Here is a 55,961-nt window from a genome sequence, read left to right as displayed (position 1 = left end):
TCCACGGCGAGATCGGGCGGCTCGTGGTGAACGGCGTCGACGTCGCGCCGCTCGTCGAGGCCGAGCTCAACCGGCGGATGCCGGAGCGCGCGCTGATGTCGCCGACCGACGTCGCCGGCTTCCGGCTCGCCTTCGAGACCCTCGACCGGCTCTGGGCCGGGACGGTCGACCAGGCCCGCGCCCTGCCGCCGGAACAGCTGCACGAGCAGGTGGACGAGGAGTGGTCGTTCATCGAGACGCTGCGCCACCTCGGCTTCGCCCACGCCTGCTGGGTGGGCGGGATCGTGCTCACCGACCCGTCGCCGTGGCACCCGCTCGACCTGCCCTGGGACGAGGCGCCGGTCGTCGACGGCGTGCCGTGGGACCGCGACGTAAGCCCCTCGCTCGACGAGGTGCTCGACCTCCGCGCACAGCGGCGGGCCACCGTGCAGGCGGTGCTCGACGACCTGGCCGACGACGGGCTGTCGCGCCACGTCGTCTCGGCGACGCCGTTCATGACCGAGGCCACGGGGCTCGACGTCGCGCAGTGCCTCACGGTCGTGCTCAACGAGGAGTGGGAGCACCGGCTCTACGCCGAGCGCGACCTCGCCCGGCTCCGCGACGCGACCTAGGGTCCGCTCGTCTGCAGCACCCGGCCGGAGCACGAGGCGACGAGGTGCGCGGTCTCGTCGAAGCGGTTGCTGGCGGCGATCCGGTAGCACTGCCCCTTCACGCCGAAGGGGTCGCGTCCGACGTTGAGCGAGAACCAGTCCGGCTCCTCGATGAGCTCGCCCGCCTCCTCGACCAGCCCGGGGACGGCGTCGGCGTCGATGCGGCCGAGGTCGAAGCGGACCGCGTCGTCGTCCCCACCCGTCGACTCGTCGCCGACGAACTCCGTGTCCCGCCAGGTCCACTCGACGTAGCGACCGCTGGTCGCGTCGGCGGGCGCGGTGACGCCTCCGTAGTGCTCGGTGGTGACGAACGCGTCGAAGACGACGGTGTCCCCCGTCCTGTCCTCGACCGCGCTGACGAAGGTCCGGAACCCGTCCGCGGTGAGCAGCTCGACGGGGGCGGTCTCGCCGGGGAGGTCGGCTCCGCCGGAGTCGCGCAGCGCCCACGGCAGCAGGAAGAACAGGACGAACGCGGTCAGCGCGACGACCCCGACCCCGACGAGGAACCGCCGGGCAGACGCGGTCAGCGCGGTGGCCATCGCCACCTGGGTCTGCGTCGGTGCGGGCTTGGCGGTGGCCTCCGCCAGCCGGGTGAGCCGGGCCGCCACGCGGGTCGTGCCGGGCTTCTGCAGGTCGCGCACGAGCCGGTCGAGGTCCGTGAGCCGCTGGGCCCGGAGCGCCTTGCCCGTGCGGACGTCGTACTCGTCGCGGGTGAGCTGGCCGTCGGAGTAGGCCGCCTCGATGAAGTCGATGGCCTCCTCGCGGTCGGCGTCCCGCGCCCGCATGTCTCCCCCGGTCACGCCCGCACCCTAGCGACGGTGGCGCAGAATTCTCCCGATGGTCCGGGAACCCCCCGAGCCCGGCGGACAGTAGAGGGTCGTGAGCACAGGACACCGTGACCTCCGCCGGAGGCTGCGCCAGGGGGACAGGGCCGCGTTCGACGCGGTGTACGTCGAGCACGTCGACGGCGTCTTCACCCTGGCGCACCGCCTGACGGGCAGCTGGGCGACCGCCGAGGACGTCACCTCCGAGACGTTCCTCGCCGCGTGGCGCACCCGCGAGCTGGTCGCCGACGACGACCGCCCGCTCAAGCCGTGGCTGTGGGGCATCGCGACCCACCAGGCGCTGAACGCCCGTCGCAGTCGGCGCCGGCTCGTCACGTTCCTCGCCCGGCGACCTCGCGAGGAGGTCGTGCCCGACTTCGCCGACGAGGCCGTGCAGCGCCTCGACGACGCCGAGGTGCTGGCCCGGGCGGCCCGGGTGATCGGGTCGCTGCGCCGGGCCGAGGCCGAGGTCCTCGCGCTGTGCGTGTGGTCCGGGTTGTCGTACGCCGAGGCGGCCGAGGCGCTCGACGTGCCGGTCGGCACGGTCCGGTCGCGGCTGTCGCGTGCTCGCGCCCGACTGCGCTCGCTCGTCGACGATCCCGTCCCCTCCCCCGAGCATCCCGACACCTCCGTCCGAGGAGGACGACCGTGAACGACCTCTCCCCCGACCTGGTCGAGCTCCGTGGCTCGCACCCCGCTCCGCACGACATCGCCCTGTCCTCCGAGCACCGCGACCGGCTCCGGTCCCGGGTCGACACCGCGATCGGCCGCCACGAGACCCGTCGGCGCCTCGCGCTCGCCGTCGCGGCGCCCGCCACGGTGCTGGCGTGCGCCTCGGCGGTGGCGGCCGTCGCGGTCCTCGCCCTCACCGGACCCTCGCCTGCGACGACGGCCACCGTCGACCGGCCCGTCCTCGCCTCGGCGGCCGCCGTCCGGGTGCTCGACCGGGCCGCCGACCGTGCGCTGGCGACCACGGCACCCGTCGTGCGCGAGGACCAGTTCGTCTACACGCGCAGCGCCACGCTCACCAACGAGGGCACCTTCGGCGGCGCCGTGTCGCTCGGCGACCTGCACACCCGGGAGATCTGGCTCGGGCAGGACCCGGGTCCCTTCGGCTGGCGCGACGACGTGATCCGTGAGCTCGGCCAGGACTGGCCGCTCGAGTCGGGAGGTCCCTCACCGGCAGGCGCGCGCCGTCCGACGTACGCCTGGCTGGCCGCCCTGCCCACCGACCCGGGCGCGCTGCTCGACGAGCTCGAGCACGTCGCCGTCCCCGTCGACGGGCAGTCGCAGGACCAGGCGGTCTTCGACGTGGTCGGCAACCTGCTCTCCGAGCAGCTGCTGCCGCCCCCGACCGCCGCCGCGCTCTACCGGGCGGTGACGCTGGTCGACGGGGTCGAGGTCGACCGCGGCGCGACGGACGCCCTCGGCCGGCGCGGTGTCGGGATCAGCCGCGCCGACGAGCGGTTCCACACCCGCACGACGTGGATCTTCGACTCCGAGACCTTCGAGCTGCGCGGCACGAAGTGGTTCTTCACCCACGCCGACGGCTCGCCCGACACGCTCTTCGGCGCGACCGCCGTGCTCGAGACGGCCGTCGTCGACCGGGCCGGTCAGGAGCCCGGCTCGTCGACCTGACGGGCCGGACCCCCTTCCCCCGCCGGGTCCGCCGGCCGCAGACTGGCGCGATGACCGAGACCCTGGGGAGCCGGCTCGCGCACGCCATCGCCGCGAAGGACCGCGCCGCGCTGCGCGACCTGCTGGCCGACGACGTCGACTTCAAGGGGCTCACGCCCGGCCGGGTCTGGGAGGGCAGCTCGCCCGACGACGTGGTCGAGACGATCCTCGGGTCGTGGTTCGAGGACTCCGACACGATCGAGCGCGTCGTCGACGTCGACGACGGAGCCGATGTCGTCGACACGGCGCGGGTCAGCTATCGCTTCGACCTCACCTGCCCCGACGGGCCCTACGTCGCCGAGCAGCAGGCCTACTACCGCGGCACCGACCGGATCGAGCACCTGCGGGTGCTGTGCTCGGGCTTCAGGCCCCGCTGAGCCGACCGGCGAGCTCGCGTCCCAGCAGCACGCCCGAGAGCCAGGCCGTCTCCACCTTGGGGGTCGCGCCCCAGCCGTCACCGCACACCCCGACGAGCCGGTCGTCGCCGGCGAGGGCGTAGGGCAGGTCGCGCTCCCCCGCGGGGCGTGCGTAGGTCCAGCGGTGCACGTGGGTCGCCACCGGATCGGGCACGCCGAGGTGGTCGCGCAGGGACGCCACCAGTGCAGGTCCCGCGGCCGCCGGGTCGGCGAGGTGCGCCTGCGCGTGCGCGGAGGAGGAGTGGGCCACCAGCACCGGTGCGTCGTCGCCACGACGACGGCCGTCGTCGGCGATCCACTCGAGGATCGGGTCGCCGTGCACGAAGGCACCGTCGAAGCGTCCGATCGGGCTTACCCGGTCCCAGGTGCGGTCGTCCCACCGGGCAGCCAGGGCGATGACCGGCTCCCACTCGCGGTCGAGCAGCTCGGCGACGGGGTGCTCGCCCACGAGTCGTCGCGCCTGGGAGTCTGGCATCGCGAGCACGACGGTCGGCTCGGCGAGTTCCGCGACCGAGTCGACCTCCCGGCGTTCACGCTCCAGCCCCGTCGCCAGGTCCTCGACCAGCGACCGGATGCCGTGCGCCGCGCCCCACCGCACCGGTCCGGTCTTGACCGAGACGTCGTCGCCGTCGAGCAGGCAGAAGGTGTCGGTCCACTCGTGGGCCAGCCCGCGCGCGGACCAGTCGTCCACGACCGCGGCGAACCCGGGCTCGGTCACCGTGAAGTAGGACGCCCCGAGGTCGACGCGCCGGTCCCACAGCCCTCGCGTGGCCATCCGGCCACCGGCGGCGTGCCCGCGCTCCACGAGGCGTACGTCGACGCCGGCCGCGCGCAGCTCCTGCGCGCAGGCGACCCCCGCGATGCCCGCACCCACCACCACGACGTCAGCCATGCCACGACCCTAGGCCGAGGGTGATGGACTGGTCGCATGGCCACCTCGCTGCTGCTCCTGGCGGACACCCACCTGCCGGTGCGGGCGAAGGACCTGCCCGCGGAGGTGTGGACGGCCGTCGAGGAGGCGGACGTCGTCGTGCACGCCGGCGACTGGGTCGACGTACGGCTCCTCGACGCGCTCGAGTCACGTGCCCGCCGACTCGTCGGGGTCTTCGGCAACAACGACCACGGTGAGCTGCGCACCCGTCTCCCGGAGGTCGCGCGTGCGGAGGTCGAGGGCGTCCGGATCGGTGTCGTGCACGAGACCGGTCAGGCGAAGGGCCGCGAGGATCGGATGAGCGGCCTCTACCCGGACCTCGACGTCCTGGTCTTCGGGCACAGCCACATCCCGTGGGACAGCACGACGGCCACCGGCCTGAGGCTGCTCAACCCGGGCTCGCCGACCGACCGGCGACGCCAGCCGCACTGCACCTACCTGACCGCGACCGCCGCCCGCGGCGAGCTGCGCGACGTCACCCTGCACCGGGTGGCGCGACCCTAGGCGTCGGGGCCGCCGGCCTTCCGGGTCGGGCAGTCGTCGTTGGTGCAGCGACGCACGTCGACGGGGTCGTCACCCGCTCCCACGTAGCCCTCCCGTGGACCGGCGGGGACGTCCGCGGCGGCGCCGTCCGAGCCCGGGTGGGGCTCCAGCCGGACCTCGGAGCCGCAGACCGAGCACTTCTCGTAGTCGTCGTACACCTCTCGAACCTACCCGTGCGAGGCCCGTGCGAGGCTTCGTCGCATGGAGAGCATCGAGGTCGCCGTCATCGGGTCCGCGCGCCTCCGGCCGGAGGACGAGGCCTACCGGGACGCCGTGCGACTCGGGGGCGCGCTGGCCGCCGAGGGCTGGACCGTCGTGACCGGCGGCTACGGCGGGCTGATGGGTGCGACCTCCTCCGGAGCGGCCGCGGCCGGCGGTCACACGGTCGGGCTGCCGATGACGGCGTGGACCCACCTCGCACCGCACGAGAGCAACGCGGAGGTCCGCTGGGCGGCCGACTACGCCGAGCGGCTCCGGCTGCTGATGGCCGCCGACGTCGTGGTGGCACTGCCCGGTGGGATCGGGACCCTCGCCGAGGCGTCGATGGTGTGGGGCGCCGCGCAGACCGAACCCGGCGCCGCGCAGCTCGTGATGGTCGGTCGGTCGTGGGAGGCCGTCCGTGACGTCGTGGGTGAGAACCTCATCGCCGATCCTGCCGACGTGGCGATCGCGCGCTGCGTGGCGACGGTCGACGACGTCGTACCGGCCGTGCGCGACGCGCTCGCCCACCCGTCAGCCGCGCGGGGTGGCCGGGGCTGAGCCTGGCCTCAGTCGCGGGGCAACGCGCTCGCGGCCAGCGCGGCTCCGCCGCCGACGAGGCCGATCAGGAGCAGGACGTCGCGCCTGTTGTCGGCGTCGACGGGCGAGATCGCGAAGTACGCCGTCAGCGCGGCGGCCACGACCAGGACGCCGATCACCACGCGCGCGATCGCCGCCGGGCTGGCGGCGGTCCTCGTCGGGACGACGGTGCGCCGCTCCTCCTCGACCTTCGCCCACGCCGCCGCCTGCTCCGGGGTGCGGGTGCGCTCGGCCATGCGCACCAGTATGGCGTTGCGATGCCAAAAATGCATGGTGCGTGACGAACCGGGCCTTCGACACGACTCACAGGTGTCGGTCCCGCTGCGGGACCGGCTCCCGAGCGAAGGAGTGAGACGCCGATGACCGGCCAGCACCGCCCCGACCAACACCTGTGCACGAGAGGTCCCCTGCCCTCACTCGTGCCGTGAGTGGGTTCCCACTCCGGTCCACGACCAGTCGCACCCAGCACGCCGTGGTCGTGGCCCCGCCTCACGGCGTGGGGCACCTCCTGGCGCTCGTGCTCTCCAGCGGCGGCCTCGACGCCGTGCACGTCACGAGCGGCGACGAGGCGCTCGCGCGGGCGCTCCGGCACCCCGTGGACCTCGTCCTGGTCGACTCGGACCCGCCGGACCTCGTCGGGCACGACGTCTGCTCCGGGCTGCGGGACCACGGCTTCGCCGGAGGGATCGTGATCCTGTCGGACCACGTCGACGAGATGGCGGTCGTGACGGGACTCGACCTCGGTGCCGACGACTACGTCTCGCGCCCCTGCTCGGTGGCCGAGCTGCTGTCGCGCGTGCGTGCGGTCCTGCGCCGCCTGGACCGGGTGGCCCGCAGCGGGGCGGCGAACGGGCCGGCCGCGCTGCACGTCGACCTCGACGGCCATGCCATCCGCTGGGGCGACGTCGTCATCACGACCTCGGGTCGTGAGCACGAGCTGCTCGCGGCCCTCCTCGCGCACCGCGGGCGCGTCGTGACCCGCGAGTGGCTGATGGACGCCATCTGGGGCCCGGAGTGGTCGGGCAGCCCGATGGTGCTGAACGCCGCCGTCAACCGGCTCCGCGTCCGGCTGGCCGCCGCCGGAGCCTCCGACGCCATCGAGAACGTCCGGGGGGTCGGCTTCCGGTTGGGCCCCGCGGACGGCAGTCGCGGCGAGGACTCCCTGCACACCTCGAACGCGGCTTCGCGGGCCTAGACTCGGGTCCCATGCATGCCGAGGGCACCTTCACGGTCACGTCGTTCGTCCCCACGGAGCTGGCGCCCGAGCCCGCGATCGCGACCGGCACGCCTGTCGGCGTGGCCCGGATGGAGAAGGACTTCGCCGGCGGGGTGACCGGACGTGCTGCCACCCTCTTCACCGCTGCCTTCGACCAGGCCACCGGCGTGGGCACCTACGTCGCGATGGAGTCGTTCGAGGGCGTGCTCGACGGCCGGGCAGGCAGCTTCAACTTCGCGCACTCCGCGACCACGACCGGAAACGACCGGCTCGCGCCCTTCTTCACCATCGTGCCGGCGAGCGGCACCGGTGATCTCACCGGGCTGACGGGGTCCGGCGGGATGTCCGTCGACGACGACGGCACGCACCGCATCTGGTTCGACTACGAGCTCCCGGGCTGACGTGGGCCGTCGGCCGGGGCTCCCTCGCGCCGATCGTGCAGGCGCTGCTGCGCCTCGGGCAGGAACGCCAGGCACGGCGCGTCCTCGCCCGGGTGCTTCTCGACGAGGTGGAAGATCCAGCGGTCCATCGCGGCCATGAACCCGTTGTCGGCGCCGGCCCGGTGGGTCGACCAGGCGCGGTGGCCGCGGGCGGTGCACGTCGTGCAGCTGATGCGGTAGAGGAACTGCTGCTCGCCGTCGAGGTCGATCTTCACCCGCGCGAGTGGTCCTGCCTGGACGGCGGCCTTCCTCTCGCGGGCCGAGCGGCTCGCCACCATGTCGCCTCCTGGTCAGCGGCCGGGACGATCCGGCAGCCGGTCCATTCAACCCCAGCCATGGCTAGCCGTCCGTGCGATGTGGCGCCATGATGTGACCCCCGCCACATCGAGGAGTCGGCCATGACCACTGAGAGCTCGACGGAGATCCACCCGGATGTCGCGGCCGTCCGCGAGCAGTACGAGGCGCGCATCCTCGGGCTGCACATGCCGGCGCAGGTGCGCGCGGCGGCCGACAAGCACGGCGACAGCCCGGCCTTCTCCGACCGCTTCGACGTGCCCGAGGGCGAGACGTGGTCGACGATCACGTGGGCCGAGACGTGGGAGCTGACCCAGCGGGTGGCGGCCGCGCTGATCGACCTCGGCGTCGAGCGGGGTGACCCGGTCGCGATCATGGCCGCCAACCGGACGGCGCACACGCTGGCCGACTACGGCGCGATGGCCGCGGCCGCGATCCCGATGTCCATCTACAACACCCTGGCCCAGGAGCAGGTCGCCTTCATCGCCTCCGAGTCACGTCCCGTCGTCGTCGTGCTCGAGGACCACGACCGCTACCAGCGCTGGGAGCGCGCGCTCGCGGAGGTCGACTCGATCCGCCACGTCGTGATGCTGGCCGACGTGGACCGGGTCGACGACCCCCGCGCGATGACGTGGGACGGCCTCCTGGCCCGCGGTGGCGACACCAGCGGCGTCGAGGCACGGATGGAGCGGATCACCCCCGACCTCCCGGCGACCTACCTCTACACCTCCGGCACGACCGGCAACCCCAAGGGCGTCGTGCTCACCCACCACAACGTGATGTTCGAGGCCGTCTCCACCCTCGACAACGCCGGCCTGGTCGGCCCGCAGCGCTCGATCAGCTACCTCCCCCTCGCGCACATCGCCGAGCGCGTCCTGGCGACGTACTCCCCTCCCTTCCTCGGCAGCCACGTCCACGCGATCCCCGACCCGGCCGGACTCCTGGGCGCGCTCGGCGAGGTCCACCCGACCGCGTTCTTCGGCGTCCCGCGCGTCTGGGAGAAGATCAAGACCGGCATCTCCGCCAAGCTCGCCGAGGACCCCGACCCGGCCAACCAGGAGATGGTCCGCAACGCCATGGCGGCGGGCCTGGCCTGGACGGAGGCGCAGCAGTACGGCGCCACGATGACGCCCGAGGTCGAGGAGGCCTACGCGAAGGCCGACGAGGCGATCCTCGGCTTCCTGCGGCTGCTGCTCGGCCTCGACCAGGTGACGTGGGCGGCGAGCGCCGCGGCACCGATGCCGCTGGAGGTCGCGAAGTTCATGGGCGGCCTCGGCCTGAGGGTCTACGACGTCTACGGCATGACCGAGACGACCGGAGCCTTCACCTCCAACGGCCCCGACCACTTCAAGCTCGGCACCGTCGGCGTGCCCAACCCCGGCATCGAGGTCCGCCTCGCCGAGGACGGCGAGATCGTCACCCGCGGCCCGGTCAACACGCCCGGCTACCACCGGCAGGAGTCGGCCACCCGCAACCTCATCGACGCCGACGGGTGGATCCACACCGGTGACATCGGCACCGTCGACGACGACGGCTTCTACTCCGTGGTCGACCGCAAGAAGGAGCTGATCATCACCTCGGCGGGCAAGAACATCGCGCCCTCCAACATCGAGAACTACCTCAAGGAGTCGCCGCTCATCGGCCACGCGATGGCACTCGGCGACGACCGCGCCTACGTCGTCGCGATCCTCACCCTCGACGGCGAGATCGCCCCGCTGGTGGCAGCCCGGATGGGCCTGGAGCGCGGGGTGGACTACCTCGACCTCGCCGACCTCTCCACGAAGGAGCCGATCCGCGCGATGGTGCAGGCGGCCGTCGACGCTGCCAACGAGCGGCTCTCGCGACCCGAGCAGGTCAAGGCGTGGGAGCTGCTGGCCGACGAGTGGACCGCCGAGTCCGAGGAGCTCACCCCGACGCTCAAGCTGAAGCGGCGCGTCGTGCGCACGAAGTACGCCGACGTGGTCGACAGACTGTACGGGTGAGCCCCGACCGACCCTTCGACCTCCAGGCGCACCGCGGCGGAGCGGGCCTCTGGCCCGAGAACACGCTCGAGGCGTTCGGTCGCGCCCTCGCGCTGGGCGTCAGCACCCTCGAGCTCGACGTCCACCTCACCGCGCAGGACGACGTCGTCGTCTCGCACGACCCGACCGTCCGCGGCGGTCTGGCCGACGCGCACCGGATCCGCGAGCTCACCCGCGGCGACCTGCCGCCGACGATGCCGCTCCTGCGCCAGGTCGCCGCACTCCTCCGCGAGCGCGGCGCCGACCCGGTGCGGGTCAACCTCGAGATCAAGTACGACGCCCTCGACGCCGCGCAGCTCACGACGCGCGAGGAGTTCGTCGAGAAGGTCGTCGCCGCGCTGCGGATCGACCGCATGGTCGGGCGCACCAGCATCCAGTGCTTCGACTGGGGCGTGCTGGGGCTCGTCCACGCCGCGGAGCCGGCGCTGGAGCGCAACCTGCTCGTCTCGCCCCGCTACCTCCGGCCCGCCGCCGAGGGGCCGTCACCGTGGTTCGACGGGCTCGTCGTCGACCCCGACTTCGTCCGCACGGCCGCGGCGCAGGGGTTCACGGCGATCTCGCCCGTCCACGGCTCGCCCTACGCCAGCGGCGTCGACGACCCGGCGTACACCCCCTTCACGACGCAGGCGCTCGTCGACGAGGCGCACGCGGCGGGCATGCGCGTGATCCCCTACGTCGTCGACGACGAGCCCACCATGCGCCACTTCGTGCGGATCGGGGTCGACGGGCTCATCACGAACCGTCCCGAGCGGCTGCGCGACGTGCTCGCCGACGAGGGCAGCGACGTCCCGCCGGCGTTCCCCGGCAACAATCACCCTGCGAGAGGCGTCTCCCTGTCATGAAGACCTCCCTGATCTGCGCCACGATGCTCGCCCTCGCGGCGGGCCTGGTCCCGGCGGCCTCGGGCGCCGCGACCGCTGCCTCGGACGACCGGGCGTCCAGCACGGTGCTCGACGTGCGCCACCTCGAGCAGGGCGCACCGCCGGCCATCGCGTGGGCCGAGCGTCGATCCGGGCGGACCGTGGTCCACGGAGTGGGTGGCACCACCACACCGGTCCCCAACAGCATCAGCGAGCTCGCGCCTATGGGCTCGGGCTACGTGATCCAGACCGCCGGCAGCCGGCCACCGACGACCTACTTCGTCGGCTCCGACGGCACCCCGGGACGCCGCACGTGGAAGACCGGCTACGGCCTCGCCGTCTCCGCCGAGGGCCGTGCGGTGGCGTTCTCCGGCCGCGGCGGCAAGGTCTGGTCGATCGACGACGAGGGCGACCGGGTCCTGCGCTTCAACCCGGTCCCGGTCCCGGTCCCGGGGAAGGGGCGGGCCGTCGCGCTCGTCGGCGAGAGCTGCAAGGAGGGCGACGAGGGCAACGGCTGCACGATCTACGTCAACGGCACCGCCGCGGGCCGCTCCGGCAGCTGGTTCACCTCCTCGCACGGCATCGTCGACACGGCGCCGAAGGTGCAGACGACCACGACGGGCCGCGACCGCTGGCTCGGCGGCATCACCTCGCTCTCCGACATGGGCTCGTGCAGCGTGATGCTGCGCAGCTGGAAGGTGCGCTGGCGCACCTGCGACAACCAGCTCTCCGGCATCTCCACCGACAACCGACACGTCATCGGGACCCCGGCCTACGCGGACGGCTTCGGCCCGCTGGAGCTCGACGTCCTGGCGACGAAGGACGGCGCCGTGGTGCACTCGTTCACCGGCAACGCCCGCTCGGCGACGTACTTCGAGCAGGTCTGGGAGGACGCCGCGCACGTGCTCGTGGTGACCTTCCAGAGGGGCCGTGGCGGGCAGGGCCAGTGGGCGGTCGTGCGGCTCGGCGTCGACGGTTCGATGGAGTACGCCGTCGCCCCGCGCACCGGGACCGACGTGCGGTCGCCGTTCCAGCTCCAGACGCGGTAGCCGGGGCGGCCCCGGTCTAGACCTCGGGGGAATCACCGATGCACGGTGTCCGTGCCGGCTGCTCCACTGGACGACATGCACCGACAGATCGCGGGATCCCTGACCGGGCGCGTCACCAAGTGGCTCGTGCTGGTGGCGGTCGTCGTCATCACCGGGTTCATGGGCGTCTTCTCGGCCAAGCTGGCCGACGTCCAGAACAACGAGGCGTCGTCGTGGCTGCCCGGGTCGGCCGAGTCGACGAAGGTGCTCGAGGAGCTCTCCGCCTCGGTCGACCCCAACGACATCCCGACACTGGTGGTCTACCACCGCGACGGCGGCCTCACCGACGCCGACCTCGCGGCGATGGAGGACGACGGTGCCGAGATCGCCGACCTGGAGGGCGTCACCGACCAGGGCGTGCTCACGCCGGCAGCGGCCGAGGCGGCCGCCGCCCAGGGAGCACCCGTCCCGACGCTCGTCTCCGACGACGGCCAGGTCGCCTACCTCTACTTCGTGCTCAACTTCGGCGCCGACGGCTGGAACGCCATCCCCGCGGCGGCCGACGAGATCCGCGACATCGCGAAGATCGACGGCGGCGAGGTGCACCTCGCGGGCTACGGGGGGCAGGCTGCTGACTCCGCCGAGGCCTTCGAGGGCATCGACACCAACCTGATCTTCGCGACGCTCGGCGTCGTGATCGTGATCCTGCTGTTCACCTACCGCAGCCCGATCCTGTGGTTGCTCCCGATCCTGTGCGCCGTGGTCGCCAACCTGATCGCGACCGGGCTGGTCTACCTGCTCGCGAAGTACGCCGACCTCACCGTCAACGGCCAGAGCCAGGCGATCCTCAGCATCCTGGTCATCGGCGCCGGCACCGACTACGCCCTGCTGCTCGTCGCCAGGTATCGCGAGGAGCTGCGCCGCCACGAGGACCGCCACGAGGCGATGGCCTTCGCGCTCCACCGCGCCGCGCCCGCGATCTTCGCCAGCGCCGCGACCGTCGCCGTCGGCATGCTGTGCCTGTCGTTCGCCGAGCTCAACTCGACCGCCGGCCTCGGCCCGGTGGCCGCGATCGGCGTCACCGTCACGATGCTCGTGATGATCACGCTGCTCCCCGCCCTGCTCGTGATCTGCGGTCGCTGGGTCTTCTGGCCCAAGCGCCCCACCTTCCGGAGCGTCGAGCCGACCTCCACCGGGCTCTGGGCGAAGGTCGGCCGGTCGATCAGCCACCGCCCGCGCCGGGTGTGGCTGGCGACGACCGGCCTGCTCCTGCTCGCCTGCCTGGGCCTGTTCCGGCTCGACACGTCGGGCCTCTCGACCGAGGAGAGCTACACGAAGGAGTTCGACTCCATCAAGGGGCAGAAGCTGCTCACCGAGCACGACCTCTCCGACAACTCCAACACCCTGCAGGTCGTCACCGACACCGACGCCGCGGCCGACGTGGTCTCGGCGCTGGAGGGCATCGAGGGCCTGAGCTCCCCGGGCGAGGTGCAGCCGCTCGCCGACGGCCGGTCCTGGTTCGAGGCGACCATCGACGCCGACGTGTCCTCCCCCGCCGCGACCGGCATCGTGGAGGCCTCGCGCGACGCGGCACACGCGGTCGACGGTGCCGATGCGCTCGTGGGCGGCGGGTCGGCGTTCTACGTCGACACCAAGATCGCCTCCGACCGCGACAGCCGGGTGATCATGCCGCTGGTGCTCGCGGTGGTGCTGCTCATCCTCATCGGCCTGCTGCGGGCCGTGGTCGCGCCACTGATCCTGATGGCCACCGTGGTGCTGTCGTTCGGCGCCGCCCTGGGCATCTCGGCCCTGCTCTTCGAGTACGTCTTCGGTTTCGCCGGGTCCGACCCGGGCTTCCCGCTGTTCGCCTTCGTGTTCCTGGTGGCCCTCGGCATCGACTACAACATCTTCCTGATGACCCGGGTCCGCGAGGAGACCGCGACCTACGGCACCCGCCGGGGCTCGCTGATCGCGCTGGCCTCGACCGGCGGCGTGATCACCTCGGCCGGCATCGTGCTGGCGGCGACGTTCCTGGTCCTCGGGTCGCTGCCGCTGGTGTTCCTCGCCGAGCTCGGCGTCGCCGTCGCCCTGGGCGTCATGCTCGACACGATCGTCGTGCGCTCGGTGCTGGTGACCGCGCTGAACCTCGACCTGGGCGGCAAGATCTGGTGGCCGAGCAAGCTCGACAGCGCCGACGTGCCGCTGACCGAGGCGGAGGTCGAGGCTCCGATGGAGACCGTGCACTGACCTGCCTCAGGCGGGCAGGGTCAGGACCTCCACGCCGTCCTCGGTGATCGCGACGGTGTGCTCGCTGTGGGCGGTCAGGCACCCCGTGGCGCTGCGCAGGGTCCACCCGTCCTCGTCGGTGACGAGCTCGTCGGTGTCGGCCATGACCCACGGCTCGAGCGCGAGCAGCAGGCCGGGGCGGAGCTGGTAGCCCCGGCCGGCGCGGCCGTCGTTGGAGACGTGCGGGTCCTGGTGCATCGTCGAGCCGATGCCGTGCCCGCCGAACTGCATGTTGATCGGGTAGCCGGCACCGCTCATCACCGAGCCGATGGCGTGGGAGATGTCGCCGATGCGCCGGCCCGGCCCGGCCGCGTCGATGGCCGCGGCCAGGGCGGTCTGGGTGACCTCGATCAGCTCGACGCTGCCCGCAGGCCGGCTCTCCCCCACCACGAAGCTGATCGCGGAGTCGGCGGCGATGCCGTCGAGCCGGACCGCGAGGTCGAGGGTGAGCAGGTCGCCGTCCCTGAGCACCTGGTCCCGGGGGCGGCCGTGGAGGACCGCGTCGTTGACCGCGGTGCAGACGTAGTGGCCGAAGGGACCGCGGCCGAAGGACGGCGCGTAGTCGACGTAGCATGACTCGGCGCCGGCGTCGCGGATCATGTCCGCGGTCCACTGGTCGAGCTCGAGCAGGTTGGTGCCGACCGTGCTGCGGTCCTTGAGCGTCTGGAGGATGGTGCCGACCAGGGCGCCGGTGCGGCGGGCCTTGTCCACCTGGGCGGGAGTGAGGATCTCGATCATTTCAGCCCCAGCCTCGCACACGCCTTCGCGGTGTCGCCGCTGCACAGGTCGTCGAGGGTGAGCACGCCCTGCGCGACGAGGACGGAGGTCAGCGAGTCGACGGTGAGCTCCTGGTCCTCGAACAGCCACGAGGTGACGCCGTCGACCTCCTCGCCACCGTCGACCGGGGTGTCCGCGAGCAGCCCGACCGCGACGTCGGCCGACTGCTCGCTCATCGGGCCGGTCGGGACGTAGGTCATCGTGTCCTCCTCACCGAGGACGAGGTCGCGGGCCGTGTCGAGGTCGGAGCCGGACACGTCCGGGAGGGTGCCTCCGGCGAGGCCGACGAACCGGTCGGAGCCGGGCACCATGGTCCCGAGCGCGACCACCGGGACGTCGCGACCGGTGAGGGTCGCGAGGTCGTCGGGGTCGACCGGCACCACGACGATGACGTCGGCCGAGGTGGCCTCGGCCTGGCGGGCCTGGCTCTTCTGCGTCGCGGCGTCGCCCTCGGCGTCGTAGGTCACCACGCGGCACTGGTCGCACGTCGCCTCGACGCGCTGGGTGAAGAGCTCGACGTCGACCGCACGGGACGAGGGGTCGGAGCCGTCGGCGACGAGGAGGGCCACCGTGGGCTCGCCGCCGGTGCACCCTGACAGCAGGGGTGCGAGGGCGACGAGCACGAGGGTCAGGAGTCGGGCGCGCAACATCGCGACGAGGCTATCGGAGGGACCTTCGCCCGCCGCGGTGCCGGGCTACCCGGTGGCGCCGTCGGACGTGCGGAAGCGCCACTCGATGCTCGAGCGATAGGTCTCGCCGGGCCGCAGCGTCGCCGAGGGCCACTCCGGTCGGTTCGGCGAGTCCGGGAACAGCTGGGGCTCGAGCGCCACTCCCCCGCGGCTGTGGTGCCGGGCTCCGGCGGCGGAGTGGTGGGTCCCGTCGAGGGCGTTGCCCGTGTAGACCTGCAGGCCGGGCTGGTCGCTCCACAGGTCGAGGACGGTGGCGGCGTCGGGTGAGGTCAGCACGGCGGCGCGTCGGAGACCGGACCCGCGCACCACGAAGTTGTGGTCGATCCCTCCGACGAGGAGCACCTGCGGGTGCCGGGAGGAGAGGGCCGTGCCGATCTCGCCGGCCTCCCGGAGGTCGAGGGCGGTCCCCGCCACCGGGGCGTGGGCGCCCAGCGGGATGCCCGTCGCACCGATCGGCGTGAACTCGTCGGCCTCGACCCTGAGCAGGTGGTCCTCGATCGTGCCGGCGCCCTCACCGGCGAGGTTGAAGTAGGCGTGGTTGGTCAGGTTGACGACCGTGGTCGCGTCGGTGGTCGCCTCCATGGTGACGGCGACCGTGTCGCCGACGACGCGGTAGTCGACGCGCGCGGTCACCGCGCCGGGGAACCCCTGGTCGCCGTCGGGGCTGGTCAGGGTCAGCACCACCTCGTCCGGACCCTGCTCGACCACCTCCCAGAGCCGGACGTCGAAGCCGTCCGGACCGCCGTGGAGGCTGTTGCCGCGCTCGTGCGTGAGGACCTGCACCTCGCGGCCGTCCAGCGTGAACGACCCGGCGGCGATCCGGTTGGCGTAGCGACCGATCGTGCCACCGATGTAGGAGCTGCTCGCGAGCCTCTGGTCCACGTCGGCGAGGCCCAGCACGACGTTGCGTCGTACGCCGTCGCGGCCGGTGACCTCGAGCCGGTGCACCGTCGCCCCCAGCGTGAGGACCTCGACCACCGGCCCCGGCGCCCGGCCGATCGTGACCACCCGCACGTCGCGTCCGTCGGGGAGCCGGCCGAACGACCGGCCGACGGGGTCACCAGCGGTCATGGACCTGCGCCCGGACCCGGCGGTCGTAGAGGTCACGGACACCGTCGAGGAACGCGGCCGGCAGCTCGGCGACCTCGCCGGCAGCCGCGTTGGACCGTGCCTGCGAGGTGTTGCGCGCCCCCGGGATCACCGTCGAGACGCCGGGCTGCTGCCAGGCCCACGCGATCGCGGCCTGGGCCGGCGTCACGTTCCCGAGTCCGCTCGCCTCGACCAGCTCACGGAACTCACCGGCGGCCGCGACACCGGTGTCGTAGTCGACGCCGGAGAAGGTCTCCCCGACGTCGAACGCGCTGCCGTCGCGGTTGTAGGTCCGGTGGTCGTCCGGGGCGAAGCGGGTGTCGGGGCCGTACTTCCCGCTGAGCAGCCCGGAGGCGAGCGGCACCCGCGCGATGATGCCCACGCCGGCGGCGTGCGCGGCCGGGAGCACCGCCTCGAGGGGCTTCATCCGGAAGGCGTTGAGGATGATCTGCACGCTGGCGACGTGGGGCCGGGCGATCGCGGCGAGCGCCTGGTCGACCGTCTCCACGCTGAGCCCGTAGGCGGCGATCACCCCCTCCTCCACCAGCCGGTCGAGCAGGTCGTAGGTCGCGTCGTCCTCGACGACCTCGCTCGGCGGGCAGTGCAGCTGCACCAGGTCGAGCCGCTCGACACCGAGGTTGCGTCGCGAGCGGTCGAGCCACGGCCGGAGGTTGTCCCCGACGTAGGTGGCCGGCACCTGCTCGCCGCGACGTCCCGTCTTGGTGGCGACGGTGAAGCCGTCGTCGGCGTGCGCCGCGAGGAACTCCCCCACGATGCGCTCGCTGCGCCCGTCGCCGTAGACGTCGGCGGTGTCGTAGAAGGTGACACCCGCCTCGGCCGAGGCCTCCAGCACCTCGCGTGCGTCGGCCTCGCTGACGTCGCCCCAGTCGGCTCCGAGCTGCCACGTGCCGAGTCCGACGACCGAGACCTGACGGCCGGTCCTGCCCAGGGTCCTGTGTTCCATGCCGCCCAGTCTCACAGCCCGCCGACGGGCGCGTCACGCTGCCCCGCCGACACCGCTTGACATTAGTTTGAGTCTCGTACTTAATAGTGACGTGACTCTCATCCTCGGCATCGACTCCTCCACCCAGTCGACCAAGGCGCTGCTGGTGGACGCGGAGGACGGCCGGGTCGTGGCCCAGCAGACCGCGCCCCACCCGGCCGGCACCGAGGTGGACCCGGCGGCCTGGCTCGCCGCGGTCGACACGGCGACCGACGGGCTGCTCGAGCGCGCCGAGGCCGTGGCGGTGGCAGGCCAGCAGCACGGCATGGTCGCGCTCGACGAGGACGGCGTCCCGGTGCGTGACGCACTCCTGTGGAACGACACCCGGTCCGCCGCCGCCGCCGACGACCTCGTCGCCGAGATGGGCGGCCCGCAGGCCTGTGCCGATGCCGTCGGCAGCGTGCTCGTGGCGTCCTTCACCTCGGCCAAGCTGCGCTGGCTGCGCGACCACGAGCCCGAGCGGGCGGACCGCGTGCACGCCGTGCGCCTCCCGCACGACCACGTGTCGCACCACCTCGCCGCTGCGGGCACCGAGGCCTTCACCGACCGCGGCGACGCGTCCGGAACCGGTTACTTCTCCACGCGCGACGACGCCTGGCGACCCGACCTCGCCGCCCTGGCCCTGGGCCACGAGGTCGCCCTCCCGCGCCTCGTCGCTCCCGGCACCGCCGCGGGCAAGACCCGTGGCGGCGCCGTCCTGGCCGGTGGCACGGGCGACAACATGGGCGCAGCCCTCGGCATGGCCCTCCAGCCGGGCGACGTGCTCGTCTCCGTCGGCACCTCGGGGGTCGCCTCGGCGATCAGCACGACGGCCGTCGCCGACGGCACGGGCGTCGTGACGGGCTTCGCCGACGCCTCGGGCGGCTTCCTGCCGATGGTGACCACGATCAACGCGGCCGGGATCCTCGACCTCCAGGCGGCGTGGCTCGGGGTCGACCACGACCAGCTGTCCGACCTCGCGCTGGAGGCCGCACCCGGAGCGGGTGGTGTCGTGCTCCTGCCCTACTACGGCGGCGAGCGCAGCCCCAACCGGCCGGGCGCGGCCGGCACGTGGACGGGCCTGTCGCCCCGCACCACGCGGGCCGAGCTCGCTCGCGCTGCCTTCGAGGCACTCCTCTGCTCGCTCGCCGACGCCGTCGACCAGCTGGTCGCGGCCACCGGCCAGGAGCCGCAGCGGGTCCTGATGGTCGGCGGGGCGACGCGAAGCCCCGCGCTGCAGGCCATGGCACCCGCCATCCTCGATTGCCCCGTCGTCCTGCCCCCGCCCGGTGAGTACGTCGCCCTCGGCGCCGCCCGCCAGGCGGCGTGGGCGCTGGCGGGTACCCCGGCACCACCGACCTGGCCGGCCACCGAGACCACCGTGCTCGAGGCCGACCCGACGCCCGCGGTCCGCGAGGTCTACGCACAGCTGCGTGACCGCACGGTCGCGTGGACCCCGGCCCGCTGACCTCCTCCCCCACCCCGACCAGTCCGTCCCACCTGAGCACCGGAAGGCACCACACATGAGCATCGACGTCCCCACCCCCACCCCCGAGGACAAGTTCTCCTTCGGCCTCTGGACCGTCGGCTGGCAGGGGGTCGACCCCTTCGGCGGCGCCACGCGCCCGCCGATGGACACCGTCCACGCGCTGGAGAAGCTGGCCGGGCTCGGCGCCTACGGCGTGAACTTCCACGACGACGACGTCATCCCCTTCGGCAGCGACGACGCCACGCGCGACAAGATCATCGCCCGCTTCAAGCAGGGCCTCGACGACACCGGCCTGGTCGTCACGACCGCGACCACCAACCTCTTCAGCCACCCCGTCTTCAAGGCTGGCGGCTTCACCAACAACAATCGCGACATCCGTCGCTTCGCACTGCGCAAGGTGATGCGCAACGTCGACCTGGCCGCCGAGCTGGGGGCCAAGGTCTACGTCGCCTGGGGTGGTCGCGAGGGAGCCGAGTACGGCGCCTCGCAGGACACCGCGGTGGCGCTCGACCGCATGAAGGAGGCCTTCGACCTGCTCGGCGACTACGTCACGGAGCAGGGCTACGACATCCGCTTCGCCATCGAGCCGAAGCCCAACGAGCCCCGCGGCGACATCCTGCTCCCGACGATCGGCCACGCGCTGGCCTTCATCAACCAGCTCGAGCGTCCCGAGATGGTCGGCGTGAACCCGGAGATCGGCCACGAGGAGATGGCCGGCATGAACGCGGCGGCCGGCTACGCCCAGGCGCTGTGGCAGGGCAAGCTCTACCACATCGACCTCAACGGCCAGAACGGCCCGAAGTACGACCAGGACCTGCGCTTCGGTGCCGGCAACGTGCGTGGCGCCTTCTGGATCGTCGACGTGCTGCTCGCCGGTGGCTACGACGGCCCCGTGCACTTCGACTACAAGCCCTCGCGCATCGAGGACGAGGACGGCGTATGGGTCAGTGCGGCTGCCAACATGCGCAACTACCTCATCCTGCGCGAGAAGGTCCGGGCGTTCCGCGCCGACCCCGAGGTGCAGGAGGCGCTCGCCGCCGCCCGCCTGCCCGAGCTCGCCCAGACCACCCTGGCCGAGGGCGAGGACTGGAAGCAGCTGCTCGAGTGGCAGCTGCCCGACCCCGAGGCGCTCGCCACGATCGGTGCGGCCACCGAGCACCTCGACCAGCTCGCCCTCGAGCACCTGTACGGCGTGCGCTGACCGTGCAGCAGCGCTCGACCGCCGGGACCGAGCGGTTGCGGCGCAGCAACACCGGAGCCGTGCTCCGCGCGCTGCGCCGCCTCGGTCCCTCCACTCGCGTCGAGCTCGCGCGGCACACCGGACTGGCCAAGGCCACCGTGGGCGTCATCGTCGCCGACCTCGAGGAGGCGGGCGCGGTGACCGAGGAGGGCTCACGACCGGGGGTGCGCGGTCGACCGGGACGACCGGTCGTCCTGCGCGGCCGGCGATTCCTGACGCTGGGCCTCGAGCTCAACGTCGACTACGTCTCGGCCGTCGCCCTCGACCTCACCGGCGACATCGTCTCGAGCTCGAGCCGGCCCGGCGGCCAGGTCGCGGACCTCCACGACCTGGCTTGCTCCACCCTGTCCGACCACCTCGGTGCCGGCACCCGGCTGGTGGGTGCCACGCTCGCGGTGCCCGGGCTGGTGCGCGACGACGACGCGACCGTGGCATGGGCACCGAACCTGCACGTCGCCTGGCCCGAGGTGTCCGACCTGCTGGGGACGCTCGTCCCCGGTCGCCGCATCGAGGTCAGCAACGACGCCAACTGCGCGGCGTACGCCGAGTCCCACCACGGCGCCGCCGTCGGCGTAGCCCACTCCCTCTACCTCACGGGCACGGTCGGCATCGGAGCCGGCATCGTGCAGGACGGCGAGGTGATGCGGGGGGCTGCCGGCTTCGCCGGCGAGGTCGGCCACATGCCCGTGGGTGACTCGACGGCCGAGTGCGGCTGTGGTCGCCGGGGGTGCTGGGAGGCCTCGATCGGGCTGCACGCGATGCTCGCGGCGGTCGGCATGTCCGAGCTCGACACGCCACTGCAGACGGCCGAGGCCGTGGCGGCGCGTGCCCGCACGGATGCCACGGTCAGGGCCGGGCTGGCGCGAGTCGGTCGTGACGTGGGCCTCGGACTGGCGATGCTCAGCAACGTCCTCGATCCGGAGGTGGTCGTGCTGGGCGGCTACTTCGCCCCGCTCGGCGACTTCGTGCTCGATCCGGCCCGACGCACCCTCGACGACCGCCTGCCCTCCCTGGTGCAGGTGCGACCCGACCTGCGCCCGAGCACGCTGGGCATCGAGGCGGCGGCGCTCGGAGCCGCCGAGCGCTCCTTCGACCCGGTGTTCACCGGCGCGCTCGAGCTGTCTGCCTGACCCCGCTCAGCGCGTGGAGCCTCAGCCGGCCAGCCGGGCGCGCACGTCGACGAGTGCCGTGCCGAGAGCGGCGACGGGGTCCACGAAGAGCGGCTCCAGCGCGATCTCGGCCGCACCGTGGAGGGGCGAGTCGGAGCCGAGGCCAGGGAGCTCGAGGCGCACCGACTCCAGCGGCGCGGGCAGCGCCCGGTCGGCCAGGCCCGCGTCCACGTCAGCACCCACCAGGCGGTAGAGCGAGCGGAAGTAGCCACCCAGCACGACGACCTGCGGGTTGAACATGTTGACGATGCTCGCCAGCCCCTGGCCCAGCGCCGTGCCGGTCGCGCGGAGCGCCGTCGACGGCCGGTCGAACTCGTCCAGGACCTCGTCGAGCTGAGCGACCTTGTCGGGCGGGCACTGGATCGCCTCGGCGATCGCGTAGGCCCCGACCTCCGTCTCCCAGCACCCGAGGTTGCCGCAGTGGCACGGCCGTCCGTCCGGGTTGAAGCGCAGGTGCCCGACCTCGCCCGCGTAGCCGCCGACGCCCTCGAGGCGGTGTCCGCCCGAGATGACGCCCGCGCCGACGCCGACGTTGCCGGAGACGTAGATGAGCTCGTCGACGGCGACCCCGGCCCCGCGGGTGTGCTCGGCCAGTGCGCCCAGGTCGGCGTCGTTGGCCAGCGAGACCGGCACGTCGAGCCCGAGCGCCGCCAGCACGATGCCGCCGAAGGAGACGTCGTGCCACTCGAGGTTGGGGGCGAGTCGGATCAGGCCGTCGCTGCGGCGCACCAGTCCGGGGACGCTGATCCCGATGCCCACCAGTGGCGCTGCGCTGGGCGCGTCCTCGACCACCGTGCGGATGAGCGCCGCGACCGCGGCCCCCACCTGCCAGGCCTCACCGTCGCGCAGCACGGGGGCGTGCGCGCGCTGGATCACGTGTCCGCCGAGTCCGACGCGGGCCACGACGGCGCGGTCGACCCCCAGGTCGACCGCGATGACGTACGGCCCTTCCCGGGCGATCCGCACCCGGGCCGACGGCCGTCCCGCGCCCTGACGCGATCCCTCGAGCGGCGTGGCGTGCTCGGTGATGCCCAGCGACTCCAGCTCGCTGACCAGCCCCGCGATCGTGCTCCTGTTGAGCCCCATGAGGCTGGTCAGCTCTGCTCGTGACGTCTGGCCGGCACCGTGGACGTGCCGCAGCACCGTGCCGAGGTTGTGACGTCGGATGGCCTCCTGGTTGGTGCCGAGGCCCGAGCGCCGCTGCTGCGGGCTCATGGTGATGACCTAGACGCCGGCCGAGGAACGGCGACGACGCGAGATCGCATCGACGCTCGCGGCCAGCAGCAGGACGCCACCGGTGACCACGAAGTTGATGTAGGCCGCCTGGTTGAGCAGGCCGAGACCGTTGGAGATGGTCGCGATCACCAGGCCGCCGATGACGGCGTCGATCGCCCGGCCCCTGCCACCGAAGAGGCTGGTGCCACCGATGACGGCGGCCGCGACGGCGTAGAGCAGGACGTTGTTCCCGCCCGAGCCCGGCGAGACCTTGCCGGTGTAGGAGGCGGACAGCAGGCCGGCGAGCGCCGCCATCGAGGAGCAGATGACGAAGGCGGAGATCCGCACGCGGCGCACGTTGATGCCGGCGCGGCGGGCCGCCTCGGCGTTGCCGCCGACGGCGTAGAGGTGGCGACCGAAGCGGGTCTTGGTCAGCACGTAGGTCCAGAAGAGCAGCAGCGCGATGACCACCGGGGCGGCCCACGGGATGCCGCTGATGTCGAAGATCGGGTTGGGCGAGCGATTGGCGTTGAGCAGGGCGGTGACGCCCAGCACGATGACGCCGAGCACCGCGATGCGGATCACGACGAGCGCGATCGGGGGGTGCACGAGGCCCTTCGCCGCCAGCGACCGGTAGCGGTAGAGCGAGAGGGCGGCGAAGCCGAGGACGATGACGATCGCGGCGATCCACCCGGCGTTCGCCGGCACGTTCTTGATCGACAGGCCGCGCAGCACCGGGTCGTCGAACCGGAGCGAGCCGCCCGAGCCGATGAGCTTCAGCGGGACGGCCTGGAGGCCGAGGAGGAACGCCAGGGTCACCACGAACGACGGGATGCCGAGCAACGAGACGAGCGCGCCGATGACCAGGCCGATCACCGCACCGAACGCGACGCCCGCGAGCGTGGCGAGCAGCCAGTTCCAGTCGTGGTCGATGAGCATGAGGGCGGTGATCGTGGCGCACGCGCCGCCCGCGACGCCCGCGGAGAGGTCGATCTCGCCCAGCAGCAGCACGAACACGATGCCCATCGCGAGCACCATGATCGAGCTGGCCTGCACGACCAGGTTGGCCAGGTTGTAGGTCGTGAGGAAGCGGTCGTTGAGCGAGGCGAAGATGATGACGAGGACGACCAGCCCGAGGATCGCGGGCAGCGAGCCCATGTCGCCGCCGCGCAGGCGGTTGACGTAGTCGCGCGCGGCATCGCCGAGGCCGTTGACCTGGCGGTTGTCGTTGTCGAAGCCGCCCGCCGCCGGGGCGGACGCGGTGTCGGTGGAAGCAGTCATGGTGGGGTCTCCGGTCCTTCTCAGACGGTCGCGTTCGCGGTGCTCTCGGAGATCCCGAGGTCCCCTGAGCGTCCGGCGGTGATGAGCTCGACGATCTGGCCGTGGGTGACGTCCTTCGCGGGCACGTCGGCGGCCACCCGGCCGAGGTAGAGGGCGGTGATCCGGTCGGCGACCTCGAGCACGTCGCCCATGTTGTGCGAGATCAGCACCACGCCGAGCCCGCGGTCGGCGAGGCGGCGCACGAGGTCGAGGACCTGGCGCGTCTGCGCGACGCCGAGGGCGGCGGTCGGCTCGTCGAGGAGCACGACCTTGGAGTTCCAGAGGACCGCCTTGGCGATGGCGACGGTCTGGCGCTGACCGCCGGACAGGCTGGCCACGCTCTGGCGCACCGACTTCACGGTGCGCACCGAGAGCGAGGCGAGCGTCTCGCGGGCGCGCGTCTCCATGGTGACCTCGTCGAGGCCGAAGCGGGTGGTCTCCTCGCGGCCGAGGAACATGTTCTCGACGATGTCGAGGTTGTCGCAGAGCGCGAGGTCCTGGTAGACGACCTCGACGCCGAGGGCCGCCACGTCGCGCGGTCCGTGGACCTCGACCGGCTTGCCGTCGAAGTGGTACTCGCCGCTGTCGCGGCCGTAGATGCCGGCGATGATCTTCACCAGCGTCGACTTGCCGGCGCCGTTGTCGCCGACCAGGGCCGTGACCTGCCCGGGGTAGACGGCGAAGTCAACGTCGTGCAGGACGTGCACGACACCGAAGCTCTTGTTGACTCCTCGGAGCTCGAGCAGGGGCTGAACCATGGATCCACTTCCGATCGCGAAGAATTTGTTGTGCGGGAGGACATGGGCGACGCCCGGGCCGGGACCCGGCCCGGGCGTCGCACTGGTGTCAGGCGACCAGCCGACCGAGGTCGGAGGTCAGGAGATGCCGGCTTCCTTGCAGAGGTCGGCGAACTTGCCCGTGCACACGTCGGCAGCCTTCTGGCCACCGTCGTCGATCACGTCACCCACGTTGTCCTTGGTGATGGACTGCGGGTCGAGCAGGATCGAGGGGACCTCGCTGTCGTCGGAGGAGTCGACCGTGGTGCCGGTGGTCTCGGCGTCCTCGCCCTTGGCGAGCGCGATCGCGACGTCGGCCAGCGCACCGGCCTCCTGCGTGGCGGACTTGTAGACCGTCATGCACTGGGTGCCGGCGAGCACGTTCTGCAGGCCCTCGACGGTGGCGTCCTGGCCGGTGACCGGGACCTTGCCGGCCTGGCCGGCACCCTCGAGGATGCTGATCGCCGCGCCGCCGAGGCCGTCGTTGGCCGCGAGCACGCCGTCGACCTTGCCGTCGGCAGCGGTGTAGAGCTGCTGGAAGATCGTGGCGGCCTGCTCGTTGTCCCAGTCCGGCACGGCCTGCTCACCGACGACCGTGTAGTTGCTCATGTCGTCGAGCACGCTGTGCGCGCCCTCGGCGAAGAGCGTGGCGTTGTTGTCGGTGGGCGAACCGTTGAGGTAGACGATGTTGGCGTCCTTGTCGCCGAGGCAGTCCGCCAGGCCCTGGCCCTGCAGCTCGCCGACCTTGGTGTTGTCGAAGGAGACGTAGTACTCCGCCGACCCACCCAGCGTCAGCCGGTCGTAGTCGATGGTCGCCACGCCCTGCGACGCGGCCTTCTCTTGGATGGCCGCGCCCGACTCGGAGTCGAGGTTGACGATCGCGAGGACCGTGACGCCGCTGCCGATCATGCTGTCGGCGATGGTGGTCATCTTCTCGGCGTCGCCCTCGGCGTTCTGGATCTCGTAGTCGACCCCGGCCTCCTTGAAGGCGGCCTCGAGGGCCGGGCGGTCCGCGCTCTCCCAGCGCACCGAGGACTCGGTGTCGGGGAGGATGACGCCGATCTTGCCGGTCGCGTCGCCGCCACCGCTGCCGGCGTCCGACCCGCCGTCCGATCCGCTGTCGGAGTCACTGCCACAGGCGGTCAGCGCCATGGCGGCACCCAGCAGAGGGACGAGAACCAAACTGTGCTTCCGCTTCACGCGAACCGCCTCCTAGCGATTTCTGATCGCACGGTCGGTCGTGGCTCAGCGCCGGACCGCCGTACATATGTTGTTCGGCACAACATATGTAGTGATGACGGTCACGTCCAGACCCCACGGAGCGCTGTTGCCGGTTCGTTACCGAGTGGTCGAGACCACCGGGGCGATCAGTGGACCGGCGGCCGCTTGCGCTGCGGGGCGGGGCGCGTCGGGTCGTCGTCGGGACGGTGCACCTCGGCAGGCACGACGATGGGCTTGAGGCGCGCCCAGCCGATGAAGAAGACCGAGACGACGATCAGGGCCAGGCCGGTCCACAGGTTGGCGTTGACCCCGCCCGTCTTGTCGAGCTCCTGGTCGCCGAACAGCCCGGCCAGCGCGAGGATCACGCCGTAGACGCCCATGAGCGCGCCGATGATGTTGCGGACGTCGAACGCGCCCGCCTTGTGGCTCTCCCCCGGGACGGGGGCGTCGGTGGTGCCGGTGGTGTCGTCGGACATGGCTGCTGCCCCTCTCTCAGAAGGCGACGTTGAGGATGATGACCATCACGAGTGCGATGCCCGCCAGTGGGACCGTACGCCGGTACCACGGCATCGCCGCCTCGTTCGGGTCGGTGCGGTCCTCGCGGGGAGTCTCGGAGTAGACGAGGCCCTTGAGCTCGGAGGCAGGCTTCGGCTTGGTCACGAGGGAGACGACGATGCTCAGCACGATGTCGACGACGAACGCCGTCGACGCGGCGAGGAACGCCGCGCCCTGGCCGGGCAGGTCGATCACGCCGGCGGCCGCGAGCCGGTCGACCGCGATGGCCGACAGGGTGCCGGCGACGAGACCGACCCAGCCGGCGGTCGGGGTCATCCGCTTCCAGAACATGCCGAGGATGAACGTCGCGAAGAGCGGGGCGTTGAAGAACCCGAACAACGTCTGCAGGTAGTTCATGACGTTGTCGTAGCCCATGGCGATCTGGGCGGTGAAGATCGCGATCACGGTCGCCGCGACCGTCGCGAGGCGGCCGATGCGGAGGTAGTAGTCGTCGCTGTGGTTCTTGCGGATGTAGCGCTGCCACAGGTCGTAGGAGAAGACCGTGTTGAACGCCGAGATGTTGGCCGCCATGCCGGCCATGAAGGCGGCGAGCAGCCCGGCGATCGCCAGCCCGAGCAGGCCGTTGGGCAGCACGTCGCGCATCAGCAGGAGGAGCGCGTCGTTGTAGGCCACGCCGTCGCCGGAGGCACCACCCGCCGGCGAGCCGCCGTTCTTCAGGTCGATCATCTCGGTGACCAGGACGGCCGACACCATGCCGGGGATGATCACGATGAACGGGATGAACATCTTCGGGAAGGCACCGATGATCGGCGTCTTGCGGGCGGCCGAGATCGAGTCGGAGGCCATCGCGCGCTGGACCTCGACGAAGTTGGTCGTCCAGTAGCCGAAGGACAGCACGAAGCCGAGGCCGAACACGATGCCGATCACCGACAGCAGCGGCGAGTCGAAGCCCGAGAGCGCCTGGCCGGGCCAGGACTCCAGCTGCTGGCTCGCCGGGGCGACCCCGGCGTCCGCGGGTGCGCTGCTCGCGGCCGCGGTGATCTTGTCGGTGAGGCCGTCCCAGCCGCCGACGCGGTGCAGGCCGATGAGGGTCAGCGGCAGCAGCGAGGCGACGATGACGAAGAACTGGAGCACCTCGTTGTAGATCGCCGCGCTCAGTCCACCGAAGGTGATGTAGGACAGCACGATGGCCCCGGCGACGACGAGGGCGATCCAGATCGGCCAGCCGAGCAGCGCGTGGACGATGCCGGCGAGCAGGGCGAGGTTGACGCCCGCGATGAGCAGCTGGGCCACGGCGAAGCTGATCGCGTTGACCAGGTGGGCGCCGGTGCCGAAGCGCCGGAACATGAACTCGGGGACGGAGCGGACCTTCGAGCCGTAGTAGAACGGCATCATCACGACGCCGAGGAACAGCATCGCCGGCACCGCACCGACCCAGAAGTATTGGACCGTCGGCATGCCGATCTCGGCGCCGTTGGCCGACATCCCCATGATCTCGACCGCGCCGAGGTTGGCCGAGATGAACGCCAGGCCGGTGACCCACGCCGGGAGCGAGCGCCCGGAGAGGAAGAAGTCGATCGAGTCGGAGACCTGTCGTCTCGCCATCACGCCGATGCCGAGGACGAAGCCGAAGTAGATCGCCACCAGCAGGTAGTCCAGCCAGGACGCGTTGATCAGGGTGTCGGACGACATGTCACCTCCCGAGGGACTTGTGTGGGGCCACCCCGCAACCTAGACCTCACCCGGCTTTCCGCGCGACCACCCCTCCGGAGGTCCCGCGCCGATCAGTCCTCCACGACGACCTCGACCTCGAAGCCCTCGCCGTTCTCCAGGTTCCCCCACTCCCCCTCCGCGGTCGCGACGTCGTCGACCCACAGGTCGAGGTGGTGCAGAGCCCGGGCCATGCCAGCAACCTAGACGCCGTGGCAGGGTGGCGACATGGGCTCACCCCGCGTCGTCGCGCTCCTCGTGGCCCTCGGGCTCGTGCTGGCGATCGTCCCGACCCTCGCTGCGGGCTTCGTGATGTGCGGTGTCTCCGGCTGCTCGGGTGGCGGCTTCGGCGTCTCCACGGATCCCGGCACGACGCGCGTCCTGCTCCTCGTCGCCGGACTGGTCGCCGCGCTGCCGCTCGGGGTGTACGCCGCCTCCCGCCGCAGCGGGGTGCTCGGTCTTGCGACCCTCGGGCTCGCGCTCGTGTCGACCCTCGTCGCCGGGCTGGTCATCGGGTCCGACTTCTCCGGCTGCCCGCGCACGATGGACGCAGCGGCCTGCCACGACGGATCCCGCTAGCTCACCGGCGCCGGTCCAGCGTGTGGCTCACTCCCACTCGATCGTGCCCGGGGGCTTGGAGGTGATGTCGAGGGTGACCCGGTTGATCTCCTCGACCTCGTTGGTGATCCGGGTGGAGATCCGCTCCATGACCTCGTAGGGCAGCCGGGCCCAGTCGGCGGTCATCGCGTCCTCGGAGGTGACCGGGCGGATCACGACGGGGTGGCCGTAGGTGCGGCCGTCGCCCTGGACGCCCACCGAGCGGACGTCGGCGAGGAGCACGACGGGCATCTGCCAGATGTCGCGGTCGAGGCCGGCGCGGGTGAGCTCCTGGCGGGCGATCGCGTCGGCGCGGCGGAGGATGTCGAGGCGGTCGGCGGTGACCTCGCCGATGATCCGGATGCCCAGTCCGGGGCCCGGGAAGGGCTGGCGCCACACCATCTCGGCGGGCAGGCCGAGCTGCTCGCCGACGAGGCGGACCTCGTCCTTGAAGAGGGTGCGGAGCGGCTCGACCAGCGCGAACTCGAGGTCCTCGGGCAGGCCGCCGACGTTGTGGTGGGACTTGATGTTGGAGGTGCCGGCACCGCCGCCGGACTCGACCACGTCGGGGTAGAGCGTGCCCTGCACGAGGAAGCCGACCTTGTCGCCCTGCTCGGCGGCCTCGCCGAGCACGGTGGCCTCGGCGGCCTCGAAGGCGCGGATGAACTCGCGGCCGATGATCTTGCGCTTCTCCTCCGGGTCGGTGACCCCGGCGAGCGCGGCGAGGAACGTCTCGCGGGCGTCGTAGACGTGGAGGTTCACGCCGGTGGCGGCGACGAAGTCGCGCTCGACCTGCTCGGCCTCACCCTCGCGGAGCAGGCCGTGGTCGACGAACACGCAGTGGAGCCGGTCTCCGATGGCGCGCTGCACGATGGCCGCCGCGACCGCGGAGTCGACGCCGCCGGACAGGCCGCAGATCGCGATGCCGGAGTCGCCGATCTGCTCGCGGACCCGCTCGATCTGCTCCTCGGCGATGTTGAGCATCGTCCAGGTCTGGCGGCAGCCGGCGATCTGGTGGAGGAAGTGCTCGAGCACCTTCTGGCCGTGCTCGGAGTGCAGCACCTCGGGGTGCCACTGCACGCCGGCCAGGCCGCGGGCGACGTCCTCGAACGCCGCGACCGGGGTGTCGGCGGTGGAGGCGAGGACGGTGAAGCCCGCGGGCGCCTGGGCGACGGAGTCACCGTGCGACATCCACACCTTGTGCTCGGCGGGGATGCCCTCGAGGAGCGTGCCCGGCTCGGAGACGGTGACGGGCGTCCGGCCGTACTCCCGGGCGCCGGTCTGCGCGACCTCGCCGCCGAGGCCCGCCGCCATCAGCTGGAACCCGTAGCACATGCCGAACACCGGCACCCCGGCCGTGAAGACGGCCGTGTCGATGCCGGGGGCACCGTCGGCGTACACGCTGGAGGGGCCGCCGGACAGGATGATCGCCTTCGGGTTGCGCGCCAGCATGTCCTCGACGGGCATCGTGTGCGGCACGATCTCGGAGTAGACACGCGCCTCGCGGACGCGCCGCGCGATGAGCTGGGCGTACTGCGCCCCGAAGTCGACGACGAGGACCAGGTCGTGCTCTGCAGGCTGCGTCACGGGCGAAGTCTATCGACGGTCATCCCGTGAAATCGTCCCAGGGCCCGATCGGGGAGGGAGGGTGATCGGGCCCTGGGACTTCACATCCCAGCGAGCTGCTGAGCAGCGTGCCGAGAACAGGGGCCCGGCCCTTGGGAGGGAGCATGACTGCCGGACCCCTCACCCGGCCCAACGAAGCCTCCGGAGGTCCGTTATGGCCCGTTCGGATGATTCTTCGCCGTCAGCTGACGCCGACGATGGGCAGCCGCAGCGCTCCGGGCGCCGCGTCGGGGACGACCGGGTTCTTCGGCTCGACGGGCTCCAGCTGGACGTAGGCCGATCCCAGCGCGGGTCGCGGGTCGGCCTCGCCCTTGTTGGGCCAGAAGGCCATGGCGCGCTCGGCCTGGGCGGTGATCGTGAGCGAGGGGTTGACGCCGAGGTTGGCCGAGACGGCCGAGCCGTCGACGACGTGCAGCCCCTCGTGCCCGAAGAGCCGCTGCCAGGGGTCGACCACGCCGGTCTCGGGCGAGTCGCCGATCGTGCAGCCGCCGATGAAGTGGGCGGTCAGCGGTCGGTTGAAGGGCTCGCCGACGTTGCCCCCGGGCGTACCACCCATCACGTCGGCCATCCGGCGCACGGCCTCATAGGCCACCGGGATGTAGGTCGGGTTGGGCCGGCCGTGGCCCTGCACGCTGGTCATCCGCCAGCCGAAGCGACCCTTGACGCCGTTGGTCGTGATCGAATTGTCGAGCGTCTGCATCACCAGCGCGACGACGGTCCGCTCGGACCAGTGCTTGAAGTCGTAGAGGTCGAGGGCCGTGCGCCGTTGCGCCCACAGCTCGCGCAACCAGGTGCGGACCCGCGACCGGCCGGGCGTCTCGTCGGCGAGCACGGTCTGCATCAGCGCCATCACGTTGGAGCCCTTGCCGTAGCGCACCGGCTCGATGTGGGTGACGTCGTCGGGGTGCCACGACGACGTGATCGCGACGCCCTCGGTGTAGTCGGTCTCGCTGGTCGAGGGGGCGAGCGCCCCGAGGATCGCCTCGGAGTTCGTGCGGGTCAGCATGCCCAGTCGCTCGCTGATCCGCGGCAGGTCGCCCTCGCCCTTGAGCTGGTGGAGCAGCTTCTGGGTGCCGAGCGCGGCCGCGGAGAAGACGACCTGGTCGGCGGTGAAGACCTTGGTCGCCGACTGCTTCCGCGACAGGCGCGACAGCTTGGCCTTCGTCCAGCGGGTCGTGACCTCGTAGCCGCCGGCCGCACGCGGGCGGACGCGCGTCACGGTGGTCAGCGGGTGGACCACCGCCCCGGCCTGCTCGGCGAGGTGCAGGTAGTTCTTCACGAGGGTGTTCTTCGCGTTGTGGCGGCACCCGGTCATGCACTCGCCGCAGTTGAGGCAGGCGTTGCGCGCCGGTCCGGCGCCGCCGAAGAAGGGGTCCGCGACCCGCTCCCCCGCCTGCGCGTCGGGGCCGCCGAAGAAGACGCCGACCGGGGTGTGCCGGAAGGTGTGGCCCACCCCCATGTCGTCGGCGACGCGCTTCATCACCTCGTCCGACGGCGTGTGGCGCGGGTTCTCCACGACCCCGAGCATCCGCTTGGCCTGGTCGTAGTAGGGCCACAGCTCCGACTTCCAGTCGGTGATGTGCGCCCACGACGGGTCCTTGAAGAACGCGTCGGTCGGCTCGTAGAGCGTGTTGGCGTAGACGAGCGAGCCACCGCCGACACCGGCCCCGGCGAGGATCAGGCAGTCCTTGACCATGTCGATGCGCTGGATGCCGTACATCCCCATCGACGGCGCGAAGAGGAAGCGCTTCGCGTCGAACGACGTCGCCGGGAAGTCGTCGTCCTCGAACCGTGCACCGGCCTCGAGAACCCCGACCCGGTAGCCCTTCTCGGTCAGCCGCAGCGCGGTGACCGAGCCGCCGAAGCCGGACCCGATGACGAGGACGTCGTAGTGGGTGGGGCTCATGCCCGACCGAGCTTGTTGAGCAGGCGCAGCGAGGCGGTCAGCACCTTGGCGTTGGTCTCCTCAGACATCCCGAACATCGGCGCGATCGGCACCAGCCGCTGCGTCGCGACCGACTGCACCTCCGTGTAGCGGTGGATGCCTTCCGCTCCCTGGCGGCGACCCATGCCGGACTCCCGCATGCCGCCCATCGGGGCGCCGAGGGAGCCGAAGGTCGCGCCGTAGGCCTCGTTGACGTTGACCGTGCCGCACTTGATCCGGTGCGCGATGGCCCGACCACGGGTGGTGTCGCGGGTGTAGACCGAGGCGTTGAGCCCGTAGTGCCCGTCGTTGGCCCGCTCGACCGCCTCGTCCTCGCTGTGGAAGCGGTAGAGCGACACGACCGGGCCGAAGGTCTCGAGGCCGAAGCAGGTCATGTCGGCCGAGACGCCCTCGAGGATCGTCGGCTCGTAGACGAAGGGTCCGAGGTCGGGCCGCGCCCTGCCCCCGGTGAGGACGCGCGCGCCCTTGGCGACGGCGTCGTCGACGTGGGCGGTCACGGTGTCGAGCTGGGCCTGGGAGATCAGCGAGCCCATGTCGACCGACCAGTCCTGGCTGGCACCCAGCGTCATCGCCTCGGTGCGGGCGACGAAGGCGTCGACGAACCGGTCGTAGACCTGGTCGGCGACGAAGAGCCGCTCCATCGAGACGCAGAGCTGGCCGGCGTTGGAGAAGACCGCACGCGTGGCACCCTCCGCCGCGCGGTGCACGTCGGCGTCGCGCAGGACCAGCATCGGGTTCTTGCCGCCGAGCTCGAGGGAGCAGCCGATGAGCCGCTCGGCGCAGCCCTGGGCGATCAGGCGGCCGGTGGCGGTGGAGCCGGTGAAGCAGACGTAGTCGGCCTGGCCGACGATGGCGCCGCCGACCTCGGGCCCGGGCCCCGCGACGACCTGCCAGAGCTCGGCCGGGAAGCCGGCCTCCTCGAGCAGCTGGGCCGCGAGCAGCGCGGTCAGCATGGTCTGCGCGTCGGGCTTGGCGACGACGGCGTTGCCCGCGAGCAGGGCGGGCAGGCCGTCGCAGAGCGCCATCGTGAGGGGGTAGTTCCAGGGCGAGATGATCCCGACGACGCCCTTGGGCACCCGGCCCACCTCGGCGCGGGTGAGCACCGGGAACATGCCGCCGACCCGGCGGGTGTCGAGGTGCTCGTGGGCGGTGCGCGCGTAGTAGCGCGCGGTCAGGGCGAGGTGGGCGACCTCGAGGTAGGCGTCCTTGCGGGCCTTGCCCGACTCCCACACGACGAGGTCGATGAGCTCGTCCTGGCGGTCGAGGAGCAGGTCGTGCAGGCGCAGCAGGACGGCCGCGCGGTGGTCGATCGGCGTGGCGGCCCACGACACCTGCGCCTTGCGGGCGCGGGCGAAGGCCTCGGCCACGTCGGCCGGGCTCGACTGGGGCACGTGCGCGAGCGGCCTGCCGCCGATCGGGGACGACACGGCATGGGTCTGGCCGGACGTGCTCACCACGCGGCGGGTGAGGGAGGCGACGTACTGCCGGTCGAGGGCGTAGGTCGCCGTGGCGTCGTGCTCGGGGTCGGCGGGGCCGGTCACAGCGGGGGTCTGCTCGCTCATCCTTGCAGCGTAGGTCGGTGGGACGGCCGTTGCTACCGGTTGGTCACTTCCGTCCCAGCATTTGACACTTCACGCCATTGTGTAAAGCCGAGGTTCAGACGATGTCAGGAGCCTTGACCCGGGCCTCGTCGGCCTCCTGGTCGGTCGGCATGAGCTGGCTCTGCCGCTCGGCCTCGACCCGGCGCAGGTAGTGGTCGACCTCGTCCTCGAGCTGCGCGTCGCTCCAGCCCAGGGCGCCGGCCATCAGCTCGGCGGCCGGCCGCGCGGCGGTGATCCCGCGGTCGAAGGTCTCGATCGAGACCCGCGTGCGGCGGGCGAGGACGTCGTCGAGGTGGCGGGCGCCCTCGTGCGTGACCGCGTAGAGCACCTCCGCGCGCAGGTAGTGCTCCGCGCCCTCGAGCGGCTCGCCGAGGTCGGGACGCGCGTCGATCAGCGCGAGCACCTCGTCGACGAGCCCGCCGTAGCGGCCGAGCAGGTGGTCGACGACGCCGATGTCCAGGCCCGACGACCGGCTCAGCGCGACCCGCTGGTTGGTGCGCGCCTCGAAGCCCCACGCGCCCATCAGCGGCACCCGGTCGGTGATCGAGGCGGGCGTCGCGTCGAAGTCGCGGATGGCGTGGTCGACGGCATCCCTCGCCATGACGCGGTACGTCGTCAGCTTGCCGCCGGCGACCAGCACGAGCCCCGGCACGGGGTTGGCCACCGTGTGCTCGCGGGAGAGCTTGGTGGTCTCCCCCATCTCGCCCTCCTTGCGCATCGGCTTGAGCAGCGGGCGCAGCCCCGCCCAGACGCCGATGACGTCGCGGTGGTCGAGCGGGTCCTTGAGGAGCCGGTTCACGTGGCCGAGGAGGTAGTCGATGTCGGTCTTGCTGGCCGCCGGGTGGGCGAGGTCGTAGTCCCAGGCGGTGTCGGTCGTGCCGATGATCCAGAACTGGTCCCACGGGATCACGAAGAGCACGGACTTCTCGGTCTTGGTGATGAAGCCGCACTCCGAGCGGATCCGGTCCTTCGGCACGACGATGTGGATGCCCTTGCTGGCGTCGACGTCGAGCTGCGCCTCGCCGCCGATGAGGTCCTGCACCTCGTCGGTCCAGACGCCGGCGGCGTTGATGACGACCTTGGCGCGGATCTCCAGGTCGCGCTGGCCCTCGAGGTCGCGGGCGCTGACGCCGACGACCCGGTCGCCCTCGCGCAGGAAGCCGGTGACCTTGGTGCGCGTCGCGACGTGCGCGCCGTTGTTGGCCGCCGTGCGCGCGATGGTCATCACCAGTCGCGCGTCGTCGACCTGGCAGTCGTAGTAGCGGATCGCGCCGTGCAGCTTCTCGGTCCGGATGTCCGGCGCCATGCGGGCGAGCTGCTTGCGGAAGACGTGCTTGTGCTTCGGCACGCCCATGTCGTACTTGCCGGTCATCGCCATGCCGTCGTAGAGCGCGACCCCGGCACCGACGTAGGGCCGCTCCCACGCGTGCTCGAGCGGGTAGAGGAACGGCACGGGCCGGACGAGGTGGGGCGCGAGCCGCGTGTAGAGGAGGCCGCGCTCCTCCAGCGCCTCCTTGACCAGCGCGAAGTCGAACATCTCGAGGTAGCGCAGGCCGCCGTGGACGAGCTTGGACGAGCGCGAGGACGTGCCCGAGGCGAGGTCTCGCTGCTCGACGAGCCCGACCTTGAGGCCGCGGGTGACCGCGTCGAGGGCCGCGCCCACGCCGACGATGCCGCCGCCCACGACGAGCACGTCGAGCTCACCAGCGGCGAGGTGCTCGAGGGCGTCAGCCCGCTGGTCGGCGTCGAGGGCCTTGGCGAGACTCATGGCACCAGTGTCGCAGCAGGCACCACGCGACCACTCAGTGCTGGACGACGACCTCGATGCGCTGGAACTCCTTGACCTCGGTGTAGCCCGTGGTCGCCATCGCCCGCCGCAGCGCGCCGATGAGGTTCATCGTGCCGTCGGCGACGCGGGAGGGGCCGAACATGATCTCCTCGAGCGTGCCGACCGGGGCGAACTCGACGCGCTCGCCACGCGGCAGCTCGGAGTGGGTGGCCTCGCTGCCCCAGTGGAAGCCGCGGCCCGGGGCCTCGGTCGCGCGAGCGAGCGGGGAGCCGATCATCACGGCGTCGGCACCGCAGGCGATGGCCTTGGCGATGTCACCCGAGCTGCCGATCGAGCCGTCGGCGATGACGTGCACGTAGCGCCCTCCCGACTCGTCGAGGTAGTCGCGCCGGGCGGCGGCGACGTCGGCGACGGCGCTGGCCATGGGGACGGAGACGCCGAGGACGGTGCGGGTGGTGTGGGCGGCGCCGCCACCGAACCCGACGAGGACGCCGGCCGCGCCGGTGCGCATCAGGTGGAGCGCGGCCTGGTGGGTCGCGCAGCCGCCGACGATGACCGGGACGTCGAGCTCGTAGATGAACTCCTTGAGGTTCAGCGGCTCGGCCTGGCTGCTCACGTGCTCGGCGGAGACCGTCGTGCCGCGGATCACGAACATGTCGACGCCGGCCTCGACGACGGCCTTCACGTGCTCCTTGGTGCGCTGCGGCGACAGCGAGCCGGCGACGGTCACGCCGGCGGCGCGCATCTCCTTGAGGCGCGCGGTGATCAGCTCGGGCTTGATCGGCTCGGCGTAGATCTCCTGCATCCGCCGGGTCGCCTCGGAGCCCTGGAGGCCCGCGACCTCCTCGAGCAGCCCCGTGGGGTCGTCGTACCGGGTCCACAGGCCCTCGAGGTTCAGCACCCCGAGCCCGCCCATCTTCCCGAGCGCGATCGCCGTCGACGGCGACATGACCGAGTCCATGGGCGCGGCCACGACGGGCACGTCGAAGCGGTAGGCGTCGATCTGCCAGGCGGTGCTGACCTCCTCGGGGTCGCGGGTGCGCCGCGAGGGCACGATCGCGATGTCGTCGAAGGAGTAGGCGCGGCGACCGCGCTTGGCACGGCCGATCTCGATCTCGGTCACGCCCGAAGCCTATCGGCGGCGCTCGCCACGCCCTATCCGGTGCTCATCCCGGCACTGCCGGTCTACGTCTTCTCCACGGCTCGGCAAAACGACGACGCCGGGACACGGGCGTCCCTACCGTCGAGGACGTGGGGAATACGGGGAAGCGGCTCCGTGGTGCGTGGCCGCGACGGATGATCGTGCGCCTGCTCGCGACCGCTTGCATCGCGGGCGGGCTGTGGGGCGCCTCCGTCGCGACCGCGCACGCCGACGACGACTACCCCTACGCCGGTCTGGGCCAGTGCCCGATCGTGGCGCCCGCGCCGGTCGAGCCGACGCCCACGCCGACTCCCGGGAAGCCCGGCACGCCCGGCAGGCCCGGCGACGCCGGGAAGCCCGCCGCGACCGAGGCGTCGGCTCCCGAGCCGGTGCTCGACCCGGTCTCCGGGCACCTCTACGACCCGCGGGGCCCCAGGCCGACGTGCGCGCGCCGGGTCTGGGCGATCGACGGCTCGATCGGCGACCCGTGGGGCTTCGTGCTCCGCAACTGCACCAGCTTCGTGGCGTGGCGCCTGCACGAGCGCAACGGGATGACCTCCTTCAGCAACTCCCTCGGCGGCCAGCACTGGGGCAACGCGGAGAACTGGGACGAGGTGGCCCGCCGGCTCGGCTACCGCGTCGACCGCGTGCCGGCGATCGGCGCCGTCGCGCAGACCGACGACGGCAGCGTCGGCCACGTCGCCTGGGTGAGCGCGATCGGCCCCGGCACGGTGACCGTCGAGGAGTACAACCACGCCACGCCCGGTGGCTACGGCACGCGCACCGTCCCGGTCGGCGACTTTCGCTACCTCCACCTCGACGACGTCGCACCGTCGCCGCTCGTCGGCTCCGACCGGCCCGTGGTCTCCGTCGCCGACCGGCTCGGCGAGTCGTGGACGGCCCGTGTCGACGGCCGCGGCACCCTCTGGGTCGCCCGCCCCGGCAGGCCGGCCCGGGTCGTCGGACCGCGCCGGGCCTTCTCGCCCGTCGTCGCGCCGGCGCTGACCCTCGACCGGCGTGGGCTCCCGTGGGTCGCGGCGACCACGCGCACCGGTCGCGTGCTGGCCGGCACCACCCGCGGCAACCGGCTCGTCCTCCGACCCGTCGGCACCTCTGCCACCACGGCGAGCCCGGCCGTCACGCTGTCCCGCACCGGTCGCCCGGTCGTCGCCACCGTCTCCGCGACCGGCACCCTGACCACCCGCCGGCTCACCCGGCAGCGACGGTGGAGCCGGCCGGATCGGGTCGGGCGCCCCGGCTCGTGGGCCACCCACACCGCCCCCGTGCTCGGCCGCGACCGTGCCGGTCGCACGCTGCTCGTCGCGGTCGGCCGCACCGGGTCGACCTACGCGCTCACGCTCGGGCGCGGCAGGCTCGTCAAGCTGCCCGGCGCCGCCGCCTCGATCACCTCGACCCCGGCCCTGACCAGCACCGGCGACGGCACGGCCTGGCTGCACCAGGTCACCGCGAGTGGCACGCTCGTCGTGCGCTCCCTCACCGGCCAGCGCTGGGGCCGCGCGCGGGTGCTCGACGGCAGCTGGTCGCCGTACGCCTCCCCCGCCGTCGGCGAGGTCGCCGGCCGCCTCTACGTCGCGGCCGTGGACGTGACGGGCGCCCTCCGCGTCCGTCCGGGACTGCCCGGGATGCCGTCGCGGCTGCCCGGCCGGGTGCGGTCGACGGGTGACCCGACCCGCTCGCCCGGGCTGGTGACGCGCCACAACGACGGGGTCTACGTCGTCGCCGACCGCGGGTCGAGGACGTCGTCGCGGCTGCTCACCCGACCGGCGGCCGCCGTGATCGGCCGGACCGCGCCGAAGCGCGCGGGCTTCACGCCCTGACGGGGCGCACCGCGTCGTCGATCGCACGGCGCAGCCACGTCGCGTAGCGCTCGCTGGTCCAGCCGCGGTGCGGCACCAGCGTCAGGTAGGTCTCGGCGCGGGTCAGCACGTAGACCACGTCGACGGCGTCGGGGTGCAGCGGGCCGGTCGCGACGTGTCGCACCAGGTCCTGCGTCGCGACCAGGTGACCGTCCCGGGCGGCGTCGAGGATCACGCGCATGCGCGGGTCCTGGTCGGCGCCCTGGATCATCACCGGCACGAACGGTGCCATCGGCTCGAGCGAGGCGACGACGAACGCGACCACCCGGTCCAGCCGCACCTCGCGGTCGGGCTCGTCCTCGAGGTGCAACGCGGCGAACGCCTGCGGGAGCGGGAGCCCCCGGTTGAAGCTCCGCGACCGCATGGCCGCCATCAGCAGCTCCTGCTTGCCGCCGAAGGTCTTGCTCACCAGCTCGGGTGAGACCCCGGCCTGCGCAGCGACCGTCGCGATCGTCGTCGCGCGCCACCCCTGGACGGGGAAGAGCTCCGCGGCGGCGTCGACGACGCGCTGACGACGCGTCTCCGCAGCGGCACGACGGCCGCTGGCGTCGTACGACCGACGCGTCGGCGCGTCCGGGTCCTCCACGCGACCGACCCTAGGCCACGTCACGCGGTCCGCCGTCGACGCTGGCCCGGTGGGCCAGCGTCGACGCGAACGCATCGACCGGGCTGGGATTCCCTGACCGTCGCCCCCGCGACGGCACACCGTGCCCCACGCACGGCCATTCCGGCCTCCCCCATTTGGATACGAGGACACCGTATTCAAAAGTGGGGACGCAGCGCAGTCGATCCAGCCCTGGTCTGGACCGGTGCGCCACGGCGCGGTCACCCGTGCGGGTGACCGCGCCGCTCCTGCTGGGGTCTACGGGGTCAGCGACCTGCGTAGGCCCACGAGGTGACGTTCTCGGTGTCCTCCTCGTGCGTGAAGCCCTCCACCGGGGAGTAGGTGTCGACGACGAACTCGATGTTCTCGTCGTCCGCCGTGCCACCCACGCCGTCCGGGCCCACCCCGTAGAGGTTCTGCCCGAAGTTCGCGCCGCCGGAGTCCATCATGTTGTGGACGTCGTTGGCGTTGTCGGTGTGGTAGTTGCCGATCGTGTGGCCCACCTCGTGGGCGGTCACGTTGGCCACCGCCTGGGAGACGAACTTGATCTTGTCGCTCGCCGCGGTGATGTAGGAGTTGAGCGAGTACGCCGATCCCGCCGGCTCGCTGAGCGAGTCGAGCAGCACGATCGCCTCGTCCTGGTGGCCGAAGTTGCCCGGGTCGATGTACTGCGCGATCCCGATCGTGTTGATGCCGGTCTCGGCGACCGTGCCCGCGACGTAGATGCGCGAGACGTTCTCCTGGCCGATGAGGTCCTCGTTGCCACGGGCGTTGAGCACGTCGACGTTGACCGCGGTGTTGGTGCCGGCGATCTCGGCCTGGAGGTTCGCCCGGACCTGGTTGATGATCCGGTTCTCGACCTTGCGGGCGTCGGTGCGGGCGATGCCCCACAGGGGGACGAAGGAGGCGAACGGCGTCACGTTCACCACGCCGGTGCCGCCCCAGGTCGCGCTGTTGACCCGTCCGGGGGCGAAGTCGAGCAGCACGGTCTGCCGGCGACCGCGGTCACCCTGGGTGCCGGGACGGTAGCCCTCGACAGTGACGTCGTAGGAGCCGACGGCGCCGGACACCTCGATGGCATACCAGCCCGCCTCCTCCGCGACGTAGGCCACGGTGGTGTTGCCGCCGCCGGGCAGCGGCGAGGTGGGCGGGTAGAGCGAGGAGGCGTCGGTGCCGACGCCGCCGACCCGCTCCTCACCGCTGGGCGTGGTGATGGTCAGGCCGTTGGCGACCCCGTTGGCGACGCCGCCGATGGTGTCGCCCGGGCGCAGGCGCACGGAGTAGAAGTCGTGGTCGACCTGCTGCACCGAGATGGCCAGCGCGTAGTCGCCCTCGTCGGCCAGGCCGTTGCCGCTGCCGGAGTCGAAGGGGTCGTTGGGGAGGGGGCCGAAGAAGTCGAAGCCAGCGACCAGGACGTAGTAGTCGCCCGGCGCCTCCGGCGTGTAGGCCAGGTTGCTGAGCGTGCCGGTGCCGCCGTCGTCGTCGGCCGCGAGCGGCGTCCCCTCGGCGTCGTAGACCGCGAGGATGGTGTCCAGGCCGGTGGGCGTGCCCTCGGTGTCGGCCAGGATCGACTGGCCGGCCGCGACGGTGACCTTGTAGAAGTCGAAGTCGTTGCTGCCGTCGCCCGTGATGCTGCCGTGCGGGCCGTCGCCGAGGACGGAGGTGGTGGTGACGGCGCCCGAGCCGTCGATGCCGGTGTCGGTCGCCAGCGTGATCGAGCCCTGGTCCTCCTCCGTCGTGATCGCCGTCGGCGCCTCGCCCGCGAGGTCGGCGAGCTCGCCGAGGATGCGGACGCGCGGGTTCTTCGCGGCGGCCGTGCCGAAGCCTGTGATCGGCTCGGCGTTGCCGGTGGAGTCGTTGGACCCGGCGCTCCCGGCCGGCTCCTCCTCGTCGTGGACGAACGCGGGCGGGAGCACCGAGGCGGCGGCCTTGCGGTTGGCGCTCAGCTTGGCGGAGCCGGCGCGCTGGTCGGCGGCGTCGTGCATCCGCTTGTTCCAGGTGAAGTAGTCGGCGTCGGTGACGTCCTTCATGTTCGCCAGCCAGGGGTTCGGCGTGACCGCTCCCTTGGCGAGGCCCTGGGTGGCGTCGGCCGATCCCTTGGGTGCGACCTGGATGCCGAGGTCGAGCGCCTGCTGCTGTGCCGGCGTCAGGGCCTGGTCGTCACCGGCCGCTGCACCGGAGATGGCCGCTGGAGCGACGAGGCACGCGGCGGCTGCGACGCCGACCGCGGTGGAGATGGTTCTGCGCATGCGGGTGTTCCCTCCCGAGATGGAGATGCGGACCGAGGCCTGGCTCTCGTACATCTGGAAGGTCGTGCATGAGCAGGGCCCCGAATCCCTGAGAGGCCGACGCTAGACCTGCTTCGCGTCCGCGTACAGATACCGAAGGACGGTTTCTCCTCGGACCGTGGAAGGTCTCAGCTGCCCGAGTAGTTGGGCGCCTCGACGGTCATCTGCACACCGTGGGGGTGGCTCTCCTTGAGCGAGGCCGAGGTGATCCGGACGAACCGGCCCTTGTCCTGGAGCTCGGGGATGGTCCGAGCACCGACGTAGAACATCGACTGGTTGAGCCCGCCGACGAGCTGGTGGGCGACCGCCGACAGCGGTCCGCGGTAGGCGACCTGGCCCTCGATGCCCTCCGGGACGATCTTGTCGTCGCTGGCGACCTCGGCCTGGAAGTAGCGGTCCTTGGAGTACGACTTCTTGCCGCGGCTGCTCATCGCGCCCAGCGACCCCATGCCGCGGTAGGACTTGAACTGCTTGCCGTTGACGAAGACCACCTCGCCGGGCGACTCCTCGCACCCGGCGAGCATCGAGCCGACCATCACGGCGTCGGCGCCGGCGACGAGCGCCTTGGCGATCTCGCCGGAGTGCTTCATCCCACCGTCCGCGATGAGCGGGACGCCGGCCGGCCTGGTGGCCAGCGACGCCTCGTAGACGGCGGTGACCTGCGGCACCCCGACGCCGGTGACGACGCGGGTGGTGCAGATCGAGCCGGGACCGACGCCGACCTTGACCGCGTCGGCGCCCGCGTCGACGAACGCCTGCGCGCCCTCGCGGGTCGCGACGTTGCCGCCGATGACCTGCACGTGCTTCGTGGCCGGGTCGGTCTTGAGGCGCTTGACCATGTCGAGCAGGAGGTGGACGTGGCCGTGCGCGGTGTCGGCCACCAGCACGTCGACGCCGGCCTCGACCAGCGTCGTGGCCCGCTCCCAGGCGTCGCCGAAGTAGCCGATGGCCGCGCCGACCAGCAGCCGGCCGTCGGCGTCGTAGGACGCGTGCGGGAACTGCTCGCCCTTGACGAAGTCCTTGACCGTGATCAGGCCGGCGAGTCGGCCCTCGCCATCGATCAGCGGGAGCCGCTCGCGCTTGTGCGCGCGCAGCAGGGCGGTGGCGTCCTCGCGGGAGATGCCCTCGGGGCCGGTGATGAGGCCCTCCGCGGTCATCACCTCGGTGACCTTGGTGGTCGCCCACTCCGCGACCGGGGTGAAGCGCAGGTCGCGGTTGGTGATGATGCCGAGCAGGTGGTTGTCGACGTCGACGACCGGCAGGCCGGAGACGCGGTACTCGCCGCACAGGCGGTCGAGCTCCTCGAGCGTCGCGTCGGGGCCGATGGTGACGGGGTTGGGGATGATCCCGGTCTGGGTGCGCTTGACCAGGTCGACCTGGCGGGCCTGGTCCTCGATCGAGAGGTTGCGGTGGAGCACGCCGATGCCGCCCTCGCGGGCCATGGCGATCGCCATCCGCGACTCGGTCACGGTGTCCATCGCGGCGCTGATCAGCGGCACCCGGATGGAGATCTCGCGCGTGAGGCGGGTGGTGGTGTCGATGTCGCTGGGGGCGAGGTCGGACTCCCCCGGCAGCAGGAGCACGTCGTCGTAGGTGAGGCCCAGGGCCGCGAACTTCTCAGGGATCTCCACCCCCCTGATCCTACCGGCGGGCCATGGGTGCTCTGGAACAGTGTCTGGATGGGGTTCACGCGCGTGGTCTGGGTCTCGGCGACCGCCGCGTTGGTCGCTCGCTTCCCCTCCCTGCTGTGGCCGCTGCGCCCGGACGAGGCCGGCTTCCTCATGGTCGCGCGGACCTGGCACCCGGCCGCCGACTCGGTCTACGGCCACCACTGGGTGGACCGGCCGCCGCCGATCATCGCGCTGCTGAAGCTGACTGACTGGGCGGGCGGTCCGTACGCCCACCGGCTGGTCGGCGCGATCGGTTGCGTGGTCCTCGTGGTCGCGGCGGCCGGGGCCACTCGCGAGCTGGCGCGGAGGATGGGCGTGGTCGACGACCACGAGAGGCAACGGCTCGCCGGTTGGGTCGCGGTGGCGACGGCCGCCATGGTCGGGAACGCACAGATCGACGCCGTGGCCGCCAAGGGAGAGCTGTTCGGCCTGCCGCTGGTGATGGGGTCGTGCTGGCTGGCCCTGCGCGCCGTGCGCAGGGTCTCGGCGGCGGACGCCTTCTGGGCCGGCCTGCTGGCGATGCTCGCCATCGGGATGAAGCAGAGCATCGTCGGCGGGCTGGTGTTCGGTGGCGTGCTGCTCGTCGGCTCCCTCGTCGCCCGCCAGCTCTCCCGCGCGGCGGCACTGCGCTGCGCCGGCGCGGCGGTCGCGGGGGCTCTCGTCCCGGTGCTCGTGGTGGTCGGCTGGGCCGTCGTGGTCGGCGTACGGCTCCAGGAGCTCTGGTACGTCACGGTCGGCTTCCGCTCCGACGCCAACGCGGTGATCGCCAGCCAGCAGTCCGACGGCCCGACCAGCCGGATCCTGACGCTGGTGCTGGTGTTCGTCGGCGCCGGCATGCTGTTCGTGACGCTGTGGTTCGTGGCCCGGCTGCCCGCGCTGCTGCGCCGCGACGCGGTGGCGGTCCTCGCGGTCCTCGCGATGCTGGCCGTCGACCTGGTGGGCGTCGCGGTCAGCGGGAGCTTCTGGACGCCGTACCTCTTCGTGCCCGTCGCGCCCTGCGCGCTCGCCCTCGCCGCGCTCGTCGCCCACGACCGGCTCGCGCCGGTGCGGCGGCGACCCTCCGCGCTGCTGGTCGCCTTCGCCGTGGCCTCGTCGGTGTTCTCACTGGTCGGGTGGAGCGGCGCCTGGGTGCACGGCCGCGTGCCGGTCGAGGCCCGGACCGGGGAGGCGATCGCCGCGGCCTCCTCCCCCGGCGACGACGTGATCGTCTACGGCGGCCGGGCCGACATCCAGTGGTCGGCCGGGATGCGGTCGCCGTACCCCTACCTGTGGTCGCTGCCGATGCGCACCCTCGATCCCGACCTGGACGAGCTGCGCTCGGTGCTCACCGGTCGTGATGCGCCCGCGTGGGTCGTCGAGGCGACCGCGATCAACGCGTGGAGCGAGATCGGCACGAAGCCGATCGAGGACCACATGCTCGCGAGGTACGACTACGTGGCGGCCGCGTGCGGTCGCTACCGGATCTACCACCTCAACACCACCGAGCCGGTCGAGGTCGACGTGGACTGCACGACGCCCTACCGGACCATCTGGGGCCGGTAGGGCGTCGCGGGGTGAGGGTGGTGCCGGTCAGTTGGCGTAGACGCGGACGTAGTCGACCTTCATCTCCTGCGGGAGCACGGTGCTGCCGTCGGGGTAGCCGGGCCACTGGCCCCCGACCGCGACGTTGAGGATGAGGAAGAACGGCTTGTTGAAGACCCACTCGTTGCCGCCGACCCGCGAGCGGTCGATCGTCTGGTAGTTCACGCCGTCGACCGACCAGGTGATCGAGTCGGGTCGCCAGTCGATCGCGAAGGTGTGGAAGGTGTCGGCGAAGGACCAGCCCTGCGGGTGCATGTACTGGCCGGTGATGCCGGCGCCGCCGGAGTAGCCCGGTCCGTGGATCGTGCCGTGCACGATGTGCGGCTCGTATCCGACGTTCTCCATGATGTCGATCTCGCCGGCCTGCGGCCACTGGACTCCGGGCAGGTCGCCGCCGAGCATCCAGAAGGCGGGCCAGATGCCCTGGCCGCGCGGGATCTGGATCCGCGCCTCGACCCGGCCGTACTGCGCCTCGAACTTGTCGTTGGTCTGCAGCCGCGCCGAGGTGTAGCCGTCACCCTCGCGCCTGGCGGTGATGACGAGGTTGCCGGCACCGTCGAGGGCGGAGTTGGCGCGCGAGTCGGTGTAGTTCTGGAGCTCGCCGTTGCCCCACCCTCCCCCGCCGAGGTCGTAGTTCCAGACCGCGCCGTCGGGCGCGGCACCTGCCGGGCCGTCGAACTCCTGCTGCCACACGATGTCTCCCGGCGCGAGCTGGGCGCCTGCGGTGCCGGTCACGATCTCACGGGCGGGAGCGGCCGACGACGGAGGTGCGACGGCCATCGTGGTGAGGGCCGCCGCGGCGAGCGCCAGGGCGAGCGGGGCGGCGTGGGTGCGTGCGAGGTGCCACATGGGCATGCATCTCCTGAGGTCTGGGCCGGGACCCCGAGTGGCCCGGCTCCATTCCTCGACAGTAGGACTGTCATCGCCGAGGCACCACGACGGATTAGTACGCGCTCCTTACCAACGGCGTGATCGGGATCCGCACCGTCAGGTCGTCGGTGCCCATCCGGATCCGCCCGCGCAGGCCGCTGCCGAGGACGAGCGGCAGGACGGCCGAGTTGTCGGCCGCGGTGCGTACGACGACCTCCGACACGTTGCTCGTCCGGGCCGCGCGGGTCGCCTCGAGCAGCAGCTTCGAGCCGATGCTCCGGCGACGCCAGGCGGGGTCGACCTCGAGCTCGAGGAGCCACGCGCCCTCCTCGTCGGGAGTCCAGGTGGCCGCGCCGATCGTCCTGCCCGCGACCGTGGCGGTGACCGCGGTCTCCGAGGTGGTGAACACCGGGCCCTCGTCGACGGTCGTGTCGGGGTCGGGCACGGCCGGCTCGTGCTCGGCGGCCGCCAGCACGTCGGTGACGAGCTCGGCCAGCGCCGTGCCGCGCGCGTGCTCGGCCGCGGTGAAGGGGCCGTGCGCCGCAGCTGGACCAGCACGTCGCCGATCTCGAGGTCCATCGCGTCGAGCACCGGGTCGAGCCCACCGGCCGGGTCGGCCTCGGCGTCGAACAGCTGGGCGACCACGTCGGGGAAGCCGGCCGGGTGCGCCAGGATGCTGCGCGCCGCCAGGACGTAGCGCGTGGGCTGGTCGGCCAGCGCCGCCTCCGTGCACGGCAGCACGCTGACCCGGCTGCCGCCCGCCCGCTCGACCAGCTCGGCCAGGTCGGCGAGCTCCCAGGTGTCGGGCGTGCGCAGCACGAGCTCGTCGGTGACCCGGTCGATCCCGGGGAAGACCTGCAGTCCGAGGATGTTCACCCCGGCCGAGCCGCAGGCCATGGCCAGGTCCGCAAGGGCACCGGGACGGTCCTCCAGCGTCGTACGCACTCTCCACAACATGCCCTGATCGTGCCTCAAGGATGTTTCAAGAGGTAGTGCGACGCGTAACGCCGGCGTCACAGCAACGAGGCCCGCACCGGGGTCCCGGTGCGGGCCTTGCTGGTGAGTCTCTGGGCGACTCAGGTGCGAGTCAGGTGCGACTCAGGTGGAGCGGCTGCGGTCAGTGACCGTGGCCGTGCCCGTGTCCGCCGCCGGCGGCGGGCTCCTCCTCCTCGGGCTTGTCCACGATCAGCGTCTCGGTCGTGAGCAGCATCGCGGCGATGGAGGTCGCGTTGACCAGCGCCGAGCGGGTGACCTTGACCGGGTCGAGGACGCCCTGGGCGACCAGGTCGCCGTACTCGCCGGTGGCGGCGTTGTAGCCGTTGCCGACGCCGAGCTCGCGGACCTTGGCGGTCACGACGTAGCCGTTCTCGCCGCCGTTCTCGGCGATCCAGCGCAGCGGCTCGTCGGCGGCCTTGCGGACCACGCGGACGCCCGCGGCCTCGTCACCGGTCAGGCCGAGGTTGTCCTCGAGCACCGACACGGCGTGGATGATCGCGGAGCCACCGCCGGGGACGATGCCCTCCTCGATCGCGGCGCGCGTCGCGGAGACGGCGTCCTCGATGCGGTGCTTCTTCTCCTTGAGCTCCACCTCGGTGGCGGCGCCGACCTTGATCACGCAGACACCGCCGGCGAGCTTGGCGAGGCGCTCCTGGAGCTTCTCGCGGTCCCAGTCGGAGTCGGTGTTCTCGATCTCGGCCTTGATCTGGTTGACCCGGCCCTCGATCTGGCCCTGGTCGCCCGAGCCCTCGACGATCGTGGTGTTGTCCTTGGTGATGACGACGCGACGCGCCTGGCCGAGGACCTCGAGGCCGACCTGGTCGAGCTTGAGGCCGACCTCGGGAGCGACGACCTGGCCACCGGTCAGGATCGCGATGTCCTGCATCATCGCCTTGCGGCGGTCGCCGAAGGCCGGGCTCTTGACCGCGGCGACGTTGAACGTGCCGCGGATCTTGTTGACGACCAGCGTCGAGAGCGCCTCGCCGTCGACGTCCTCGGCGAGGATGAAGAGCGGCTTGCCGGTCGCGATGACCTTCTCGAGGACCGGGAGCAGCTCCTGGATCGAGGAGATCTTGCCCTGGTGGAGAAGGATGTAGGGGTCGTCGAGGACGGCCTCCATCGACTCCGGGTCGGAGACGAAGTAGGCCGAGATGTAGCCCTTGTCGAACTGCATGCCCTCGGTGAACTCGAGCTCGGTGCCCATGGTGTTGGACTCCTCGACCGTGATCACGCCGTCCTTGCCGACCTTGTCGAAGGCCTCGGCGAGCAGGTCGCCGATGTGGCTGTCGCGGCTGGAGATCGTGGCGACGGAGGCCATGTCCTCGCGGGACTCGACCTCGCGGGCGGCCTCGCGCAGCGCGTCGCCGACGGCCTCGGCCGCGGCGTCCATGCCGCGCTTGAGGCCCATCGGGTTGGCGCCGGCCGCGACGGCACGGAGGCCCTCGTGGACCATGGCCTGGGCCAGGACGGTCGCGGTGGTGGTGCCGTCACCGGCGACGTCGTTGGTCTTGGTGGCCACCTCCTTGGTGAGCTGGGCACCGAGGTTCTCGAACGGGTCGTCGAGCTCGATCTCGCGCGCGACGGTCACACCGTCGTTGGTGATCGTGGGGGCTCCCCACTTCTTGTCGAGGACGACGTAGCGGCCCTTGGGGCCGAGCGTCACCTTGACGGCGTTGGCGAGGGCGTCGACGCCGCGCTCGAGGCTGCGGCGGGCGTTCTCGTCGAACTCCAGGATCTTGGGCATCTGGATGTGCTCCTAGGAAAGTTCTGGGTGAAAGGGTTTCGCCCGGGCGTCATGGCCGGTGGTCGCCGGAGCAACCGTCGGCCATGACGCACCGGGCGAAGAAGATCAGGAAACGACAGCGAGGATGTCGCGGGCCGACAGGATGAGGTACTCCTGGCCGGCGTACTTGACCTCGGTGCCGCCGTACTTGCTGTAGATGACCTTGTCACCGACCGCGACGTCGAGCGGGACGCGGTTGCCGTTGTCGTCGATGCGACCGGGACCGATCGCCACGACCTCGCCCTCCTGGGGCTTCTCCTTGGCCGTGTCCGGGATGACCAGGCCGGAGGCGGTGGTCTGCTCGGCTTCGAGCGTCTGGACGACGATGCGGTCCTCGAGGGGCTTGATGTTGACCGACACTTCGGATCAACCTCCACTTTCTCTGCAGAGACGTACTTCAGGGACGTGGGCTCGCGGTCCGGGCGGCACGCCGTCGCGGGGGTCGTGCCAGGCTCGCGAGCATTGGCATTCTCAGGGTGAGAGTGCCAGCACAGACGCTAGCACTCACCCCAACCGAGTGCCAGACCGAGCCCGTTGCGGGCACCCTGACAGGATGCCCCCGTGGAGATCGGGACGCTGGACTGGCTGCGCACGACCGAGGGCGGTCGGCTGCTGGTCCACGCCGCCCAGGCGTGGGCCGACCACCCGCGGGACCCGGTGCGGGTCGCGAGCGTCGTACGCCGCCTCGAGCCCGACGCCGAGAAGGCCGCGGCCGCCACGACGCAGGTCCGGCTGCGCGAGAAGGCCGTCGCCAAGTTCGGCGAGTCGGCGCGGCTGATGTTCTTCACCCCCGACGCGCTCGAGCAGGCCACCCGCGCCCGGGTCGCCGACCACCGCGCGGCCCGGCTCGCGGCCGCGATCCCCGGAGGCAGCGTGATCGACCTCGGCTGCGGGATCGGCGGCGACCTCCTCGCCTTCGCGCGCGCCGGCCTCGTCGCCGCCGGCATCGACCAGGACCCGGTGCGGGTCGCGATGGCCGCGGCCAACCTCGAGGCGCTCGGCCTGGCGGGAGCCGTCCAGGTCGGTGACGCGACCACGATCGACCCGAGCGGCTTCGGCGCCGCCTTCGCCGACCCGGCCCGACGCGGAGGACGCGGGCGGGTCTTCGATGTCGAGGGCTGGACCCCGCCGTGGCCGTGGGTGCTCGACCTGCTCACCCGGCGCGCGCTGGTCAAGGTGGCGCCGGGCATCGGCCACGACCTCGTTCCGGCGGGCGCCGAGGCCGAGTGGGTCAGCGACGGCGGCGACGTCAAGGAGGCGGTCATCTGGTCGCCCGGCCTCTCGACGACTGACCGTCGGGCCACCGTCATCGGCGAGGGCGGGCTCGCGACGCTGACCGACGAGGACGCTCCGGCGCTGGGCGAGGGCGGCGTGCACGTCCGCGACGTGGGCTCCTTCCTCTACGAGCCCGACGGGGCGGTGATCCGGGCCGGCCTGGTCACCGCCGTCGCCGCCGGGGTCAACGGCGGCCTCGTCGACGAGCACATCGCCTACGTCACCAGCGACGAGTCGTTCCGTACCCCGTTCGCGCGCGGCTACCGCGTCGTCGAGCACCTCCCCTACCGGGAGAAGCAGCTGAGGGCGGCGCTCCACGAGCGCGGGATCGGCCGGCTGGCGATCAAGAAGCGCGGAGTGCAGGTGGTGCCCGAGGAGCTGCGCAAGCGGCTCGCGCTCAAGGGCGACAACGAGGCGACCCTCGTGCTCACCCGCGTGTCGGGGCAGGGCACGGCGTTGCTGGTCGAGCCCTTCTAGCACCCGTCGCGCGACACCCCGGCCACCTCGACCGGGAGGTGGCCCGGCGCCGTCGCCCGCCCGAGCAGGACCTCGACGAGCGCCTGCATCGCGGCGGGAGTGTCGCCGTAGGTCGCGATCCGCGTCGGGGCGCCGACCCTGCCGAGCACCCACGGGGTGTCGGTCGCGACGGCGATGGTGCCGTCGACCGGGGCGTCGTGGTAGCCGGAGAAGCCGATCTGGGTCCCCGCGGCGACGCGGGCGTCCTCGCGCGCGGTCCAGCGGCCGAGCCGGACCTCACGCCGCGCCTCGGCCCTCCGCCACGCCTTCGTCCGCGCCTTGAAGTGCTTCCTGCCCTCGTGCTTCCTCCGCTCCGGCCTGGGCGCGGCGGTGGCCAGCCCCGGCGGGGTCGATCGGCGCAGGAGGACCGTCAACCCGGCCTCGCGAGCCGCGGTCGCGAAGGTGCCGACCGCGCCGGAGTCGCCGTAGGCGTGGACGGCGTCCTCGACCAGCCGCCCGTTGCACGCGCCGTCGGTGACGGTGATCGCGGCCGCCGACAGGGCCCGCGAGGCCGCGCGGGCCTCGCCGACCGGCGTGCCCGGGGCGCCGACGAGATGGGTGAGCAGGGCGATCTGCCGGGCCGCCGACTGCTCGAGGCGCTTGCGGGTCAGCGTGCCCGATCGCACGGCCTTCACGAGCGCGGTGCGGGCGAGGGCCGGCGACGCCGGCATCAGGAGCACGTCGGCGCCTGCGCGCATGGCCTGCACGGCTATCCGACCGGCGTCACGGCCCTTCGTCACGCCTGTCATCTCGAGCGAGTCGGTGACCACCAGGCCGTGGAAACCGAGCCCGTCGCGCAGCAGCCCGGTCGTCACCTTCCTCGACAGCGACGAGGGCACCCGCGGGTCCACCGCGCGCACGTCGAGGTGGCCGACCATGACGGCCGGGAGCCCGGCCTCGACGGCGCTGCGGAACGGCACCAGGTCCGTCGCCTCGAGCTCCTTCACGGACTTGGTCTGGACGGGGAGGGTGAGGTGGCTGTCGGCCGGCACCGAGCCGTGGCCCGGGAAGTGCTTGATGACCGGCAGCACGCCCGCCCCGCTGAAGCCGTTCGCGGCCGCCACCACCTGCCCGGCCACGGTCGTCGGTCGCGACGACGCCGAGCGGGACCCGATCGTGGGGTCCCCCGGTCCGGAGGTGACGTCGGCGTCGGGGGCGAAGTCGACGGTGAAGCCGAGCCCCCGCAGCTCTCCCCCGCTGGCGGCATAGGCCTGCTGCGTCAGCGCCGGATCACCGGCTGCCCCGGCGCTCATGAAGGCGGGGAACCGGGTCGCCGCGCGGCGGAGCCGCTCGACCACGCCGCCTTCCTGGTCGACGCCGAGGAAGAGCGGGTACTTCCGCCGCACCTGGCGGGTCAGCGCGGTGTTCACGGCCTTGATCTGCCGGGCCGAGACGACGTTGGAGTCGAAGGCGATCACGCCGCCGAGGTGCAGGTCGCGCACCATCCTCACGGGTGCCGACGTGCCGCTCCAGTCCGCGACGATCACCTGCCCGGCGAGGTCGGGGAGCCGCATCCTCGCGACGATCCGGGCCGCCCGGTCGAGCTCGGCACGGTCGGGCCCCCACCCCTCGGTGAGCCCGAGCTCCTCCGACGGCGTCCTCGGCGCCTCCTGTGCGCTGGCGGGACTCGCGGCGTCGCTCGCGGGCGACGCGTCGGACTCACTGCCGGCACCGCCGTCGCACGCCGCCAGGGTCACGACGAGGGCGGCGGTGGCGAGCAGCGCCGTCAGCCGGGTCGTGGTGGGGGGCATCGGGTCATGGTGGCACGGCCCGGTGACAGCCACACGTCAGCGCCCGTGGCGGTCGACCCGCTCCCACGGCCACGCGGCCGCCAGCCAGTCGGCCACCGCGTCGGCGAGCGGCACGTCGAGCTCCGCCCGGTCGGCGCGCACCCAGGACCGCACCTGCGCGTCGTGGTCGGGCTCCTTGCTCGGGTAGACTAGACGCAGCCGATGACCTCGTCCGTCGTCGGGTCGAGCACGGTGAAGGTGAAGCCGGTGCGGTCGACGAAGTCCTGCGCGTGGCGGGTCAGGTCGGCCAGGTTGTCCTCGGCGCTCATGCCGTCGAGCGGCGGCCAGCTCCACTTCTCGAACCCGGTCGTCCCGCGGATGTGGTGGATGCTCGACGTCCAGGCAGCGAGGTCGGAGTCGTTGTGCTGCGGCCCGAGCGGCTCCAGCCTGAACCCGTCCCCGGTGAGCTCTCGCGGGCCCTCGAACTCCTCCGGCACGAACACGTCAGTCATGCGCCGAGCCTAGGACGCCCACGCCCCGCGCACTCACCAATTACCGGGCGCTCGGACCTGAGTCCCTCGGAGACTCAGGTCGTGCCAACGTGCCTCAGACCCGCTCCGCGCCGCGCTGGGACCTGAGTCTCCTGGCGACTCAGGTCCGAGTGCGGCGAGGGGCGTGCTGGCGAGCGAGCGGGGTGATGGCCTCAACATCTGTACGGCTCGACGCCCCGCGGGCCACTTCGGCGCCCCCAGCCTGTGGACGAGCCCCGGCTGTGGAGGACGACCCCTGTCTTGTCGGTGCCCCGTCGTGTGATCGGAGCACAGCGCACGAGCCGACCAGGGCCGTGCCGGACGAGAGCAGGACGAGAGCAGGCGAGGCATGTCGACAGTAGCGATGCGGGGGCCGGCGACGACGCGGCTCCGGACCGGGCCGGGCACCGGGCTGGAGGAGGACACGACGCTCGACTGGGAGCGGATGGAGGGCTGGACCACCGAGGAGGTCGAGTGGTGGTTGCTCGGACCCTTCGACGGGGAGATCCCTGGACTCGTGCGCCGGGTCAGGAGGATCCTGGATGTCTCGCAACGTGGCCTGGCCGCGCTCATCGGCGTGTCCCAGTCGGTGGTCGCGCGCTGGGAGACCGGGCGGACGAGCCCGCGGGCGGCCGTGCTGATGCGGCTGCTCCGGATGGCGAAGGTGGTCGCGGAGTTCCATCACGAGGACTCCGGCCAGGAGGTCGAGCCGATGCGGGACGACGGTGCGCGCGACCGCGCCGGGCGGCGCTTCCCCGCACACGCCGACCCGAAGGTGACCGGGTGGTGGGCGCCGCGGGACTCCCTGTCCGACGGGAGCTGGCCGCGCTGGTCGGAGCTCTCGCGCCGGAGGGAGGCCCCGGCCGTGAGGTATCACCTCACGAGGTGGAAGCGGATCCTGCGCAGCGTCCACGGCGTCCCGGTCGACCACGCGAGCGACCAGCAGAACCTGGCGGAGGCGATCCACCTCGACGAGGTGAGGGAGGAACGCCGACGCCGGCGGGCCGCATGACGGTGCGGACCGCCGGCGTGGGAGGAGCCGGAGCGGGAGGAGCTGGTGTGGGACGAGCAGCCCTCAGACGTTGGCCTTCTCGGCCCCGATCGTGGTGTCGGGGCCGTGCCCGGTGTGGACCACCGTGTCGTCCGGCAGCTCGAAGAGCCGCGCGCGGATCGAGTCCTTGATCAGGTCGGCGTCGCTGTAGGACCGACCCGTGGCACCCGGACCGCCCTCGAACAGGGTGTCGCCGGTGAAGACGCAGCCGAGGTCGTGGACGTAGAGGCATACCGCACCCGGCGCGTGGCCGGGCGTGTGGATCACCTGCACGGCCGCCCCACCGATGGTGAGGGTCAGGCCTTCGGAGAGGTCGACGTCCCACAGCTCGGCACCCGGCTCGTCGCCACCGTGGGTCAGCTCCCACAGCGGCCGGTCGTCGGGGTGAAGCAGGATCGGGGCACCGGTCGCGACCCGCAGCGCCGGCGCGACGCGGACGTGGTCGTCGTGGGCGTGGGTGCACACGATCGCCTTCACCGTCCGGCCGGCGACGACCTGCAGGATCGCGTCGACGTCGTGCGGGGCGTCGATGACGAGGCACTGCTCGTCGTCGCCGATCACCCAGACGTTGTTGTCGACCTGGTGGGTCTCCCCGTCGAGGCTGAAGGTCCCCGAGACGACCGCGTGGTCGACCCGCGCGGTCACAGGACCACGACCGAGCGCAGCACGTTGCCGTCGTGCATGGCCGAGAACGCAGCCTCGACGTCGCCGATGCCGATCTCCTCGGTCACGAAGGCGTCGAGGTCGAGCCGACCCTGCTGGTAGAGGTCGACCAGCATCGGGAAGTCGCGCGAGGGCAGGCAGTCGCCGTACCAGGACGACTTGAGCGACCCGCCGCGGCCGAAGACGTCGATCAGCGGGATCTCGGGGATCTTCATGTCCGGCGTCGGGACGCCGACGAGCACGACGGTGCCGGCGAGGTCGCGCGCGTAGAACGCCTGCTTCCAGGTCTCGGGGCGACCGACCGCGTCGATCACGACGTCGGCGCCGCCCTCGTGGCCCGTGCCGTCCGGCGGCGGGGTCAGCGACCGGATCGCCTCGACGGCGTCCACCTCGGAGGAGTTGACCGTGTGCGTGGCGCCGAGCTTGCGCGCGTTCTCCAGCTTCCGGTCGTCGATGTCGACGGCGATGATCTTCGCCGCCCCCGCGAGCGCAGCACCGGCGATCGCGGCGGCACCCACGCCGCCACAGCCGATCACCGCGACCGTCGAGCCACGGCCCACGTTGCCTGTGTTGATCGCGGCACCGAGGCCGGCCATCACGCCACAGCCGAGCAGGCCGACGGCGGCGGCGCGGGCCGACGGGTCGACCTTCGTGCACTGGCCCGCCGCGACCAGGGTCTTCTCGGCGAAGGCGCCGATCCCGAGTGCCGGCGAGAGCTCCGTGCCGGCCAGCTCGCCCTCGGCGAGCGTCATCTTCTGGGTCGCGTTGTGGGTCGCGAAGCAGTACCACGGCTCACCCCGGTCGCACGCCCGGCAGCTGCCGCACACCGCTCGCCAGTTCAGCACCACGAAGTCGCCCGGCTCGAGCCCGGTGACGTCCGCACCCACGCTCTCCACGACGCCGGCCGCCTCGTGCCCGAGCAGGAACGGGAACTCGTCGTTGATCCCGCCCTCGCGGTAGTGCAGGTCGGTGTGGCACACGCCGCAGGCCTGGACCTTCACCACCGCCTCCCCCGGACCGGGGTCCGGGACGTTGATCGTGGTGAGCTGCACCGGCTCGCCCTTCTTGAGAGCGACCACGGCCTTGACCTGCTGCATCGATGCCTCCTGTACGACGACTGGCCCCGCGAACCGCGGAGTCGCGACGAGCCTCCCAAACAGATGCAACCCCCGTCGACCCGGCCGCGTCCTCATCCCGACACGCCACCGCAGAAGCCGCTCACCAGCGGCCGACGAGCCGAAGGGAGGTGGATCGTGGGCATGGCACTCATCGACGGAACAGGACAGGGTCACGACGTGGCACGCGCGGACGGGCAGACGGACAGGCAGACGGACAAGGACGCCGACTTCTCGGCGTACATGTCGGCGCGCCAGCCTGCCCTCTACCGGACGGCGTACCTCCTCGCCGGCGACCACGCCGGCGCCGAGGACCTGCTCCAGAACGCCTTCGCGAAGCTCTACCTCTCGTGGGACAGGATCCGCGACCCGCAGGCGCTCGACGGCTACGTCCGTCGCGTGATGGTCAACGAGAACAACTCCCTGTGGCGTCGCGCCTGGAAGCGTCGCGAGCACGCCACCGACCCGACCACGGGGGCGATGCCCGAGACCGGCGTCCACGACGAGTACGACGACGGGATGGGCGGCGTGCTGTG

At 72.1% G+C, this 55,961-nt stretch carries 53 protein-coding genes (2 of these 53 cut by a window edge); 22 read left to right on the top strand and 31 right to left on the bottom strand.

The features are described from left to right. Positions 1-611 carry the 3' portion of a DinB family protein gene (locus BLV76_RS12245; RefSeq protein WP_090969384.1) on the top strand. It extends 202 nt beyond the left edge of the window, so the window shows 611 of its 813 coding nt (coding positions 203-813); its start codon lies beyond the left edge, outside the window; its stop codon occupies positions 609-611. Here the strand turns inward: BLV76_RS12245 and BLV76_RS12240 are convergent. After that, positions 608-1,450 carry a DUF1707 SHOCT-like domain-containing protein gene (locus BLV76_RS12240; protein ID WP_139306561.1) on the bottom strand — a complete coding sequence of 281 codons (843 nt, stop codon included), beginning with the start codon at positions 1,448-1,450 and terminating at the stop codon, positions 608-610. The genes BLV76_RS12245 and BLV76_RS12240 overlap by 4 nt on opposite strands. Positions 1,451-1,529: 79 nt before the next feature. Here BLV76_RS12240 and BLV76_RS12235 point away from each other — a divergent pair, with 79 nt between their 5' ends. The 3 genes from BLV76_RS12235 to BLV76_RS12225 are packed head-to-tail and all read left to right on the top strand — an operon-like array spanning position 1,530 to position 3,528. Beyond that, entirely contained in the window at positions 1,530-2,126 is a 597-nt protein-coding gene (locus BLV76_RS12235; RefSeq protein ID WP_090969382.1) for an RNA polymerase sigma factor, read from the top strand. After that, on the top strand, positions 2,123-3,112 hold the full coding sequence (locus BLV76_RS12230) for a CU044_5270 family protein (RefSeq protein WP_090969381.1): 990 nt from the start codon (positions 2,123-2,125) through the stop codon (positions 3,110-3,112). Before BLV76_RS12235 ends, BLV76_RS12230 begins: the two co-directional genes overlap by 4 nt. Positions 3,113-3,162: 50 nt before the next feature. After that, the gene (locus BLV76_RS12225) at positions 3,163-3,528 is read left to right on the top strand and encodes a hypothetical protein (protein WP_090969380.1); all 366 of its coding nucleotides are present in this window, start codon (positions 3,163-3,165) and stop codon (positions 3,526-3,528) included. Here BLV76_RS12225 and BLV76_RS12220 read toward each other — a convergent pair. Then, complete coding sequence (locus tag BLV76_RS12220) at positions 3,515-4,459, bottom strand: NAD(P)/FAD-dependent oxidoreductase (RefSeq protein ID WP_090969379.1); 945 nt, start codon at positions 4,457-4,459, stop codon at positions 3,515-3,517. The genes BLV76_RS12225 and BLV76_RS12220 overlap by 14 nt on opposite strands. Positions 4,460-4,495: 36 nt before the next feature. On the opposite strand from BLV76_RS12220, the gene BLV76_RS12215 reads away from it, so the two are divergent. Next, positions 4,496-5,002 (top strand): metallophosphoesterase family protein, encoded by a 507-nt coding sequence (locus BLV76_RS12215; RefSeq protein ID WP_090969378.1) that lies wholly within the window; start codon positions 4,496-4,498, stop codon positions 5,000-5,002. On the opposite strand, the gene BLV76_RS12210 is transcribed toward BLV76_RS12215, so the two are convergent. Further along, entirely contained in the window at positions 4,999-5,199 is a 201-nt protein-coding gene (locus BLV76_RS12210; protein WP_090969377.1) for a hypothetical protein, read from the bottom strand. The two genes, BLV76_RS12215 and BLV76_RS12210, sit on opposite strands and share 4 nt — an antisense overlap. A 43-nt stretch (positions 5,200-5,242) precedes the next feature. Here BLV76_RS12210 and BLV76_RS12205 point away from each other — a divergent pair, with 43 nt between their 5' ends. After that, a complete protein-coding gene (locus BLV76_RS12205) occupies positions 5,243-5,800 on the top strand; it encodes an SLOG cluster 4 domain-containing protein (protein WP_090969376.1) in 558 nt (185 codons plus the stop codon). Positions 5,801-5,808: 8 nt separating this feature from the next. Here BLV76_RS12205 and BLV76_RS12200 read toward each other — a convergent pair whose 3' ends face one another. Further along, the gene (locus BLV76_RS12200) at positions 5,809-6,075 is read right to left on the bottom strand and encodes a hypothetical protein (protein WP_090969375.1); all 267 of its coding nucleotides are present in this window, start codon (positions 6,073-6,075) and stop codon (positions 5,809-5,811) included. 260 nt (positions 6,076-6,335) lie between these two features. Here BLV76_RS12200 and BLV76_RS12195 point away from each other — a divergent pair, with 260 nt between their 5' ends. Beyond that, the gene (locus BLV76_RS12195; RefSeq protein ID WP_175539653.1) at positions 6,336-7,034 is read left to right on the top strand and encodes a response regulator transcription factor; all 699 of its coding nucleotides are present in this window, start codon (positions 6,336-6,338) and stop codon (positions 7,032-7,034) included. A gap of 11 nt (positions 7,035-7,045) precedes the next feature. Beyond that, complete coding sequence (locus BLV76_RS12190) at positions 7,046-7,456, top strand: DUF3224 domain-containing protein (protein ID WP_090969373.1); 411 nt, start codon at positions 7,046-7,048, stop codon at positions 7,454-7,456. On the opposite strand, the gene BLV76_RS12185 is transcribed toward BLV76_RS12190, so the two are convergent. Beyond that, positions 7,438-7,773, bottom strand: coding sequence for a hypothetical protein (locus tag BLV76_RS12185; protein ID WP_090969372.1), 336 nt, complete (start codon positions 7,771-7,773; stop codon positions 7,438-7,440). The genes BLV76_RS12190 and BLV76_RS12185 overlap by 19 nt on opposite strands. Positions 7,774-7,893: 120 nt before the next feature. Here BLV76_RS12185 and BLV76_RS12180 point away from each other — a divergent pair, with 120 nt between their 5' ends. From BLV76_RS12180 to BLV76_RS12165, 4 genes are all read left to right on the top strand, one after another. Further along, positions 7,894-9,771 (top strand): AMP-dependent synthetase/ligase, encoded by a 1,878-nt coding sequence (locus tag BLV76_RS12180; protein WP_175539652.1) that lies wholly within the window; start codon positions 7,894-7,896, stop codon positions 9,769-9,771. After that, positions 9,768-10,652: a glycerophosphodiester phosphodiesterase family protein gene (locus tag BLV76_RS12175; RefSeq protein ID WP_175539651.1), complete on the top strand. Its 885-nt coding sequence runs from the start codon at positions 9,768-9,770 to the stop codon at positions 10,650-10,652. The genes BLV76_RS12180 and BLV76_RS12175 overlap by 4 nt, the downstream gene beginning before the upstream one ends. Then, positions 10,649-11,719 carry a hypothetical protein gene (locus BLV76_RS12170; protein ID WP_090969370.1) on the top strand — a complete coding sequence of 357 codons (1,071 nt, stop codon included), beginning with the start codon at positions 10,649-10,651 and terminating at the stop codon, positions 11,717-11,719. The genes BLV76_RS12175 and BLV76_RS12170 overlap by 4 nt, the downstream gene beginning before the upstream one ends. A gap of 75 nt (positions 11,720-11,794) precedes the next feature. After that, a complete protein-coding gene (locus tag BLV76_RS12165; protein ID WP_090969369.1) occupies positions 11,795-13,945 on the top strand; it encodes an MMPL family transporter in 2,151 nt (716 codons plus the stop codon). 6 nt (positions 13,946-13,951) lie between these two features. Here BLV76_RS12165 and map read toward each other — a convergent pair whose 3' ends face one another. Genes map through BLV76_RS12145 form a run of 4 tightly spaced genes read right to left on the bottom strand, consistent with a single transcriptional unit; the run spans position 13,952 to position 17,503 of the window. After that, positions 13,952-14,722 (bottom strand): type I methionyl aminopeptidase, encoded by a 771-nt coding sequence (gene map / locus BLV76_RS12160; RefSeq protein WP_090969368.1) that lies wholly within the window; start codon positions 14,720-14,722, stop codon positions 13,952-13,954. Then, positions 14,719-15,411, bottom strand: a complete 693-nt coding sequence (locus BLV76_RS22550) for a type 1 periplasmic-binding domain-containing protein (RefSeq protein ID WP_090969367.1) — start codon at positions 15,409-15,411, stop codon at positions 14,719-14,721. The genes map and BLV76_RS22550 overlap by 4 nt, the downstream gene beginning before the upstream one ends. A gap of 45 nt (positions 15,412-15,456) precedes the next feature. After that, positions 15,457-16,521, bottom strand: coding sequence for an aldose epimerase family protein (locus BLV76_RS12150; protein ID WP_090969366.1), 1,065 nt, complete (start codon positions 16,519-16,521; stop codon positions 15,457-15,459). After that, positions 16,508-17,503, bottom strand: coding sequence for an aldo/keto reductase (locus BLV76_RS12145; protein ID WP_090969365.1), 996 nt, complete (start codon positions 17,501-17,503; stop codon positions 16,508-16,510). Before BLV76_RS12145 ends, BLV76_RS12150 begins: the two co-directional genes overlap by 14 nt. A 91-nt stretch (positions 17,504-17,594) precedes the next feature. Here BLV76_RS12145 and xylB point away from each other — a divergent pair, with 91 nt between their 5' ends. Genes xylB through BLV76_RS12130 form a run of 3 tightly spaced genes read left to right on the top strand, consistent with a single transcriptional unit; the run spans position 17,595 to position 21,380 of the window. Beyond that, a complete protein-coding gene (gene xylB, locus BLV76_RS12140; protein ID WP_090969364.1) occupies positions 17,595-18,989 on the top strand; it encodes a xylulokinase in 1,395 nt (464 codons plus the stop codon). 55 nt (positions 18,990-19,044) lie between these two features. Beyond that, on the top strand, positions 19,045-20,211 hold the full coding sequence (gene xylA / locus BLV76_RS12135; protein WP_090972635.1) for a xylose isomerase: 1,167 nt from the start codon (positions 19,045-19,047) through the stop codon (positions 20,209-20,211). A gap of 2 nt (positions 20,212-20,213) precedes the next feature. Then, positions 20,214-21,380: an ROK family transcriptional regulator gene (locus BLV76_RS12130; protein ID WP_175539650.1), complete on the top strand. Its 1,167-nt coding sequence runs from the start codon at positions 20,214-20,216 to the stop codon at positions 21,378-21,380. Between the two features lie 21 nt (positions 21,381-21,401). Here the strand turns inward: BLV76_RS12130 and BLV76_RS12125 are convergent, their stop codons facing one another. The 6 genes from BLV76_RS12125 to BLV76_RS12100 all read right to left on the bottom strand — a co-directional run bounded on the left by BLV76_RS12125 (position 21,402) and on the right by BLV76_RS12100 (position 28,159). After that, a complete protein-coding gene (locus tag BLV76_RS12125) occupies positions 21,402-22,634 on the bottom strand; it encodes an ROK family protein (RefSeq protein ID WP_090969362.1) in 1,233 nt (410 codons plus the stop codon). Positions 22,635-22,643: 9 nt separating this feature from the next. Then, complete coding sequence (locus BLV76_RS12120) at positions 22,644-23,915, bottom strand: sugar ABC transporter permease (protein WP_090969361.1); 1,272 nt, start codon at positions 23,913-23,915, stop codon at positions 22,644-22,646. Between the two features lie 20 nt (positions 23,916-23,935). Further along, the gene (locus BLV76_RS12115; protein ID WP_090969360.1) at positions 23,936-24,712 is read right to left on the bottom strand and encodes an ATP-binding cassette domain-containing protein; all 777 of its coding nucleotides are present in this window, start codon (positions 24,710-24,712) and stop codon (positions 23,936-23,938) included. A 117-nt stretch (positions 24,713-24,829) separates the two neighbouring features. Continuing rightward, entirely contained in the window at positions 24,830-25,882 is a 1,053-nt protein-coding gene (locus BLV76_RS12110) for a sugar ABC transporter substrate-binding protein (RefSeq protein ID WP_217630327.1), read from the bottom strand. 215 nt (positions 25,883-26,097) lie between these two features. Beyond that, the gene (locus BLV76_RS12105; protein WP_090969358.1) at positions 26,098-26,427 is read right to left on the bottom strand and encodes a hypothetical protein; all 330 of its coding nucleotides are present in this window, start codon (positions 26,425-26,427) and stop codon (positions 26,098-26,100) included. Between the two features lie 16 nt (positions 26,428-26,443). Further along, the gene (locus tag BLV76_RS12100; protein ID WP_090969357.1) at positions 26,444-28,159 is read right to left on the bottom strand and encodes a sodium:solute symporter family protein; all 1,716 of its coding nucleotides are present in this window, start codon (positions 28,157-28,159) and stop codon (positions 26,444-26,446) included. Between the two features lie 246 nt (positions 28,160-28,405). Between BLV76_RS12100 and BLV76_RS12095 the strand changes: the two genes are divergently transcribed. Next, positions 28,406-28,756 carry a hypothetical protein gene (locus BLV76_RS12095; protein WP_090969356.1) on the top strand — a complete coding sequence of 117 codons (351 nt, stop codon included), beginning with the start codon at positions 28,406-28,408 and terminating at the stop codon, positions 28,754-28,756. A 27-nt stretch (positions 28,757-28,783) separates the two neighbouring features. Here BLV76_RS12095 and guaA read toward each other — a convergent pair whose 3' ends face one another. The 5 genes from guaA to BLV76_RS12070 form a co-directional block, all read right to left on the bottom strand. Then, complete coding sequence (gene guaA / locus BLV76_RS12090; RefSeq protein WP_090969355.1) at positions 28,784-30,361, bottom strand: glutamine-hydrolyzing GMP synthase; 1,578 nt, start codon at positions 30,359-30,361, stop codon at positions 28,784-28,786. 220 nt (positions 30,362-30,581) lie between these two features. Continuing rightward, positions 30,582-32,306 (bottom strand): GMC oxidoreductase, encoded by a 1,725-nt coding sequence (locus tag BLV76_RS12085; protein ID WP_090969354.1) that lies wholly within the window; start codon positions 32,304-32,306, stop codon positions 30,582-30,584. Then, positions 32,303-33,907 carry a succinic semialdehyde dehydrogenase gene (locus tag BLV76_RS12080; RefSeq protein ID WP_090969353.1) on the bottom strand — a complete coding sequence of 535 codons (1,605 nt, stop codon included), beginning with the start codon at positions 33,905-33,907 and terminating at the stop codon, positions 32,303-32,305. The genes BLV76_RS12085 and BLV76_RS12080 overlap by 4 nt, the downstream gene beginning before the upstream one ends. Positions 33,908-34,001: 94 nt before the next feature. Next, positions 34,002-35,714: a glycerol-3-phosphate dehydrogenase/oxidase gene (locus BLV76_RS12075; RefSeq protein WP_090969352.1), complete on the bottom strand. Its 1,713-nt coding sequence runs from the start codon at positions 35,712-35,714 to the stop codon at positions 34,002-34,004. A gap of 34 nt (positions 35,715-35,748) precedes the next feature. Then, the gene (locus tag BLV76_RS12070) at positions 35,749-36,858 is read right to left on the bottom strand and encodes a GuaB3 family IMP dehydrogenase-related protein (RefSeq protein WP_090969351.1); all 1,110 of its coding nucleotides are present in this window, start codon (positions 36,856-36,858) and stop codon (positions 35,749-35,751) included. A 128-nt stretch (positions 36,859-36,986) separates the two neighbouring features. Between BLV76_RS12070 and BLV76_RS12065 the strand changes: the two genes are divergently transcribed. Continuing rightward, a complete protein-coding gene (locus BLV76_RS12065) occupies positions 36,987-38,714 on the top strand; it encodes a CHAP domain-containing protein (protein WP_139306559.1) in 1,728 nt (575 codons plus the stop codon). Here the strand turns inward: BLV76_RS12065 and BLV76_RS12060 are convergent. The 3 genes from BLV76_RS12060 to guaB form a co-directional block, all read right to left on the bottom strand. Beyond that, entirely contained in the window at positions 38,704-39,339 is a 636-nt protein-coding gene (locus BLV76_RS12060) for a TetR/AcrR family transcriptional regulator (RefSeq protein WP_175539649.1), read from the bottom strand. The two genes, BLV76_RS12065 and BLV76_RS12060, sit on opposite strands and share 11 nt — an antisense overlap. A 284-nt stretch (positions 39,340-39,623) precedes the next feature. After that, a complete protein-coding gene (locus BLV76_RS12055; RefSeq protein ID WP_175539648.1) occupies positions 39,624-41,606 on the bottom strand; it encodes a PPC domain-containing protein in 1,983 nt (660 codons plus the stop codon). Between the two features lie 167 nt (positions 41,607-41,773). Beyond that, positions 41,774-43,276 carry an IMP dehydrogenase gene (gene guaB, locus BLV76_RS12050; protein ID WP_090969347.1) on the bottom strand — a complete coding sequence of 501 codons (1,503 nt, stop codon included), beginning with the start codon at positions 43,274-43,276 and terminating at the stop codon, positions 41,774-41,776. A gap of 48 nt (positions 43,277-43,324) precedes the next feature. Here guaB and BLV76_RS12045 point away from each other — a divergent pair, with 48 nt between their 5' ends. After that, complete coding sequence (locus tag BLV76_RS12045) at positions 43,325-44,857, top strand: hypothetical protein (protein ID WP_090969346.1); 1,533 nt, start codon at positions 43,325-43,327, stop codon at positions 44,855-44,857. Between the two features lie 27 nt (positions 44,858-44,884). Here BLV76_RS12045 and BLV76_RS12040 read toward each other — a convergent pair whose 3' ends face one another. Together BLV76_RS12040 and BLV76_RS23095 are read right to left on the bottom strand one after the other, a co-directional pair. Further along, complete coding sequence (locus tag BLV76_RS12040; RefSeq protein ID WP_090969345.1) at positions 44,885-45,751, bottom strand: glycoside hydrolase family 16 protein; 867 nt, start codon at positions 45,749-45,751, stop codon at positions 44,885-44,887. A gap of 88 nt (positions 45,752-45,839) precedes the next feature. Continuing rightward, a complete protein-coding gene (locus BLV76_RS23095) occupies positions 45,840-46,211 on the bottom strand; it encodes a GNAT family N-acetyltransferase (RefSeq protein WP_245734647.1) in 372 nt (123 codons plus the stop codon). A 9-nt stretch (positions 46,212-46,220) separates the two neighbouring features. On the opposite strand from BLV76_RS23095, the gene BLV76_RS23090 reads away from it, so the two are divergent. Then, positions 46,221-46,463, top strand: a complete 243-nt coding sequence (locus BLV76_RS23090; RefSeq protein ID WP_245734646.1) for a hypothetical protein — start codon at positions 46,221-46,223, stop codon at positions 46,461-46,463. 420 nt (positions 46,464-46,883) lie between these two features. On the opposite strand, the gene groL is transcribed toward BLV76_RS23090, so the two are convergent. Continuing rightward, a complete protein-coding gene (groL, locus tag BLV76_RS12030; RefSeq protein ID WP_090969344.1) occupies positions 46,884-48,506 on the bottom strand; it encodes a chaperonin GroEL in 1,623 nt (540 codons plus the stop codon). 105 nt (positions 48,507-48,611) lie between these two features. Next, positions 48,612-48,905, bottom strand: coding sequence for a co-chaperone GroES (gene groES / locus BLV76_RS12025; RefSeq protein WP_056605525.1), 294 nt, complete (start codon positions 48,903-48,905; stop codon positions 48,612-48,614). 201 nt (positions 48,906-49,106) lie between these two features. On the opposite strand from groES, the gene BLV76_RS12020 reads away from it, so the two are divergent. Then, the gene (locus BLV76_RS12020) at positions 49,107-50,297 is read left to right on the top strand and encodes a class I SAM-dependent methyltransferase (protein ID WP_090969343.1); all 1,191 of its coding nucleotides are present in this window, start codon (positions 49,107-49,109) and stop codon (positions 50,295-50,297) included. Here the strand turns inward: BLV76_RS12020 and BLV76_RS12015 are convergent. Further along, positions 50,294-52,087, bottom strand: coding sequence for a glycoside hydrolase family 3 protein (locus BLV76_RS12015; protein WP_090969342.1), 1,794 nt, complete (start codon positions 52,085-52,087; stop codon positions 50,294-50,296). The genes BLV76_RS12020 and BLV76_RS12015 overlap by 4 nt on opposite strands. A 188-nt stretch (positions 52,088-52,275) precedes the next feature. Then, positions 52,276-52,578 carry a GNAT family N-acetyltransferase gene (locus BLV76_RS12010; protein ID WP_217630326.1) on the bottom strand — a complete coding sequence of 101 codons (303 nt, stop codon included), beginning with the start codon at positions 52,576-52,578 and terminating at the stop codon, positions 52,276-52,278. A gap of 367 nt (positions 52,579-52,945) precedes the next feature. On the opposite strand from BLV76_RS12010, the gene BLV76_RS12005 reads away from it, so the two are divergent. Further along, on the top strand, positions 52,946-53,608 hold the full coding sequence (locus BLV76_RS12005; RefSeq protein WP_090969341.1) for a helix-turn-helix domain-containing protein: 663 nt from the start codon (positions 52,946-52,948) through the stop codon (positions 53,606-53,608). 63 nt (positions 53,609-53,671) lie between these two features. On the opposite strand, the gene BLV76_RS12000 is transcribed toward BLV76_RS12005, so the two are convergent. Next, complete coding sequence (locus BLV76_RS12000) at positions 53,672-54,292, bottom strand: MBL fold metallo-hydrolase (protein WP_090969340.1); 621 nt, start codon at positions 54,290-54,292, stop codon at positions 53,672-53,674. Then, positions 54,289-55,407: an S-(hydroxymethyl)mycothiol dehydrogenase gene (locus BLV76_RS11995; RefSeq protein WP_090969339.1), complete on the bottom strand. Its 1,119-nt coding sequence runs from the start codon at positions 55,405-55,407 to the stop codon at positions 54,289-54,291. Before BLV76_RS11995 ends, BLV76_RS12000 begins: the two co-directional genes overlap by 4 nt. Positions 55,408-55,569: 162 nt before the next feature. On the opposite strand from BLV76_RS11995, the gene BLV76_RS11990 reads away from it, so the two are divergent. Further along, a protein-coding gene (locus BLV76_RS11990; protein ID WP_090969338.1) for a SigE family RNA polymerase sigma factor crosses the window boundary here: on the top strand, positions 55,570-55,961 show its 5' portion. It continues 202 nt past the right edge of the window; the window shows 392 of its 594 coding nt (coding positions 1-392); it begins with the start codon at positions 55,570-55,572; its stop codon lies off the right edge, out of view.

Origin of the sequence: Nocardioides exalbidus, assembly GCF_900105585.1 — a bacterium.
Classification (GTDB): Bacteria; Actinomycetota; Actinomycetes; order Propionibacteriales; family Nocardioidaceae; genus Nocardioides; species Nocardioides exalbidus.
The sequence above is the reverse complement of the archived record's forward strand: the minus strand, read 5'-3'. Positions and strand labels throughout refer to the sequence as shown.

Coding starts and splice junctions, on each gene's coding strand:
- xylA (WP_090972635.1), top strand. CDS start 19,045: ATGAGCATCGACGTCCCCACCCCCACCCCCGAGGACAAGTTCTCCTTC.
- BLV76_RS12075 (WP_090969352.1), bottom strand. CDS start 35,714: ATGAGTCTCGCCAAGGCCCTCGACGCCGACCAGCGGGCTGACGCCCTC.
- BLV76_RS12185 (WP_090969372.1), bottom strand. CDS start 7,773: ATGGTGGCGAGCCGCTCGGCCCGCGAGAGGAAGGCCGCCGTCCAGGCA.
- BLV76_RS12005 (WP_090969341.1), top strand. CDS start 52,946: ATGTCGACAGTAGCGATGCGGGGGCCGGCGACGACGCGGCTCCGGACC.
- BLV76_RS12125 (WP_090969362.1), bottom strand. CDS start 22,634: ATGAGCCCGCAGCAGCGGCGCTCGGGCCTCGGCACCAACCAGGAGGCC.
- BLV76_RS12100 (WP_090969357.1), bottom strand. CDS start 28,159: ATGTCGTCCGACACCCTGATCAACGCGTCCTGGCTGGACTACCTGCTG.
- BLV76_RS12095 (WP_090969356.1), top strand. CDS start 28,406: ATGGGCTCACCCCGCGTCGTCGCGCTCCTCGTGGCCCTCGGGCTCGTG.
- BLV76_RS12165 (WP_090969369.1), top strand. CDS start 11,795: ATGCACCGACAGATCGCGGGATCCCTGACCGGGCGCGTCACCAAGTGG.
- BLV76_RS12215 (WP_090969378.1), top strand. CDS start 4,496: ATGGCCACCTCGCTGCTGCTCCTGGCGGACACCCACCTGCCGGTGCGG.
- BLV76_RS12200 (WP_090969375.1), bottom strand. CDS start 6,075: ATGGCCGAGCGCACCCGCACCCCGGAGCAGGCGGCGGCGTGGGCGAAG.
- BLV76_RS12045 (WP_090969346.1), top strand. CDS start 43,325: ATGGGGTTCACGCGCGTGGTCTGGGTCTCGGCGACCGCCGCGTTGGTC.
- BLV76_RS12220 (WP_090969379.1), bottom strand. CDS start 4,459: ATGGCTGACGTCGTGGTGGTGGGTGCGGGCATCGCGGGGGTCGCCTGC.
- BLV76_RS12080 (WP_090969353.1), bottom strand. CDS start 33,907: ATGAGCGAGCAGACCCCCGCTGTGACCGGCCCCGCCGACCCCGAGCAC.
- BLV76_RS12225 (WP_090969380.1), top strand. CDS start 3,163: ATGACCGAGACCCTGGGGAGCCGGCTCGCGCACGCCATCGCCGCGAAG.
- BLV76_RS12040 (WP_090969345.1), bottom strand. CDS start 45,751: ATGCCCATGTGGCACCTCGCACGCACCCACGCCGCCCCGCTCGCCCTG.
- BLV76_RS12150 (WP_090969366.1), bottom strand. CDS start 16,521: ATGACCGCTGGTGACCCCGTCGGCCGGTCGTTCGGCCGGCTCCCCGAC.
- BLV76_RS12120 (WP_090969361.1), bottom strand. CDS start 23,915: ATGACTGCTTCCACCGACACCGCGTCCGCCCCGGCGGCGGGCGGCTTC.
- BLV76_RS12190 (WP_090969373.1), top strand. CDS start 7,046: ATGCATGCCGAGGGCACCTTCACGGTCACGTCGTTCGTCCCCACGGAG.
- BLV76_RS12180 (WP_175539652.1), top strand. CDS start 7,894: ATGACCACTGAGAGCTCGACGGAGATCCACCCGGATGTCGCGGCCGTC.
- BLV76_RS12115 (WP_090969360.1), bottom strand. CDS start 24,712: ATGGTTCAGCCCCTGCTCGAGCTCCGAGGAGTCAACAAGAGCTTCGGT.
- BLV76_RS11995 (WP_090969339.1), bottom strand. CDS start 55,407: ATGCAGCAGGTCAAGGCCGTGGTCGCTCTCAAGAAGGGCGAGCCGGTG.
- BLV76_RS12015 (WP_090969342.1), bottom strand. CDS start 52,087: ATGCCCCCCACCACGACCCGGCTGACGGCGCTGCTCGCCACCGCCGCC.
- BLV76_RS12170 (WP_090969370.1), top strand. CDS start 10,649: ATGAAGACCTCCCTGATCTGCGCCACGATGCTCGCCCTCGCGGCGGGC.
- BLV76_RS12205 (WP_090969376.1), top strand. CDS start 5,243: ATGGAGAGCATCGAGGTCGCCGTCATCGGGTCCGCGCGCCTCCGGCCG.
- BLV76_RS12105 (WP_090969358.1), bottom strand. CDS start 26,427: ATGTCCGACGACACCACCGGCACCACCGACGCCCCCGTCCCGGGGGAG.
- map (WP_090969368.1), bottom strand. CDS start 14,722: ATGATCGAGATCCTCACTCCCGCCCAGGTGGACAAGGCCCGCCGCACC.
- BLV76_RS12085 (WP_090969354.1), bottom strand. CDS start 32,306: ATGAGCCCCACCCACTACGACGTCCTCGTCATCGGGTCCGGCTTCGGC.
- BLV76_RS12055 (WP_175539648.1), bottom strand. CDS start 41,606: ATGCGCAGAACCATCTCCACCGCGGTCGGCGTCGCAGCCGCCGCGTGC.
- BLV76_RS12145 (WP_090969365.1), bottom strand. CDS start 17,503: ATGGAACACAGGACCCTGGGCAGGACCGGCCGTCAGGTCTCGGTCGTC.
- groL (WP_090969344.1), bottom strand. CDS start 48,506: ATGCCCAAGATCCTGGAGTTCGACGAGAACGCCCGCCGCAGCCTCGAG.
- BLV76_RS12110 (WP_217630327.1), bottom strand. CDS start 25,882: ATGGCGCTGACCGCCTGTGGCAGTGACTCCGACAGCGGATCGGACGGC.
- BLV76_RS22550 (WP_090969367.1), bottom strand. CDS start 15,411: ATGTTGCGCGCCCGACTCCTGACCCTCGTGCTCGTCGCCCTCGCACCC.
- BLV76_RS12010 (WP_217630326.1), bottom strand. CDS start 52,578: ATGACTGACGTGTTCGTGCCGGAGGAGTTCGAGGGCCCGCGAGAGCTC.